Consider the following 56,484-nt stretch of genomic DNA (forward strand, 5'->3'; position numbering starts at 1 on the left):
TGTATTGGCGCGGGGTCGAGATCGTCAACCAGCCGACGCGCGTGCGCTACCCGGAAGACGGCGTGTCGCATTTCCTCGTCTGGCGCGACAACGTGCTGATCTCGGCCATGCACACGGCCCTGTTCTTCGGCATGCTGCCGCGCATCCCGCTGCTGCTGGCCCGCAAGTGGAGGCGCCGGTGACCGGCGGGAAAGCAGCCACCGGACCGGTGGACAAGGAGAGCGGCCGCCATTGGGCGTCGATCGACGAAGTCAGCTTCGTGGCCGGCATGCGTTTCCTGTTCTGGATCTGCCGCGTCTTCGGCCGCTGGCCCTTCCGCGTGGCGCTGTATCCGGTGCTGGGCTGGTACCTGCTCACGCAGGGGCGGGCGCGGCGCGCCTCGCGCGCCTACCTGCGCCGCGTGCGGGCCCATACCGGCCGGCCGGTGGGGGGCGTGCTCGCCCACTTCGCCAGCTTCGGTGAAAACCTGCTCGACAAGCTGCTGCTGTGGGGCGGCCTGTACCGGCTCGATGGCGTGCGCTTCCACGGCGCGGACGTCATCGAGGACGCCGTTGCACAAGGCACCGGCGGGGTGCTGGTCTGCTCGCACCTGGGCAATGTCGAACTCACCCGCGTGCTGTCCCGGCAGCGCAACGACATCAAGTCCACGGTGCTCGTGCACACCAAGCACGCGCAGGCGTTCAACCGGCTGATGGGCAAGCTGAACCCGGAAAGCCAGACCAACCTGCTGCAGGTGACGGAGATGACGCCGGCCACGGCCATGATGCTGTCCGAGCGGATCGGCCGCGGCGAATTCGTCGTCATCGCCGGCGACCGCGTGCCCGTGTCCGGCAACGAACACGTGGCCAGCGCGCGGTTCATGGGAGAGGCGGCACCGTTCCCGGTGGGCCCCTACCTGCTGGCCGGCATCCTGCAATGCCCCGTGTACCTGCTGTTCACCGTGTGCGTCGACGGCGTCACCGAAGTGCACATCGAGCATTTCCGCGAGGCCGTGCGGCTGCCGCGCAAGGGCCGCACCGAGGCACTGGCGTCGATGGCCCAGGCCTACGCGGCCCGGCTCGAACACCATGCCGCCCGGGCACCGCTGCAGTGGTTCAATTTTTATGATTTCTGGCATTTGCCGGAACAAGACAAGAGACAGGAAGACGACGATGCAACTCGCTGACATTCAATCCACGCGGCGCGCCGTCCGCTTCGACCGTGACCGCCTGACGATCGAGGACATCGCCGACATCGCCCATGGCCGCGCCAGCGCCGAGCTGTCCCCGGACCCGGCGTTTCGCGCCGCGATCGCGCGCGGCGCCGACTTCCTCGACCGCCTGCTGCGCGAGGACGGCACCGTGTATGGCGTGACGACGGGCTATGGCGATTCGTGCACCGTCACCGTGCCGCCGGAGCTGGTACCGGAGCTGCCGCACCACCTGTACACGTATCACGGCTGCGGCCTGGGCGAGTACTTCGATCCGGCGCAGACGCGCGCGATCCTGGCTGCCCGCCTGGCGTCGCTGGCCAAGGGATACTCGGGCGTGTCGGTCGAGCTGCTGCTGCAGATCACGCGCCTGCTTGACGCGGGCCTGCTGCCGCTGATCCCGTCCGAAGGCTCGGTGGGCGCTTCCGGCGACCTCACGCCGCTGTCGTACCTGGCCGCCGTGATGTGCGGCGAGCGCGAAGTGCTGCGCAACGGCGAAACCGTCGATGCGGCCGTCGCGCTGCGCGAGGCGGGCATCACGCCGCTGCGCCTGCGGCCGAAGGAAGGCCTGGCGATCATGAACGGCACCGCCGTGATGACGGCGCTGGCCTGCCTGGCCTATGAGCGCTCGGAATACCTGGTCAAGCTGGCCACGCGGATCACCGCGCTGGCCTCGTACACGCTGGACGGCAACGCGCACCATTTCGACGAAGTGCTGTTTTCCGTGAAGCCCCACCCGGGCATGCAGCATGTGGCAGCGATGCTGCGCCACGACCTGCCCACCACCGAGTGGGAACGCAACGGCAAGCGGCTGCAGGACCGGTACTCGATCCGCTGCGCGCCGCACGTGATCGGCGTGCTGGCCGATGCGATGCCACTGTTCCGCCAGAACATCGAGAATGAACTGAACAGCGCCAACGACAACCCGCTCATCGATGGCGACAACGAACGCGTGCTGCACGGCGGCCATTTCTATGGCGGCCACGTGGGCTTTGCGATGGATGGCATGAAGAACGCCGTGGCCAATGTGGCCGACCTGCTGGACCGCCAGATGGCACTGCTCGTCGATGCGCGCTACAACAATGGCCTGCCGGCCAACCTGTCCGGCAGCACGGGTCCGCGCGCGGCGATCAATCACGGCCTGAAGGCGCTGCAGATCAGCGCCTCGGCCTGGACCGCCGAAGCATTGAAGCTGACGATGCCGGCCTCGGTGTTCTCGCGCTCGACGGAATGCCACAACCAGGACAAGGTGAGCATGGGCACGATCGCCGCGCGTGATTGCCTGCGCGTGCTGGAACTGACGGAGCAGGTCGTCGCGGCACTGCTGATCACGGTGCGGCAGGGCGCCTGGCTGCGCGGCCGCGCAAGCCCGGAACTGGCGTTGCAGCCGCACCTGGCGGCGATGATCGAGGCACTCGATATCGCGCCGATCGACGAGGACCGCCGGCTCGATGGCGAACTGCGCTCGCTGGTGGCGCGCATCCGCGGCCGGGCGTGGGATCTGTATGCGCAAGATTAAGGAAAGCCGCTGGTTCGCCGAGGTCGACATGGAAGTGCAGTTCTTCGACCTGGACCCGATGGAGATCGTCTGGCACGGCAACTATGTGAAATACCTCGAAGTGGTGCGCTGCGCGCTGCTCGACAAGATCGGCTACAACTACCCGCAGATGAAGCAATCCGGCTATGCCTGGCCGGTCGTCGACATGCACCTGCGCTACGTGGCCCCGGCCACGTTCGGCCAGAAGATCCGGCTGCGCGCCGACATCGTCGAGTGGGAGAACTGCCTGAAGATCGATTACCTGATCACGGACGCGGCATCGGGCAAGCGCCTGAACCGCGCCACCACGACGATGGTGGCCGTGGATATTGCCAGCAACGAGATGTGCTACGTATCGCCGCCGGTGCTGATGGAAAAACTGGGACTGCAATGAAGACAATGATGATGATCGCCGCGCTGGCGCTTTCCGCCGCGGGCGCGCAGGCCGCCGTGCCGGTGGCGAAGATCCAGGCCATGCTGGCCAAGCCGAAAGTGATGTGCGGCCGTTTCGACCAGAGCAAGACGCTGGCCGGCATGAAGAAGCCGCTGGCCGCGAATGGCCGCTTCTGCGTGGTGCAGGAAAAAGGCGTGCTGTGGCGCACGCTGCAGCCGTTCCCGAACACGCTGCGCCTGACCAAGGGCGAGATCGTCCATTACCAGGGTGAGCGCGTGGCCATGCGCCTCGATGCGAAGACGGAACCGACCGTGCGCATGATCAACCAGGTGCTGTTCTCGCTGCTGGCCGGCGACCTGGCGCAGCTCGAACAGTTGTTCAGGGTCGACGGCACCGTGGGTGCGGACAGCTGGAACGTCACGCTCGAAGCGCGTGAACCTGCGCTGGCCAAGGCGATCGGCACCATCAAGCTCGATGGCGGCGCCTATGTGAACAACATCGTCATCAGCGAAGCGTCGGGCGACCGCACGAGCATCGTGTTCTCGAAGATCGAGGCAGGCGACAAGGCGATGACGGCCGACGAGGCGGCACTGTTCCGATGATGGCGAGGGGACGCACGCTTGCGCTGGCATGGCTGGTCGCCGTGGCCCTGCTGCTCGGGCATAACGGCTACCTGTGGCTGGTCAAGCGCATCGTGCCGGACACGGACATCATGGCCCTGCTGCCCGTGCAGGAACGCGACCCGATCCTGCAGCGCTCGTTCGCGCACATGGTGGATGCCGCGCAGCAGCGCGTGATCGTGCTGGTGGGCGCCGCCGACTGGGAAGACGCGAAGCGGGCCGGCGACGCCTATTCCGCCGTGCTGGCGAAACATCCCGGCCTGTTCGATGCCGCATCGGCCGGGGACGGCGTGCAGGCTGAATGGCTGTCGCTGTTCCAGCAGCACCGGCTCGTGCTGATGACGCCGGCCCAGCAGGAACAATTGCAGAAGGAAGGCGCGGCGTTCTGGACGCAGCAGGCACTGGCCAAGCTGTATGCGCCGTTCGGCGGCCCCAAGCTGGGTGCCTGGCAGGACGATCCATTCGGCCTGTTCTCCGGCTGGGTGCAGGACCGGGCGCAGGAAACGCCGGTGCGGCCGCGCGATGGCCACCTGTTCGTGGCCGACGATGAAAAGCAGTATGTGCTGCTGCCGCTGAAACTGAAGGTGCCCGCGCTGTCGATGACAGCGCAAGGCCAGGTGCTGCCGGTGCTGGAGGAAGCCGTGGCCGCCGCGCGCCAGGCCGCGCCGCAGGCGCGCGTGATCCAGGCCGGCGTGGTCCTGCACGCGGCCAATGCCGGATCGCAGGCCAGCCGCGAAATGCACACGATCGGCGCCGGCTCCGTTGCCGGCATCATCCTGCTGACGTGGCTCGTCTTCCGCACGCTCAAACCGATCGCGCTGATCCTGACGTCGATCGGCGTGGGCGTGCTGGGAGCGCTGTCGGTGTGCTGGTTGCTGTTCGGGCAGATCCACCTGATGACGCTCGTGTTCGGCGCCAGCCTCGTGGGCGTGGCGCAGGATTACGGCATCTATTTCCTGTGCAACCGGCTCTCGGCCGATGCCTCGCTGGACTCGCGCGCGCTGCTGAAAAAGCTGCTGCCCGGCCTCGCGCTCACCTTGCTGGCCGCCGTCATCGGCTACATGGGACTGGCGTTCACGCCATTCCCCGGCCTGCGCCAGATGGCCGTGTTTTCCGCCCTGGGCCTCATCTTCGCGTGGCTGACGGTCATCTGCTGGTTCCCGCAGCTGATCGGTCCGCGCAGCCTGAAGGGGGGCTCGCTGGTCCACCGGTATGGCGCGGCGCTGGCGCACTGGCCACTGCTGCGCGCCAATGCCGGCACGTGGATCGCCGTCGCGGTGTTCGGTGTCGCGGCGGCGTTCGGCATCGCGAAACTGGGCGCCAACGACGACATCCGCCTGCTGCAAAATCCGCCGAAGCACCTGGTCGATGACCAGATCAAGCTGGGCAAGCTGCTCGACGCGCCCACGCCGGTGCAGTTCTTCCTCGTGCGCGGCGATTCGGCCGAAACCGTGTTGCAGCGCGAAGAGGCGCTGAAGTCGCGGCTAGACGGGCTGATCGCCGCGGGCCAGCTCTCGGGGTACCAGGCCGTATCGAACTGGGTGCCGTCGGCACGCACGCAGCAGGAACGCCGCGCGCTCGTCGACCTGAAGCTGCTGGGACACGAGGGGCCGCTGGCCGCCGTCGCGCAGCAGGCCGGCGAGGATGCGGCATGGGTCAAGGCAACGGCGGATGCGTTGCGCGCGGCCGGCACGCCGCTCGGCATCGATGCATTCATGGCGGCGCCGGCCAGCGAGCCGTGGCGCCACCTGTGGCTCGGCAAGGAGCATGGCGAATTCGCCAGCATCGTCGCGCTGCGCGGGCTGTCGATGGCGGCCGTGCCGCAAGTGCGCCCGCTGGCCGATGGCCTGGCCGGCGTGCAGTGGGTCGACAAGGTGGCAGAGATTTCGTCGGTGCTGGGCCGCTACCGCGTGAACATGGGCTTTGTCGTGCTGGCGGCCTACTGCGTGGTGTTCGTGCTGCTGCTGCCGCGCTACCGGGGCCGGGCATGGCGTGTGATCGCGCCGACCGCGCTGGCCAGCGTGGCCACGCTGGCGATCCTCGGCTACGCGGGCCAGAACCTGCAGCTGTTCCACGTGCTGGCACTGATGCTGCTGCTGGGCGTGGGCGTCGACTACGGCATCTTCATGCAGGAAGAATCGGTAAAGAGCGCTGGCCGCAAGGATGCAACGCCCTGGCTGGCGGTGGGCCTGTCGGCGGCCAACACGCTGCTGGCATTCGGCCTGCTGGGCCTGTCGAATACGCCGGCATTGCAGGCGTTCGGGCTGACCATGCTGCTCGGCACGCTGCTGGTCTGGCTGGCGGTTCCCTGTTTCGGTGTATCGACCAACATAAAAGAGAAAGCAAATGCAGATGCAATTGGAATCAGCTGACATCCTGATCGTCGGTGCCGGCCCTGCCGGTTCCGTGGCCGCGGCGCTGCTGCGCAGGCAGGGCCGCCAGGTGCTCGTGATCGAACGCGAGCAGTTCCCGCGCTTTTCCATCGGCGAGAGCCTGCTGCCGCAGAGCATGCAGTACCTGGAAGAGGCGGGCATGCTGCGCGCCGTCGTCGAAGCGGGCTTCCAGTACAAGAACGGTGCCGCCTTCATGAAGAATGGCGTGTACACGGACTTTGATTTCCGCGACAAGCACTCGGAAGGCTGGGGTACCACGTACCAGGTGCAGCGGGCCGACTTCGACCACCTGCTGGCGAAGGAAGCCGAAAAACAGGGCGCCGAGATCCGCTTCCGCCATGAGGTGCTGGACATCGAACTGGGCCGGCCCGGCGGCCGTGCGCTCGTCACCGTGAAGCATCCGGATGGCGGGCAATACCAGGTGGACGCCGGCTTCATCCTCGATGCGAGCGGTTTCGGCCGCATCCTGCCACGCCTGCTGAAGCTGGAAACGCCATCGAACTTCCCCGTGCGCGGCGCAATCTTCACGCACGTGCAGGATGGTATCGGCACCGACGCGGGGTTCGACCGCAACAAGATCCGCGTCACCGTGCATCCGAAGCACACCAATGTGTGGTTCTGGACGATTCCGTTCGCCGGCGGCCGCTGCTCGCTGGGCGTCGTCGCCGAAACGTCGTACCTCGAGCAGTACCAGGGCTCGCCGACGGAACGGCTGCAAATGATCGTGGCCGAGGAACCGTCGCTGGCCGCGCTGCTGGAAAACGCCACGTGGGATACGCCGGCGCGCCAGATCACCGGCTATTCGGCCAACGTCGACAAGCTGTGGGGCGAGGGTTATGCGCTGCTGGGCAATGCCGGCGAATTCCTCGACCCCGTGTTTTCGTCGGGCGTGACGATCGCCGTGCGCTCGGCCAGCCTGGCCGCCGCCGCGCTGAAGCGCCAGTTTGCCGGTGAAACGGTGGACTGGCAGGCCGACTATGGCGTGCCGCTGCGCCGCGGTGTCGATACTTTCCGCGCGTTCGTCGAATCGTGGTACAAGGGCGGGTTCCAGACGATCATCTTCCATGAACGCCAGCAGCCGGAGATCCGCCGCATGATCTCGGCGATCCTGGCGGGCTACGCGTGGGACCAGTCGAATCCCTACGTGAAGGAAACGGCGCGCCGCCTGGCGGCGCTGGAGGCGGCGTGCGAGCTAGGATGAATGCGGGGATGCATGCGTGGATGAATGCGCGGCCGACAATGGCGGTGAAAGCCGTTGCGATGATGTCGCTGGTGGCCGCGCTGGCCGCTTGCACGTCGGCGCCACCGCCGCCGGCCAGGCTCGGGCTGAAGCTGGCCCCGGCCGCGCTGGGGGAATCGATCAGCGTGCAGCAGCACCTGAAGGTGGAGCGCGCGGGCCGCACGGACGACATGGACGTGGCGTTGCAGGTCGAGCCGGAGGCGATCGACATGGTCGGCCTGGCGTTCGGCCAGCGCGTGCTGACGGTGCATTACGACGGCAAGGAAGTGAAGGAATGGCGGCACGTGATGCTGCCGCGCCAGGTGCGCGCCGAAGACGTGCTGGAAGACATGCAGCTGACCCTGTGGCCCGTGGAAGCGGTGGCGCAGGCGCTGCCGCCCGGCTGGCGCATCGCCGAGGAGGGCCGCGGCAAAGGCCTGCTGCGAACGCTGTACCTGGGCGATGAGCCCATCATGAAGATCGCGTACAGCGGCCAGCCGCGCTGGAGCGGCACGGTCGTGCTGGAGAACCTGCGGTATAAATACCGGCTGACGATCCAGTTCGCCCCCGAATGAGCGTTGGCGGCAAAAAGCTGGTGACAAAGAGCGGGTATTGAAGAGCTGGTGTTGAAGAGTTGTCTATGAGTGCTATGAACGTCTACCTGAACGAATGCGGCATCGTGTGCGCGCTGGGCAGCGGCCTGGAAGCGGTGCGGGCGAACCTGTTCGCCGGCCGGAGCGGCGTGCTGCCCACGGCCGACTGCTCGCCGGGGCGCGAGCTGCCGCTGGGGCAGGTGCACGCCGCATTGCCGGCCATCGACCACCTGCCGCTGGCCTGGCGCAGCCGCAACAACGCGCTGGCGCTGGCCGCGCTGGCGCAGATCCGCCCGGCCGTCGACGCGGCCATCGCCCGTTTCGGCGCGGACCGGGTGGGCGTCATCGTCGGCACCAGCACGTCGGGCATCGCCGAAACGGAGAAGGCGCTGATGCACCGGGCCAAGCACGCCGAACTGGCGCCAGGTTTTCACTATGGCCAGCAGGAGATGGGTTCGCCGGCCGCGATGCTGGCCGGTGAACTGAAGATCGGCGGACCCGCCTATGTGCATTCGAGCGCCTGTTCGTCCAGCGCCAAGTCGATGGCCAGCGCCGCGCGGCTGATCCGCATGGGCCTGTGCGACGCGGTGGTGACGGGCGGCGTCGATTCGCTGTGCGCATTCACCGTGGCCGGCTTTTCGGCGCTCGAATCGGTCAGCACCGCACGCTGCAACCCCATGAGCGCGCACCGCAACGGCATCAATATCGGCGAAGGCGCCGCGCTGTTCCTGCTGACGCGCGAACCGGCGGCGGTCAGGCTGGCCGGCTGGGGCGAATCGTCCGACGGCCACCACATGTCGGCCCCCGATCCGACGGGCGCCGGCGCGCGGATCGCCATGCTGGACGCGCTGCGCCGCGCCGGCCTGCAGCCGGCGGACATCGACTACGTCAACATGCATGGCACGGCCACGCAGCAGAACGATGCGATGGAATCGAAAGTGATCGCCGACCTGTTCGGCTGCGAAATGCCGGTCAGTTCGACGAAGCCGTTTACCGGCCACACGCTGGGCGCCGCGGCGGCGATCGAGGCGGCCCTGTGCTGGATCGCGCTGCAACCGGACAATGAGCAGGGTGCGTTGCCGCCCCACCTGTGGGACGGCGCGCCCGATCCGGCACTGCCGGCACTGAACCTGGTGCCGGCCGGCGCCACGCTGGGCCGGCCATTGCGCAGCGTGATGAGCAACTCCTTTGCGTTCGGCGGTTCGAACGCCGTGCTGGTGCTGGCACGCGGCGAGACCGGGGCGGCGATTCCGCCTGTCGCGGACATCCTTCCCCATGCCGGCCAGATGGTGCTGCTCGACCGCGTCGTCAGCGTGGGCGACGACGACCTGTGCGCCGAGGTGACGATCCGGCCGGACAGCATGTTCTGCGACGGCACGGCCGTTGGCGCGTGGGTCGGCATCGAATACATGGCGCAGGCGATCGCGGCGCATGCCGGCTGGCTGGCGCGCCGCCGCGGCGATCCCGTCAAGGTCGGGTTTCTGCTGGGATCGCGCAAATATGAAGCGGGCATTCCCGCATTTACAGTGGGCAGCGTGCTGCACGTGCACGCGCACCGCGCGCTACAGGGCGACAACGGCCTGGGTGCGTTCGAGTGCCGGATCGACACCGGGGGCAGCACGGTGGCCACGGCCACCGTCACGGTGTACCAGCCCGACAATGTCAATGAGTTTCTTTCAGGTGGAACAGCGGTATGAGTACGGAACAACTTAACAATCAGCCGATGACACGGTCACCAAGCGTGCTGGTGACGGGATCGTCGCGCGGCATCGGCAAGGCGATCGCGCTGCGCCTCGCGCGCGACGGCTATGACGTGGTGCTGCATTGCCGCAGCGGGCGCGCCGAAGCCGATGCGGTGGCGGCGCAGGTCGTCGCCATGGGGCGGGCGGCCCGCGTGCTGCAGTTCGACGTTGCCGACCGTGCCGCCACGGCTGCCGCGCTCGAGGCGGACATCGCGGAGCACGGCTGCTACTACGGCGTCGTCACCAATGCCGGCATCGCCCGCGACAACGCGTTTCCCGCGATGCCGGGCGAAGACTGGGACATCGTGCTGCGCACGAACCTGGATGGCTTCTACAACGTGCTGAACCCGCTGGTCATGCCGCTGGTCCAGCGCCGCAAGCCGGGCCGCATCGTCACGCTCGCTTCCGTGTCCGGCCTCGTGGGCAACCGCGGGCAGGTCAACTACAGCGCCGCCAAGGCCGGCATCATCGGCGCCACCAAGGCGCTGGCGCTGGAACTGGCCAAGCGCGCCATCACGGTGAACTGCGTGGCGCCCGGCCTCATCGAAACGGACATGACGAGCGAGGTGCCGATGGACGAGGCACTGAAGATGATCCCGGCGCGCCGCATCGGCAAGCCGGAAGAAGTGGCCGCCGCCGTCAGCTTCCTGATGGGCGAGGATGCCGCCTACATCACGCGTCAGGTCATTTCCGTCAACGGCGGCCTGGCATGAGCCGCCGCGTCGTCGTCACCGGCATGGCCGGCATCAGCCCGATCGGCAATGACTGGGCCGCCGTGCGCCAGCGGCTGGGCGAGTACCGCAATGCCATCGTGCGGATGGAAGAGTGGGCCAACTACGAAGGCCTGAACACGAACCTGGGTGCGCCGGCAGCGCCGTTCGAGCTCACGGCGCGCTATAACCGCAAGACCACCCGCAGCATGGGCCGCGTGGCGCTGATGGCCACGCGTGCCAGCGAGCTGGCGCTGCTGGATGCGGGCCTGCTCGACCATCCGCTGCTCACGTCGGGGCGGATGGGCGTCTCGTTCGGTTCCTCGGCCGGCACGCCGAGCGCCATCGGCGACTTTGGCCGCATGATGGAAGACCGCACCACGAAAGGCATCAACGCCACCACGTACATCAAGATGATGGCGCACACGGCGCCGGTGAACATCGGCGTGTTCTTCGGCATGACCGGACGGGTGTACACCACGTCGTCGGCCTGCACGTCCGGCAGCCAGGGCATCGGCTACGCCTACGAGGCGATCAGGAGCGGCGCGCAGACGGCGATGCTGGCCGGTGGCGCCGAGGAACTCGATGCCACCGAAGCGGCCGTGTTCGACACGCTGTTCGCCACCAGCACGCGCAACGATGCGCCGCACACGTCGCCGCGCCCGTTCGACGGGCAGCGCGACGGCCTCGTGATCGGCGAGGGCGCCGGCGCGCTGGTGCTGGAAGAGCGCGAACACGCGCTGGCGCGCGGTGCCACGATCCACGCCGAACTGGTGGGCTTCGGCACCAACAGCGACGGCGTGCACGTGACGCAGCCGAACGCGGAAACGATGAAGACGGCCATGCTGCTGGCACTGGAAGACGCGGGCCTGGCGCCATCGGCGATCGGCTACGTCAACGCGCACGGCACCGGCACCGCCCAGGGCGACGTGGCCGAATCGCATGCCACGCACCAGGTATTCGGCAGCGGCGTGCCGATCAGCTCCCTGAAAAGCTATATGGGCCACACACTGGGCGCCTGCGGCGCGCTGGAGGCATGGATCAGCATCGAGATGATGCGCGAAGGCTGGTTCGCGCCAACGATCAACCTCGATGGCGTGGACCCACAATGCGCACCGCTCGACTATATCGCCGGCGCGGGCCGCGCACTGCAATGCGAGTATGTGATGTCGAACAATTTCGCATTCGGCGGCATCAATACCTCGCTCATCTTCAAGCGCATGTAAGAAAACACACAAGAAAAAAGAAACCAGGTTTATCCACCACAGCAAAGGAAGAAAAATGAAAAAAGCGATGTTGACGATGGTTCTCGCGGCAAGTGCCGTAGCCGCCACCCTGCCGGCCGTTGCGGCGGACCGCCAGATGATGATGCCGATCGAAGGCGCGATGAACGTGAACGATGCGAAAGGGCGCCTGGGCGACACGGTGAAGTTCTACTTCGGCGACCAGAAGACGCCGAAGGTGGCCTCGAAGATCACGTCCGACAGCACGAGCCAGAAGACCAACAGCGTGGGCAAGTCGCCGGAAGAAGCCTGCAACTGGGCGTTCCTGTCGGCCATGCTGGCGTTGAAGAAGAAGGCCGAGTCGGTGGGCGCCAACGCCGTGGTCAATATCGTCAGCAACTACAAGCACAAGGAAATGTCGAGCCAGACGGAATTCGAATGCCATGACGGCAACATCGTCAGCGGCGTCGCGCTGAAGGCGGAATTCGTCAAGCTGGCCGACTGAGGCCATGGCGGCCGCGCACGTGTGGCTGGCCCGTATCGACGGGCTGGACGAGGCGCGGTTCGCAGAGTATCGGCAGTGGCTGAGCCCCGGCGAACGAGAGCGCACCTTCGTGCGCGAAGGGCGCCGGCGCCAGTTCATCGCCGCGCGGGCATTGCTGCGGATCGCCATCGGCGCACTGCTGCACGTGCCGGCGCGATCCGTCGAACTGGGCGGCGCGCCCGGCCGGGCGCCCTGGCTGGCAGCGCCCGCCGTGCCGATGCCCGGATTGTCGGTGTCGCACAGCGGGCCGTGGGTGGCCTGTGCGCTCAGTGCCGACACGGCGCTCGGGCTGGATATTGAAATGAAGGATGCCGCGCGCGATATCGCCGCGCTGGCGGAGCATGCATTCGATGCGGCCACGTGCGCGCGCCTTGCGGCGCTGCCCGATGGCGCACGGATCGAGGCGTTTTACGTTGAGTGGAGTGCGCAGGAGGCGCGGGTCAAGCTGGGTGTGGCGGCGGAAGGGTGTTACGCGCTGGCGCACGAGGAACTGTCGGTGGTGGTGTGCAGTGCCGTGCCGCTGGCGCGGCCTGCGCTGCTGGAAGTCGTGGACCTGTGATTACTGCCACAGCCAGTTCCAGAACCCCGGCAGCCGCGGGTGCTCGGCGGCGCTGCTGACGGTGCTGGCCAGCGCCGCCCATTCCAGCGCGTCGCGCTCGTCGTAGAACGGCTTCGCGGCGACGGGCATGTCGAGCTCGCGGGCGACGTCGACGAGGATGCGCAGGTAGACCTCGAGATTGCGGGCCGTGTAGCTGTTGACGTCGTGGAACGTGACGACGACCGGCGTGGCGCCGTCGACGACATGCATGGCGCCGGCGGCCCAGCGCTTGCGGGTCTCGGTGAGCATGGCCAGCATGTTGGAGCGCTTGTGCCAGCTGAAGTTGACGCCCCAGATCTTGCCATCGTTGGCGTTCAGGTCCGTCAGCAGCATGCGCAGGCCATGGCGGTGGTAGCTGTCCAGCGTGGCGGCATCGTAGGCCCAGAATGGCGGGCGCACGAGGCGCGGCGTGGTGCCGGTCAGCGTGCGCAGGTCGTCCACGCCGCGGCGCAGCGAGTCGTCCAGTTCCGCCGTGGCCATGAAGCGGTGGTTGGCGTGCGTGGCGGTGGCCGAATGGAGCGCCACCACGTGGCCATCCGCGTGCTCGCGCCGGATCAGCGCGCGGCCGGTTTCCGTGCCGCCGCCGTGCCAGTGGCGCGTCTGCGTGAAGAACACGGCCTTGATGCCGGCCTGCACGCCGTTGCGGGCGAGGGTGTCGAGCACGCGCACGGTGGAATTGTCGCCGCTGGAGCCGCTCGGACCGTCGTCAAAGCTGAGCAGGAAGCGGATGGGGGCCGGCGCGGCCGGCGTATCGGGAAGGCGCGCCGGTGCCAGCGGGGCGGGGCATAGCGCCGGCGGCGCAGGGCATAGCGCCGGCGGCGCGGCGGGCAGGGGCGCCGGCCCGGCGTCCTGTGCATGGGCAAGGTGCGCTGCGGCGGCGAGAACGACAAGCAGCAAGGTTCGGAACGGCACGTTGAAGGCCCTGGATGAAAAGCGGGGCTGCATTATAAATTGGCGAAAGCGGGCGCGCCCGCATCAATATTGGGGAAAATTGTATGAATGTTCAGCCACAGCGGGCCCAGGCAGCGGCGCCCACCGAGCCGCACGTGCCGGAAACGGCATTCGGCAAATGGTTCCTGCGCACGCCAACGTGGACCGTGCACGTGCTGGAGCGCGCGCTGGCCGACCTCGATCGCCTGATGCCCGCCGGTCGCCGGCACTTCGACGTGGTCGCCGACGTGGGTTGCGGCTACGGCCGCTCGCTGACCAAGCTGCACGAACGCTTCGCGCCGAAGCGGCTGATCGGCATGGACATCGACCCGGAAATGATCGAGGAATCGGGCAAGGAAGTGGCGCAGCACGGCATCGCGGCGGAATTCGTCTGCTGCTCCAGCTCGAACATTGCCTTGCCCGACGCCTCCGTGGACCTGCTGTTCTGCCACCAGACGTTCCACCACCTGATCGACCAGGAGCGCGCGATCGCCGAATTCTTCCGCGTGCTGAAACCCGGCGGCGTGCTGCTGTTCGCGGAATCGACGCGGCGCTACATCCATTCGTGGATCATCCGGCTGCTGTTCCGCCACCCGATGGACGTGCAGAAGACGGCGCCAGAATACCTGGCCATGGTGCGCAGCGCCGGCTTCGACGTGCCGGACAGCGCCGTGTCGTATCCCTTCCTGTGGTGGAGCCGCGAGGACCTGGGCCTGCTGGAGCGCGTCTTGCGCATCAAGCCGCGGGCCGTGCGCGAGGAAACGCTGATCAACCTCGTGGCAAGGAAGCCCTGAGCGGCTACCTGTCCGGGAGCCGGGCGGCGGTTGTCCGTTGCCGGCTTGTGCTGTATTTTGTGCATTCTTTCACCGACCATCACGCATGCCCATGAGCCAGACGCACCACGCCAGTCAGTTCACGCTGTTGAAGCAGCGGCGCTTCGCGCCCTTTTTCTGGACCCAGTTCCTGGGCGCCTTCAACGACAACCTGTTCAAGACGGCGCTGATCGTCGTGCTCACCTTCGACGCCGCCAGCTGGACGACGCTGTCGCCATCGATCGTGACGAACCTGATTCCGGGGCTCTTCATCCTGCCCTACGTGCTGTTTTCCGCCACGTCCGGCCAGATCGCCGAGAAGTTCGAGAAATCGTCGCTGGTCAGGTTCGTCAAGTGGGCCGAGATCGTCATCATGGGCATCGCCGCCCTTGGGTGGATGACACACAGCCTGTGGCTGCTGGTGCTGGCCGTCTTCGCGATGGGCACGCACTCCACGCTGTTCGGCCCCGTCAAGTATTCGTACATGCCGCAGCAGCTGAAACCCGAGGAACTCACCGGCGGCAATGGCATGGTGGAAATGGGCACCTTCGTCGGCATCCTGCTGGGGCAGGTGTTCGGTGACGTGCTGGTGATGCATGGCGAGATGGGTATCCCTGTGGTGGCCGCAGCCACCGTCGGCTTCGCGGTGCTCGGCCTGGTGGCCAGTTACCGGATTCCCCTCACGCCGGCTTCGGCACCGGACTTGCAGATCGCATGGAATCCGTTCGCGGAAACGGTGCGCAACCTGAAGTACTCGTCCGGCAACCGAACGGTGTTCCTGTCAATGCTGGGCAACTCGTGGTTCTGGTTCTACGGCGCGATGATCCTGGCGCAGTTCCCCGTGTATGCGATGACCTACCTGAAGGGCGACCACAGCGTCTTCGTGCTGCTGCTGACGGTATTCTCGCTGGGGATCGGCGCCGGTTCGCTGCTGTGCGAGAAGCTGTCCGGCCACAAGGTGGAAATCGGCCTGGTGCCGTTCGGGTCGATCGGCCTGTCGCTGTTCGGCATCGACCTGTATTTCGCCAGCCAGGGCTATGCCGTGCCGGCCGGGACCATCGATGCGGCCGCCATGCTGGCGCAGCAGGGCAGCTGGCGCATCCTGTTCGACGTGGTGATGATCGGGATCTTCGGCGGCTTCTTCATCGTTCCGCTGTTCGCGCTGATCCAGCTGCGCTGCGATCCGAAGCACCTGTCGCGCACGATCGCCGGCATGAACATCCTGAACGCGCTGTTCATGGTGGCGGCGGCCGGCGTGGCGATCCTGCTGCTGGGCCAGGGCCTGACGATTCCCGAGCTGTTCCTGGCCACCGCCATCATGAACGGCCTCGTGGCCGTCTACATCTTCTCGCTGGTGCCGGAATTCCTCATGCGCTTCCTGGCCTGGCTGCTGATCCACACGGTGCACAAGGTGAAGGTCATCGAATCGGGCCGCATCCCGGAGCAGGGCGCCGCGGCCCTCGTCTGCAATCACGTCAGCTATGTCGATGCCGTCGTCATCATGGCGGCCAGCCCGCGGCCGATCCGCTTCGTGATGGACCATCGCATCTTCAAGACGCCGCTCCTTGGCTGGATCTTCCGCACCGGGAAGGCAATCCCGATCGCGCCCGCCAAGGAAGACCCGTGGCTGCTGGAGAAGGCCTACGTCGACATCGCCCACGCGCTGCACGATGGTGAACTGGTGTGCATCTTCCCGGAAGGGCGCCTGACGACGACCGGTGAAATCAACGAATTCAAGGGCGGCATCGCCAAGATCATCGAGCGCTCGCAGGTGCCGGTGATCCCGATGGCGCTGCGCGGGTTGTGGGGCCACGTGCTGTCGCGCAGCCAGGACAACGTGTTCGAGCGCGCCTTCCGCAAGGGCCTGCGTTCGCGGCTCGCGCTGGCGGTGGGGCAGCCGATGCCGCCGGATGCGGCCACGCCCGAAGTGCTGCAGCAGGCGGTGCTGGAGTTGCGCGGAGACTGGAAATAACGGGAAATAACCGGCACGGCTACGCGGCCATACAACTCGTTACAAATAGGCCACACAAGTTTCAGTTTCCTTTCTAAAATGTTGCCTCCTTTCCCATGCACAAGTGAGACAACGATAATGACCCGTAACTGGAAAGCCGCCCTGTCGGTAGCAACCCTGGCCCTGCTGGCCGCCTGCGGCGGCGATGACGATCCGGCGGACACCTCCACCGGCACCGGCACGCCGGGGGCCTATGCTGTGACGGTAACGCAGGACTTCCAGCGGGGCACGGAGGGCTGGGTCGGCGAGTCGAGCGACTACACGACCGACACGGCGCCCGCCAACGTCGTCTTCGAACATCGCGGCACCGCCGACCTGGGCATCAGCGACTACAAGGACACCAAGGCTTATTACGTGAGCGGCACGAACCGCAGCGACGACCTGCTGCTGTACCTGAAGAAGCAGATCACCGGACTGGTGGCCAACACGGAATACACGTTCGCCGTCGCGTCGCTGAACCTGCTCAGCAATGCCCAGTCGGGCTGCATGGGCGTGGGCGGCGCACCGGGCGAATCCGTGTGGGTGATCGCCGCCGCATCCGCCACCGAACCAAAACCCGTTACCACGAACGGCGACGTTCGCCTGAACATCGACCACGGCAACCAGGCCGCCCCCGGCGCCGCCTCGATGATGCTCGGTAATATCGCCAACGGCCTGCCATGCGAAGGCGCGCCGAAATATGCATCGAAACTGGTGCGCAACAATACCGGCTTCAAGGTGAAGACCGATGCCGAAGGCAAGGTCTGGGTCCTGCTCGGCATCGACTCCGGCTTCGAGGCCACCACCAGCATCTACCTGCAAAACGTGACGATGACGTTCGTGCCCTACGTGGCCCCGGCAAAGACCTGATCTGCTGCTCCATTGGCAAAGCCTCCCCGCCATCGGCCGGGAGGCTTTTTTATTGGCCATTACGGCTGGGCTGGTCGTAATACAACACCGGGACAGTCCCTCCCGGAGGGACTGTCCCCAAGGTTTTTGCAACGGTTCCATAGGGTAACTTCAGTTACTATGGCAGATGATAGCGCTCTCTCTTGCAGATGACTCTAAAGTCAGTTAATGCGTAGCTTCCTAACTTGTATTAGAATGATCGTTCATTCTATCGCGCAACGCCCCAACAAATCAGAAAGACCAGGTATGGCACACACGCTCTCCCGCCCGCCGCTGCGTTCGGCCGGCATCCTTTTCCTCGCATGCGCGGCGGCGCTGACCGCCGGCTGCGATTCCGACAAGAAGCAGCAGGCCGGCGCGCCGGGCGGCAAGATGCCGCCGCCGCAGGTGGCTGTGTACACGGTGCAGCCGCAGGCGCTGGCCGTGGTGACCGAACTGCCGGGCCGCACGTCCGCGTTCCAGATCGCCGAAGTGCGCCCGCAGGTGGCCGGTATCGTCAAGAAGCGCCTATTTACGGAAGGGGCCGACGTGAAGGCCGGCACGCCGCTGTACCAGATCGACGCAGCGACCTACCAGGCCACGCTCAGTGCCGCCAAGGCTGCGCTGACGCGCGCTGAAGCGAACCTGCTGACGGCCGGCCCGAAAGTGAAGCGCTACAAGGAGCTGGTGGAAATCGAAGGTGTCAGCCGCCAGGATTACGATGACGCGGTGGCTGCCGAAGCGCAGGCCCGTGCCGATGTGGAGTCGGCCAGGGCGCAGCTGCAGACCGCGCGTATCAACGTCGGCTATACGACAGTGGAAGCACCGATTTCGGGCCGCATCAGCCGTTCGAACGTAACTGCGGGCGCACTGGTGACAGCCAACCAGGAAACGGCGATGACGACCGTGCAGCAGCTCGACCCGATCTATGTCGACGTCACGCAATCCAGCGAAGAACTGCTGCGCCTGAAGAAATCGCTCGACAGCGGCGGCGTGACGAAATCCGCCGGCAAGGTCACGCTGAAGCTGGCCGACGGTTCCACCTACGCGCAGGAAGGCAAGCTGCAATTCGCCGACGTGGCCGTGGACCCGGGCACCGGCAACGTGACGCTGCGCGCGCTGTTCCCGAACCCGAAACATGACCTGCTGCCGGGCATGTTCGTGCGCGCCATCGTTGAAAACGGCGTAAACGAGCAGGCGATCGCCGTGCCGCAGCAGGGCGTGACCCGCAACCAGAAAGGCGAAGCCACGGCGCTGGTGCTGAACCAGCAGGGCATCGTCGAGCAGCGCGTGATCGCCACCACCGGCACCAGCGGCGACAAGTGGCTGGTGAAATCGGGCCTGGCCGCCGGCGACCGCGTGATCGTCGAAGGCATCCAGAAGGTGAAGCCGGGCGCACCCGCTGTCGTGGCGGCAGCCACCCCGGCCGCGGCCAGCACCGCCGCCGCCAAGCCGGCCGCCGCGGCCCACTAAGCAAGCAGGAGTCAATTCAATGGCAAGATTTTTCATCGATCGCCCCATCTTCGCGTGGGTGATCGCCATCGTCATCATGCTCGGGGGCGCCCTGGCGATCTGGGGCCTGCCGATCGCGCAGTACCCGAGCATCGCGCCGCCTTCGATCTCGATCTCCGGTTCGTATCCGGGCGCTTCCGCGAAAACCGTGGAAGATGCCGTCACCCAGGTCATCGAACAGAAGATGAAGGGGATCGACGGGTTGCGCTACATGAGCTCCTCGTCCGATTCAACGGGCGGCATCAGCATCACGCTGACGTTCAAGAGCGGCACCAACCCGGACATCGCCCAGGTGCAGGTGCAGAACAAGCTGCAGCTGGCCACGCCGCTGCTGCCCACCGCCGTGACGCAGCAGGGCCTCGTGGTATCGAAGGCCACCAAGAATTTCCTGCTGGTGCTGGGCTTCGTGTCCGAAGACGGCTCCATGAACCAGGCCGACCTGGGCGACTACGTGGCGGCCAACGTGCTCGATCCGCTGTCGCGCGTGCAGGGCGTGGGCGACGTCACGCTGTTCGGTTCCCAGTATGCGATGCGCATCTGGCTCGACCCGACCAAGCTGACCAGCTATCAATTGACGCCGGCCGACGTGATCACGGCCGTGCAGGCGCAGAACGCCGAAGTCTCGGCCGGTGAACTGGGCGGCGCGCCCGCCGTGCCGGGCCAGCAGCTGAACGCCACCGTCACGGCGCAGAGCCGCCTGCAGACGGCCGAACAGTTCGGCGCGATCCTGCTGAAGACGCAGACCAACGGCGCCACCGTGCACCTGCGCGACGTGGCGAAGATGGAACTGGGCCGCGAGAACTACGCCACCGTGGCGCGCTTCAACGGCAAGGCCGCCACGGGTATCGCCCTGAAGCTGGCCACCGGCGCCAACGCGCTCGATACCGCCGAGGCAGTAAAAGCCAAGGTCGAGGAGATGAGCAAGCTGTTCCCGAAAGGGATGAAAGCCGTGGTGGCGTTCGACACCACGCCATTCGTCGAACTGTCGATCGAGGAAGTGGTCAAGACGCTGGCCGAGGCCATCGTGCTGGTGTTCCTCGTGATGTACCTGTTCCTGCAGAATTTCCGCGCCACGCTGATCCCGACGATGGCGGTGCCGGTCGTGCTGCTGGGTACCTTCGCCGTGCTGTCGGCGTTGGGCTACTCGATCAACACGCTGACGATGTTCGCCATGGTCCTCGCCATCGGCCTGCTGGTCGACGATGCGATCGTGGTGGTGGAAAACGTCGAGCGCGTGATGACGGAAGAAGGCTTGTCGCCAAAAGAGGCAACGAAGAAATCGATGGGCCAGATCTCCGGCGCGCTGGTCGGTATCGCGATGGTGCTGTCCGCCGTGTTCGTGCCGATGGCATTCTTCGGCGGTTCCACGGGCGTGATCTACCGCCAGTTCTCGATCACGATCGTGTCGGCCATGGTGCTGTCCGTGCTCGTGGCAATGATCTTCACGCCGGCGCTGTGCGCCACGTTCCTGAAGCCGGTGGAGAAGGGCCACCATCTGACCAACCGCGGCTTCTTCGGCTGGTTCAACCGCACGTTCGAAAAGAGCACCGATAAATACCAGGGCGTGGTGGCCGGCATGATCCGCCGCCGCGCACCGTCGATGATCATCTACGCGGTACTGCTGGCCGTGCTGGCCGTGGTGTTCATGCGCCTGCCGACCTCCTTCCTGCCGGAAGAAGACCAGGGCGTGCTGTTCACGCAGATCCAGCTGCCAACCGGCGCCACGCAGGAACGCACGCTGAAGACGATCGAAAAGGTCGAGGACTACTTCATGAACCAGGAGAAGGCCAACGTCGCTTCCGTGTTCGCGGTGGCCGGCTTCTCGTTCGGCGGCAATGGCCAGAACACCGGTATCGCGTTCGTGCGCATGAAGGACTGGTCGGAGCGTTCGGGCAAGGAAAACCGCGTCAGCGCGATCGCCGGCCGCGCCATGGGCGCGCTGATGCAACTGCGCGATTCGATGGTGTTCTCGTTCGCACCGCCGGCCGTGATCGAGCTGGGTAATGCATCCGGCTTCGACCTGCAGCTGCAGGACGTGGGCGGCGTGGGCCACAATGCGCTGATGGGCGCGCGCAACCAGCTGCTCGGCATGGCCGCGCAGAACAAGGCGCTCGTGGGCGTGCGCCCGAACGGTCAGGAAGATACGCCGCAGTACAAGGTGACGATCGACCAGCAGAAAGCCACGGCCCTGGGCCTGGCGGTGGCCGACGTGAACCGCGTGCTGTCCGTGGGCTGGGGCTCGTCGTACGTGAACGACTTCGTCGACCGCGGCCGCGTGAAGAAGGTGTTCATGCAGGGCCAGCCGGATTCGCGCATGGTGCCGGAAGACCTGAACAAATGGTTCGTGCGCAACAACGCCGGCGAGATGGTGCCGTTCTCCGCGTTCGCCAGTGGCGAGTGGATCTACGCATCGCCGCGCCTGGAGCGCTACAACGGCCTGTCGTCCGTGAATATCCAGGGCAGCCCGGCGCCGGGCGTGAGCTCCGGCGCGGCCATGGCCGAAGTGGAAAAGATGATCGCGCAACTGCCGCCGGGCATCGGCTACGAGTGGACCGGCCTGTCGGTGGAAGAACGCGAATCCGGTTCGCAGACGCCGATGCTGTACACGATCTCGATCCTCATCGTGTTCCTGTGCCTGGCCGCGCTGTATGAAAGCTGGTCGGTGCCGTTCTCGGTGCTGCTGGTGATCCCGCTGGGTATCATCGGTACCGTGCTTGCCACGTGGGGCTTTGGCCTGGCGAACGACGTGTACTTCCAGGTCGGGCTGCTGACGGTTGTCGGCCTGGCGGCGAAGAACGCGATCCTGATCGTGGAATTCGCCAAGGAACTGCAGGAAGGCGGCATGCATGTGCGTGAAGCCACGCTCGAAGCCGTGAAGCTGCGCCTGCGCCCGATCCTGATGACGTCGATCGCCTTCGGCCTGGGCGTGCTGCCGCTGGCCCTGGCGAGCGGCGCCGGCTCCGGCAGCCAGAACGCCATCGGCGTGGGCGTGCTGGGCGGGATGCTGTCGGCAACGTTCCTCGGCATCTTCTTCGTGCCCGTGTTCTTCGTGCTGGTGCGCAGCATGTTCGCGTCGAAAGATGCGAAGACCGCGCAGCCGGCCGCCGGCACCACCGTATGAAAGTGAGTAGAAACATGACCAAGACCTTGATTACCCTGGCCGTGACGGCACTGCTGGCCGGCTGCAGCCTGGCGCCCGTGTACGAGCGCCCCGCGGCGCCGGTGACGCCGGCATGGCCGCAGGGCGACGCGTACCAGTCGACGGCCGCCTCGCCGAATGCGAAGCAGGCCTACGACGTGCAATGGCGCGAATTCATCGCCGACGAGCAGCTGGAAAAGCTCGTCGAGCTGGCGCTGGCGAACAACCGCGACCTGCGTGTGTCGATCCTGAATATCGAAGCCGCGCGCGCCCAGTATGGCGTGCAGCGCGCCGACCGCGTGCCGGGCCTGAACGCTTCCGTGGGCCAGACGGCCCAGCGCATTCCGGACAACCTGTCGGCCACCGGCGACGGCTACATCACGCGCCAGTACACGGCGGGCCTCGGTATCCCGGCCTTCGAGCTGGATTTCTTCGGCCGGGTCAAAAACCTGTCCGAAGCGGCGTTGCAGCAATACCTGGGCACCGAAGAGGCGCGCCGTTCGCAGCAGATCAGCCTGGTGGCCGAAGTGGCCAACGCCTGGCTGACCCTGGCGGCTGACCAGGAACGCCTGCGCCTGGCGCAGGACACGCTGAAGAGCCAGCAGATCTCGTATGAGCTCAGCAAGCGTCGCTTCGAGGCGGGTGCCACGTCGGGCCTGGACATGTACGAAGCGCAGACCAGCGTGGAAACGGCCCGCAGCGACATGGCCGTCTATACCGCCCAGGTGGCGGCGGACCAGAACGCGCTGGCGCTGCTGGCCGGCGCCCCGGTGCCTGCCGAGCTGCTGCCGCAAGGCGAACTGCAATCGGTGACGCAACTGGCCGAACTGCCGGAAGGCGTGCCGTCCGAAGTGCTGCAGCGCCGGCCGGACGTGCTGTCCGCCGAGCGTTCGCTGCAGGCGCAGAACGCCAACATCGGCGTTGCCCGGGCCGCGTTCTTCCCGAGCATTTCGCTGACGGCATCGGCCGGCGCGGCCAGTTCCGACCTGTCGAACCTGTTCAAGGCGGGTGCCGGCACGTGGTCGTTCATGCCCCAGCTGAACCTGCCGATCTTCGCGGGCGGCCGCAATCAGGCCAACCTGGACCTGGCCCGGACCAACCGCGACATCGCCGTGGCGCAGTATGAAAAGTCGATCCAGTCGGCGTTCCGCGAAGTGTCCGATGCACTGGCCCAGCGGGGCACGCTCGACGAGCGCGTGGCATCGCAGGCGGCGCTGGTGGAAGCTTCCGAGAAAAGCTACCGGATCCACGAGCAGCGTTACCAGAAGGGCGCCGAGTCGTACCTGAACGCACTGGTGTCGCAGCGCAATCTGTATGCTGCCCAGCAGACCTACATCAGCGCGCGGCTGGCGAAAGCGTCGAACCAGGTGACCTTGTACAAGGTCCTTGGTGGCGGCTGGCAGTAACAGCCGGCGAGCCGTTGGCGTTATTCAACCCAACGGCACTCAACTGGTGTCTGACACTTTTTCCGGATGCATCACCCGGAAAAGGTGTCAGAGACCGGTTTTCCCAGCCGACGACCACATCGGCTGAGCAGTCAATCCAGCTGACCACCAACGTCAAGTCAACAACGGCGGCATCCACTCCATGCAGAGATACAAGCCGTTTGCCCCGTTGAGCGTGAACCCGCAGCGCTGGAACAACCGTTGCGCGCGGGTACCGGGCAGCACATCGAGCCGCACTGGCACGCGCATGCGCACACCCTGCGCCTGCAGGCTGCGCAAGAGCCCCAGGCCGATACCACGGCCGCGGCATTCGGGCAGCAGGCTGATGTCGAGGATGCGGATTTCGTCGGAACCGTAGTTGACGTGGAGGGCGCCGATGGGCCGCTCGCGTTCGACAATGACGGCGGCGTCCGCATAAGGGTAGAGCGCGTGCTGCTGGGTTTGCCGCGCACGGCACTGCAGGGCCATCAGCATCGCCTCAGCGCGGGCATCGCAGGCCCCCATGCGCTGGTCGGCGGTGCGGGTGCTGGCAAACAGCAGTTCCATGAAGGCCTGGTCGGCGGCTTCCGCCGGCCGCATTTCGATCGTGCGGGAAGTCCTGGTTGACATGGTCATCCTTGCGCAAGTAGCGGTCGTAGAAAATGATAGCATCCGTGCGCGCGCACGGGCGATCCGTTTGACAAACCGGGGCCGCAAGCCAGCAGCCTAGCCGCCAGCGCCCCTGAAAGGCAGTATGAGCAATACCGAAAAACGCCATCATGACCCGGAAAAGGCGCGCCATCGGCGCCGCCAGGTGCTTGACGCTGCGGCCGCCTGCTTCGGCCGCAGCGGCTTCCATGGCGCCAGCATGGCCGAGATCTCGAAGGCCGCTGGCATGAGTGCCGGCCATATCTATAACTACTTCGACAGCAAGGACGCGATCATTGCCGCGTTCGTCGAGGAAAACGTGGAGCGCGTGTCGGCACTGATTCGCGGCTTCGAGCTGACCGACGACCCGCTGCAGGCGCTGCTGGACGAAGTGCCGCGCGCCGTGCGCGACGATCTAAAACCGGAAACGTGGATCCTGCCGCTGGAAATCACGGCCGAAGCATCGCGCAACCCGAAGATCGCCGCGGTGGCGCGCGACGCCGACCGCCGCACGCGCATCCTGCTTCGCACGATCCTGAAGACCGGGCGGGCCAGGCATGGCCTGTCCGTCGACGACGCCCTGCTCGATGCGCGGATGAACGTTATGATCACGATGTTCCAGGGCCTGCCCGTGCGCGCCGTGCACAATCCGGACATGGACCCGGACATGCTGACCGAGTCGTTCCGCCTGGCGCTGCGTGCCCTGCTGTTCAGCTGACATTCAACCGAAGGAATTCATGACCGACTTTATCTTCCCGCCGCACGAAACTGCAGCGCTGGCCATCGCCGGCACCGACGCCCGTTTCCCCGTCCGCCGCGTCTACTGCGTGGGCCGCAACTACGCCGGCCACGCCCGCGAAATGGGTTCGGACCCGAGCCGCGAACCGCCGTTCTTCTTCACCAAGCCGGGTGACGCGAACGCCGTGGTGGCGGTGGCGCCGGGCAGCACGGCCGAACTGCCGTTCCCGCCGCAGACGAACAATTTCCACCATGAGTGCGAACTGGTCGTCGCCATCGGCAAAGGCGGCGCCGACATCGCCGTCGCGGACGCGGCATCGCACATCTTCGGTTACGCGGTCGGCTTCGACATGACGCGCCGCGACCTGCAAAACAGGATGAAGGACGCCGGCCGCCCATGGGAGATCGGCAAGGCGTTCGATTTTTCCGCGCCGGTCGGCACGCTGCACCCTGCCGACACCGTGGCCGGCATCGACAACGCGGCCATCACGCTGCAGATCGATGGCGCCACGAAGCAGTCCGGCCACATCAACGAAATGATCTGGTCGATCGCCGAAACGATTGCCAACCTGTCCACCTATTTCACCCTGCAGCCCGGCGACCTGATTTTCACCGGCACGCCCGAAGGCGTGGGCGCGGTGCAGCGCGGGCAGACGCTCGTTGGCCATGTGGATGGCCTGAGCGACATCGCTGTCCGCTTCGTTTAAAGCCTCAGGCGCGCGGCGATGGCCTGCAGGCCGTCGAGCGCGCCGGCCGCCAGTCCCACATCCTGCCTTGTCGGCACCTCCTGCTCGCGTGGATTGATCCGCACGAGCCGCCCGCCGCGCTGTATCACCTGCTGGCTGAAGTGCCGCACCGATGGCACCGCCGTGCCGGCCCCCAGCTCGATGACGAGGGGCCGCTCGACCTTGTCCAGCCAGCGCTCCAGCCGCGCCGCCTGCCGCGCACTGCGGTGCTCGATCCACCCCCAGTCGCCGAACATCAGGATGTTTGGCCGCGCCATGCCGCCGCAACGGGGGCAGTGGGGCGGGTCGTTCATCAGCTTGCACGCCTGCTCGTCTACCTCGGGCTTGAACGCTTCCGCTTCCCAGATCGTATCGCCGCAGGGCTCAAGGCATTGCAGGTGATGGATCGAGCCGTGGCACTCGTAGACCTGGTTCGCGTCGAAGCCGGCTTTCTGGAACTGGCCGTCGACGTTGCTGGTAAAGACATGGCAGCCATGCGGCATGCGCTCTCCCCAGCTTTTCAGCAAATGAAAACCTGCGTGCGGGACCGTGTCCCGGTAGAGATGCAGGCGGTGGCCGTAGAAGCCCCAGGCCAGCACTGGATTCTGCTGGAACGACGACGGGGACGCGGCGGTCGTGAACGCGATGCGCGCTGCGCCAAGGGCAGGGTAGGCGCGCCAGAAGCCTTCGTTGCCCCGGAAGTCGGGCAGGCCGGAATCGACGCCCATGCCGGCGCCGGCGGCGATCAGCAAGCCGTCGGCTTGCCGCACCAGATCGGCGGCGCGGTCGAGTTGGGTGGCGTCGGGCAGGGTAGAGATCATCTCCGGATTCTAGCGTTCTCCATGCTCGCGCGGTGCCGGCAATCACTGCCGATGGGCAAGCCTGCTCTTGTGCAAAATGACATGGCAAAAACTCAAATCCCTCTGCTATAATCCGGGCTCTCGTCGGGGCGTAGCGCAGCCTGGTAGCGTACTTGCATGGGGTGCAAGGGGTCGGAGGTTCGAATCCTCTCGCCCCGACCAGAAAGAATTAACGATAGGGGCCACTCTTTGGAGTGGCCTTTGTCGTTTACAACGCCAATTGATCGTCTGGCTGGAATTCTTGTGCTCTTCCACGTCGCAGCGGGTTCTCGCACACATACTCTGGTACATCTCTCTAGTCACAGAACTATTTTATTGTTACTGAGGTAATAGTTGTTGTATTATGATATCTATTCCTCATTTAGGACATGCAACTCACGTCTGAATGAGTGCTGAAATTTCAGAGAAATCGGACGATGCAGAAGGTAGTCATGAAATCGAAGTTACAGATACTTCTGCTTGTATGGTTTGCATTGCAAGGGCTGGTAAACGGAATTCTAATCTCACGCGACATTCCTCAACCTTTATGGTGGAGTGTCGGCTCCGCACTGTTCAATAGCGTGGCAATTTTCTATTGGTACCGTGCAGACAGTGACCACCAGGGATTCAAGCGCACGTTCTTGATGAACGTAGCTGTTGTTGTGTTTTCAATGTTTGCCATTCCCTTCTATATAATTCGTAGCAATGCGCGTGGCCGGCGCTTGCGCGCACTGGGGCGAATGCTTGGATATTACGGCTTTGCGTGCGTTGCGTGGCTGGTTGGCGGGCTGGCGAGCTTCTTGGTGTGATCGGCCTCTGTCTACGGCATTCGCAATGGCGCTGAAAAAATCGGCGTCAGTGTGGTTTGCTGTAAATAGCCTGCGTTAAGATGTATTCCCATCACTTGGGCCGATCTAATCGAGCATAATTCTCTGATGAAGCATGCGAATTTCTAGAATCATATTGGTCAAACGCGCCGCACGAGGCTGGGTGATCCGGTCGTCAGGCCTCTACTGAACAAACTGGAAACAGATTGCATCCCCAGACGTGTCGTGTGGGAATTGATTCTCGTGGGCCCGGGTCCACGATTATTTGGTCCTGGCAGCGGTCCGCTGCATTCCTGCCGCTGCAACTAGCTCCCAATCGCATAACCCCTGGTCCCGACCCAGCCTGACCCGATGCAGCTTCATCGCATCGATCACATCCGTAGTGCCCGGGTTATCAACTAGCAGTGGCAAGGTCTGCGCGGCTTCGAGAAAGAAGTATCGAGTTGGTTCGTCGCCCTGATCGAGGAACGCATTGGACCACCAGTCGACGATCCGCTCGCTGGCCTTGTCCAGGGCCCCCTGTGTGACGAGCCGGTTGGATTTCTGGATATTGATCTGGCGTGCGGCGGGCATGAGGTTCCATGCATCGCCGCAAGGCCACGCTGCGAACGGAAAACAGTGGTCGACATCGTATGCGCCGTTCAGGCGCGCACCCGACCACACACAATACACCGGCTTGCCCGCCGCGCGCAGGCGGTCGACCGCGGCCCGGGCAAAGCCGGTATCGCGGACCGGATCCGCCCAGGCGAGCAGCCGATGCGCCAGCATGCGCACGTCCGGCTGGCGGTTGGCGGAATAGCCTTCGATCAACCGCACCCATTCGGCCACCAGCACAGGCTCGATCCACACGTTGTAGTGGCTCAGGGCCTGCCAGATCTCCAGCGGCACGCGAAAGTCGCCAAAGCTCCACAGGAACGCTTCGTCGATCACCAGTTCTGGCGGCGTGGAAGCCTGGCGGCGCCGGACGATGTCGAAAATCGGATTGCCGCCAGAGGGCCAGCGCAGGTATTTCGCCGGCATGTCGCGAATGATTTGCGAGATTTCGGACAGGCTCCGATGCAGGTGCCACGCCAGGTCTCCCGTGAACCGCGAGCCTGTGCGTAGTTCGACCGCCGCGATGGGGCGCAGGGCATGAAAATTGTCCGTCGTGAAGCCCGGGCCCGTGCCCAGCCGCGATGCCGGCATCTGCGGCAGCCCGCTTTCGATCAGCGGCTTATACATGCGCAGCCAGAACAGCGAAACAAGACCCAAGGGCACCACCACCGATTCCGCTTCATGACGGGCGAGACCCGCAGCGGTGTCGGCGATCCGGGCGATCACGCGCAGCAGCGCGATCTTGTACGTGGACGCCTTCTCGTCCATCAGGATCAGGTGGCGCAACAGGGGCAGGGCGCCGAGACCGTCGTCGGGAAGCCCCAGCACGACGTTCGTCCACGGGACCTCGACGCGGCCCAGTTTGTCCGCGCTGTCGGTGGCGCGCACGATGCGCAACCCGAATTGCTGGGCAAGTGCCGATAACTCCTGCAGCGACACCTCGTGCATCGCCCGCTCCATGTCGGGCGCGCCGAGCCTGAGGCTGATCGCGATGCGGCCGTTGGGGGCGAGCAGCGTGGCCAGCTTGCGCAATGAGCGCTGGCGGTCCGCCGGCGGAATGTGCATCCACACAGCGGACAGCAAGATAAGGTCGAACCGCAGATTCAGCCGTGGCACTTTGACGAGGTCCGGCAGGCTGTCGGACAGCCAGCGGATCCTGTCGGACGGATGCAGTTCCAGCGCCTGCGCGAGCATGGCGTCCGAAGGATCGACGGCAACGACCTCATATCCGTTCGCCGCGAACCACGCGGCATCGCGGCCGGAGCCAGTGCCCACGTCGAGCACCATTCCTCCCGGCGGTGGAAGCAGGTCCAGCAAGCTGGCATGTACCTCGTTGAAATTCAATGACTCGTACTGGGCCGCCAATCGGGCCGCATGTTTCTCGTAGAAAGGGATCGATGTCATCAGCAGGTCGCTTGTGTTGACTGACGAGGAATTGTAGTCCTGCCCGTGCGACCGCGGGTAAACAGGAATGCAAATGATGAAGTACTTGTTCCTGACAGGAGGCGCTGGCTGCCGATATCGATGCATGCAAAACGCATCCAGGCTCTGCCCTAATTGCGATCATGATGTTATTATTTTTATGATAAGTACCTCGGCTCAGCGCTAACGGGCCGCTATTGCACTCTCATGGTCAGCTGACGCGAATAATCGAGGAGCAGGGCTTGGCACTGAACAATAAAGAAGAAGTACACTTCTGGCGGGAACTGGAGCGGGTCGAACAATGGCTGAGTACAGGCGCCGGCGCTGCCGCCGGCCGCATCTATGACACCATGGGCCGGCCCGGCGAACAAACCTTCGCTAACTATGGCAACGAACTGGTGGCCAGCGTCGCCCGGGTCGAGCGAGTACGGCAGGCACTCGACCAATCCGGGTCGATGGCGAAACGGCTAGCGATGCAACAGCTGTCCGGTATCGGTCTTGACGATGTCTGGGACATCCTGCTTGCCGCATGCAAGGAAATCGCGCTGTATTATGGCGGCGCTGTCGTTACTGGTGCCGTCGTCGGCGGTGCGATCGGCAGCCTGGCTTTTGGTGCCGGCGCCATACCGGGTGCCGTGGTTGGTGGCGCAGCCGGTTCGCAGGTCGGTATCTGGGTGCTGACACTGCTGGGACTGAAAGAATTGGTCGTAGGCCTCGGTACCATGTTTCCAGCCGCGATGGAGCATTACGTGCGTGGCTTTCGCGAAGCGTGGGGCACCGTGCCTGATAACAAGAGCGATTTCGGAAATAGTGCCGCTCTGTCCTCCGGCAGCATCTCCGCCGGTGCGTGGCACATGGGGCAGGGCCATGTCATTCTCGTCACCGCAATCCTGACTGCGGTGGTGGCGTATCTCACGCGAGGTGGAGGGACTACTGCATCGCTGGCGCAGATGGCCCGGCAGAGCCGACAGCTAGGGGCGAAGTTTGCGAATTGGGCGGTGAAGAATGAGGGGAGACTGCTGGCTCATCCGCAGTTGCAGAGTCGGCCGAATAATTCGGTTGCAATGGCGATGGAGGAAGTACCGCCAAAGAGTAGGCATGGTGCGTCTGGCGCGAATGGCAGCAAGGAGGTCAAGGCTGCGGGGGCAAACAGGCCCGCACTGTCATTCGAGGATGCTTTGGTAGTGCGAGGAGATGCTTCCCGCGCTCAGATCGTCCAAACAATCGGTGATGCGGCCCAGCCGTCGCTTAAGGAAATATTACGACTCGACCCAAATGCACGCGTTGGCTTTAGGGGAAGTCTTGTGGATGGGTTGAAGAATGATACAAAGCGTGGCGTCCACGGCGAACGCGTTGCATTTGATGGCAATGTCGCCACGAAAGATGGCAAGCCGTACACGGGGCCGCAAGGCTACGACGCTGATTTCTTTGTCGTGAGCGATGATTTGGCCGCTCAGTTTTCGAAAAAAACCTTTTTCAAGGACATTACTAAGCTGGACGCATCATTGAAAACTACCTTCAATGAATTTGGAACTGCTATGCAGCGCAGCTCCGTACTTGGCGGGATGAAGACAGAAATCCCGACATTCCGGGTCTACAGCACGGCTGAAATGGCGAAGAAAACGGGTTCTCAATACTACTTCTTGACACCTGGACAATAATGGATGAGGTTTATGAAAAACATACTAGCTGAAGTGGAAATTTCAAGTGCAATGCCGCTCGATGAAACGGCGGAGAAGCTGGGAGAAGTCCTAGGCGGAATAATATTCGAACGGGAAGAAACAGGGCGTTTTGAAGAAGTCCCTGCTTTCGTTGCAAAGGATGATAAATCTGGTGTGACTTTCGTATTGTTCGGAATACCTGATGGCGAAATTTGTGATGCCTACACTTTAGAGTGCTCTGCCGAAACAAATCTATCCATTCAGGGATTCAAGAACATGACATCTGGACTATTGAATCAAATTATTTCTGAGAAGGAGGTTAACTCAAGAGGATATTTTGATTATTCGGATGAATTGGCACAGGCCCTGACTGGCAAGGGAATCATGTCTTTGAAATCATCCCCGTAACCTGTAAGGGCAAATAGTGTGGAACAAGTACCGCCCGCATTTAGAAAGAAAGAAGATGGACCGGCCACGATCGTAGCCCGAGACCCAGTCAACCTTGCTTCAGCATCGTTTGAATGTGATTGACCTTGACCGAAATACATTTGCTCCTGATGAAGCCGGCGCGGCGGCAGAAATGGAGCACTATCTCGGTGGTATGCTTAAGAGAACTCCGGCCGGTACCAGTGCCGATTACGTAGTTGAATCGGGAAATTTCGCAGGTATACGAATCGATTTCAAATTGACTCCCGATACGTTTGCACAAGCAGAAAAATCAATACTTATTTTGATAAGACATTTCCTAAGTTCTCGCAATCATCGCGGATAAACTAGCGACCCCGATGGGTGTTAACATGAGGCCTTTCGATACTGGCTCCTGGGGCTCCAGCATTCGGGCCGTAAAATTTTCACCGGACTTGACTTCATCGATAGATTTGCGCTTGTGCGTGAAGGGATCATGCCTTGCAAAAAGCACCCGGCGACCCGATGCCCATCCGCGAAGCCAACGCAATCCTGCACATCCGCTGAAGGTAAGAGATCGTCATGGACTTGATGATTATTAGAGATATCATGTGGTGCAACGGAAAAAACCTTGTCGGCACAGGCCCCTTACTTTTGGTCGATGTCGTTCGCCAAAGCGATGTCCAGTGGCTCTTGGGAATGAACGTTAGCATATCCGGCAAAAATGGACGGCAATCAGATGTTTTTGTAGCTGGTGTATCGGTTAGACAAACAATGAGCGGTGTGATAGAGATGAGCCTAGGACTTGAGAGCCCGGCTGGCGAATTGGATATATTGCTCGACAGCGTCGTGACCATAGACGGGCGATACCTTTGAGGGAGTAGTAAAAGGGCATTGCAGATTACCGGGTTAACCTCCCCCGGCAGTGGCTACGCTGATATCAGGTTCACGGTATCATTGGCAAGTAAGTGGAGCTGAAATGGAATTCATGAAAACTGGGTTGTAGGTTACTTTGGCTTGCCTAGCAGGTAGTACATGGACTCCCCTGAAGGCTGATGTTCAGAAAGCGAAACTAGTTCAAGGGTGCAGCGTAGCCAAGTCGTTTTTGTCAACAGCGGATGTATGATGGAGGTGCATGTGGAAAAGAAAGAATCCGGTCATGATTTTGACAATGCACTTCAATTGTTCTTGGATAGTTTTCTTGATGCTCACCCAGAGAGTACATGGCCAAGTTGGTTCAGGAAGTGTACGACGTATGGCGGGCATCGGGCAACCGGTCACTTTTCGACATTTTCCTTCACTGCTATCCCGATTTCAGCCCTTGGGCCAGGAGAATTATGTGAGGAGACTGAAGATGGTGGATATGTCCTCGCGCGAACGGCCATGGAAACCAGAGTGAAACGGTACGTTATCTCAAATGCACCTAGTGACGTTATAACCATTTTCGAAGCAAGTATTGATGTCGCTATGAAAAGAGTTTTTATCGTGCTTGATCGGAAGTTGAGCACTATCGATGGAGCCGGTCTGCTGCCTCTGCAGCGATAGGCACATTTGTGAGGTGCTGCTGCTTTGACCGCCTGCCGTATGTCACTCAAACGCCGGTTGCAGAAAACATTGGAATGCCCATGCAATCCCTCTTCAATATTGGCTGTTCCCAGCTACTAGTTGAGATCGCCGTTTCTCGATAAGGGCGAGCCTATATAAATCGACGAAAGAAGCCTCGATGAAAATTTATGTTTCAGGAAGTGAAGCTGAATCAGGGTTGATCACTTTTTCGGAAACTGATTTCGGAAGGAAAAAACAACAGGGGGGCGAGAGATTTACGGTGACAGCCTCAGTTGAAGATTTTACATGTCGATTTGAACCGCTATACGCGAGATGCATCGCGGAATTGATTCGTGATGATGAGATCACCGGAGAATTTCACCCGCCTTTTTCAGGGGCTGCGCGATACCCTGAGCTCGATGAATTCTTGGGCATGGCTCAGCATCAGCGCATGGAAATGATTGATACATATTTTGTATTTGATATTCTTCGGCTTTATATTGGTGAGGATTTGTCGGATGCGGATGTCAAGTGGAGTGTCAGCAGTCTCGATTCTTTGAGCCTGGAAGACGGGATTTTATCTCTCAGCGGACGACTCGTGAAGAAAACGCAAAGCCATGAATATCCGGAGTGATGCTGGTCTTACAGGGCAACCTCCGCGATGAATGGGCCGGCATGAGCCGGCCCGGGATCAACTTTGCTGCGTATCCGTACTCGTGCCGAGACCCTTGGCCAGCACGTCCGCCACGGTGGCATTCAAGTCCTGCCCCGTCTCGGCGGACAACGCCTGCAGCTGCTTCACCAGCTCGCTGTTAAGCTTGACCGCGAACGGCACCAGCCCGAGCGCCTGATCCCGCTTGCGCTGCTCGCGCTTGTCGACGGCGGGTGCGGCGGCATTGCCGAAACCGGCGCCGGCCGGGCCCGCTATCTTGCCCATCAGTTTCTTGGCATCGGCTTTCGCCAGGGCGGTTTTTTTCATCTTGTGATCCTTATCGTTATCGTTCTGCAGAGGGCTGCATTCTACGCGCTGGCCGCAGCCGGCGGCACGCGATGATCGTGGCGGTCACGGTGAGCGCCAATCCGCCTGCGCTGAGCAGGATGAGCACTGCAATGCGCAGCCAGTTCACGGCCAGCAGCGCCGGCAGGTCCCAGCTGTGCAGCAGGTTGAACAGCCAGCGGCCCGTGCGCTGCGACCGGTCGGTGCACAGCCCGAGCTGACCGGTGCGCAGGTCCACATGCACCCAGGTCGCCGACGGATCGGCGAACACCACGCGCAGCGCCGGCAGGCGCCGTTCGTCGGCGCCATACATCGAGGCGGCGTCGCGGGCGTAATACCACGCGTCGTAGCTGGCCAGCCGCTCGAATGACGCCACCGGATACGGCAGCACCCTGGCCGCGGCGCGGCGCAGCTTCTCCTCTGGCCAGGTGTCGGCCACCGTGAAGCTTGCACCGGCCGCGCGAACGATGCGTGTGTCGTTCGCGCCATCGCGCGCCAGGATGAACGGCTCCCCATCGAACACGCGCCATTCCAGCTCACGGGCCGCGAAGCCTTCGCGTGCAAGCAACACCAGTGCATCGGCAACCCGCAGCGGCAGGCGCAAAACCGCCGGCGTGCCGCCCTGCATCGCCGCGACCTCGGGCTTCACGCCCTTCGCATCGAAGATGCCGGCCGGGTTCATCGACATCAACCCGCTGAACACCCACGTGCACAGGATGGCGCCGAAGGCGAGGCCCAGCATGTGGTGCCAGCGCATGGCCGCGTCGCGATACGGCGTGCGCGCGCCGCTCTTGTAGCGGCCATTGAAACGCCAGCGCCAGATGCCGTTGACGATGCCGGTGACCGACGTGAACACGCCGACGGTGGAGAGGGCGATCAGCGTCCAGGTCCACACGGGATCCGTCGGCTGGTTCTTCAGCATGTACAGCCAGTGCAGCCATGCGCCGGCGAAGTTCCACCAGCGTTCCGCGCGCGGGGCATCGAGCACCACCTGGCCCGTGGTGGACGACACGTAGACGCGTGTCGAAGCCGCGTCGCCCAGTTCCACGACGTGCAGCGGCCGGTGCGGGTTCAGCCCGCGCGCGTGCGTCCAGCGGTCTTCGTACACGGAGCCTTCGTACCGCGCAGGCGCGCCAGCCGCGAAGGCGCTGGCGGCATGCACCGCCTGCGCCGGATCGACGGCGGCGTGTTCCCGGCCAGTCATGGCATCGACCGCGGTCCGGGCCCCGGTGGCGCTCTGCAGCACGTAGTACGGCGTACCACCGATCGATGTCAGCGCCAGCGCTTCCACGGCGCCCATGCGGCTGTTCTCGATCGCCAGTCCGGGATCGATGCAGCAGCCCGGCCGCGCCAGCGCGGGCAGGGGGGGCAGGCGCTCGGCCGGCGTCAGCTTCGGGTAGCCGACGAACAGCATCACCATGCCGCTGGCGAACCACAGCGCCATCAGCACGCACATGCCGATGCCTGTCCAGCGGTGGATCAGGTAGATGGCGCGTTTCATGCGACGTTACCGTTCACGCCGCTTAGAACCGGTGATCCACGATCAGGTCAACCTTGCGGTCCGGCCCGTAGAACCACTGCTGCGGCATGTAGTAGGCCGTCGTGAAGTAGCGCTTGTCGAACACGTTCGCAGCACGCAGCGTCACGCGCGTGCGCGACGTTGCCTTCCAGCGCAGCGACAGGTCGGTGACCGTGTAGGCCGGCATCGTGAGCGTGTTGGCGTTGTCGGCATGGCGCTTGCCCACGTGGCGCAGGCCGGCGCTGGCCGTCCAGGCGGGCAGGAGGTCCCAGGCCAGCCACACATTGGCCAGGCGCCGCGGCACGTCGGGCGGCGTGTTGCCGGCGCGGGAAACCGCCTTGCCACCCACCGATTCGCTGAAATCCTCGAAGCGGGCGCGCAGCAGCGAGGCATTCGCTTCGATCCGCCAGCCCGGCGCCAGCGCCGCCGCCACCGTCGCCTCGATGCCGCGCGACGAGCGCTCGCCCACCTGCAGGCTTTGCGCCGGGTTGGCCGGGTCGCGCGTGAGCAGGTTGTTCTTGGTGATGTCGTAGAGGGCGAGGGTCCATTCGCCGCCGCTCGCGAACGCATGTTTCACGCCGACTTCGAGTTGTCGGCCGCTGGCGTTGTCGAACCTGCTGTTGCTGGTCGAGAGGAATAGCAGCGCGCCGATCGGATCGGCCGCCTTCGCATATTGGCCATAGAACGCCAGCGCCGGCGTGGCCTGGTACACGGTGCCGAGGCGCCAGCCGAAGTTGGTGAACGTGCGGTCGTAGGCCTGCCACTGCGCCACCAGGTCGTCGCGGCGCAGCGCCGCGTGGTCATAGCGCAGGCCCGCCAGTACCGACCACTTCTGTGTCAATTGCAGCTTATCCTCGGCGAACAGCGCATATTGCTTTGCCTTGGTGCGGTAGCGCGGGATCGTGGGCATGGGACTGCTGAAATAGCCGGGAACGGGATCGACCAAATCCACGGAAGGCGCGCTGCCGACATACGTGTTGTTCGTGTGCGTGAACGTCGACGCGTTGATGTCGAAGCCGGCCGACACCTGGTTGTCCATGCCGAGCAGCCTGCCCTTGATGGCCATGGACGTGGTGTTTCCCGTCTGCGACTGGTCGTGGTAAATCTCCGTGGCATCGGCGCGGTCGAGCAGGCCGGTCGCCGCGTTGTAGTAATAGCCTTCCACGTCGCGCCAGTGGCGGTCGCTGCCAATGCGGTAGAAGCGGCTGCGCACGGTCGTGGCGTCGTTCGGCTGCCAGTGCACCAGCACGTCGGTCCAGCGGTCGTCGAACTGCATCACGCTGTCGGCCACGTTGTAGTTCTTCTTCGCCAGCGCGGGCACCGGCTGGCCATCGACGAGCGGCGTGCCGAAGTAGCGCATGGGTTCCTGCCTGCCACGTGCGGTACTAACGCGGATGTTCAGTTCCGGCGACACGTCGAACCGCAGCGCGGCGGAGATGGCGCGGTTGCTGTGTTCGCCCATGTCCACCCAGCCGTCGGCGCGCTCCATGCTGGCGTCGATCCGGTACGACCAGCGTTCGTCGATGGCGCCGCCGCTGCCGAAGGCCGCGCGGCGGCTGTGTTCATTGCCGATGCCCAGCTGCAGCTCGTGTTCCGGTGCGCCGCGGGTCGGCTGCTTCGGCACCACGTTGATCGCGCCGCCGATCGCGCCATCGCCATGGATGACGGAGGCCGGGCCACGCAGCACCTCGATGCGCTCGACCGACCAGGTGTCGAACGGGAATGTCAGTCCGGCGCCGCCATACTGGCGCATGCCATCGTACAACCGCATGACGGATGTTGTGTCCGTGAAGCCGCGCGCCGCCACGGACGAATTGCCGTTGCCGGGGTGCGGCATGGCGCTGACGCCGGGCGCGCGGGTGATGGCGTCGAGCAGGTTGACGTCGCCCCGTTCTTCGAGCTGGCGGCGCGTGATGATGTCGATGCTGGCCGGCGTGTCGAAGCGGCTCAGGCCGAGGTTCGAGCCGGCGGACGCCTGCGCGTCCAGGCCCCCGTTGTCGGCGCGTGCGGTAACGAGCACGGTGGGCAGCGTAGCGTCCTGCGCGGTGGCGGCGCCGGGCAGGGCGATGATCGCCAGCAGGCAACAAGGGATCGTGTGATACGGGAAAAGACGGGGCGCGCCGGCACCGGCGCGATGGTTGCGAAGTTCATGTGGGTTTTGCTGTCAATGACCGGTTGCCGCAAGTGGCGGCAGGACTCGGCGGCCATGGGCCGCCGCAGGCGTTGGATCGATCAGGCCAGCAGGGGTGGGCCGCGCGGCTGGGCGGCGGCCCAGGTGAACAGCGGAGTAGGGGAGTGGTAGAACAGTGGCGGTCGCGGCGCGGCGATCTCGCCCGGTGCAACGGCAAGCACCGTGCCGGGCAATGCCGGCGTGTCGGCCTGGAGCCGGCACCAGGCGCAGTCATCCATGTGACCCATGCGCTTGTCGTCCGGCTCGACCATGCCCGCGGCAGCCATGGCGGCATCGCTCATGGCCGCATAATTCATGCCGCTGGGCGCGCAGATCTCGGCCATCATGATGTTCCCGGCCCGGTCGCTCGCCAGTGCGCGCGAGACCGATGGCATCAATGCGGCTGCCAGGACGGCGATGAAAGCCAGCCAGGTGAAGCATGCGCGCCATTGTCGGGTCTTGAACATGCGGGCATTCTAGCAGCGCGGCGGGATCGTCGCGCGGCAGTCGTGCAGGCGCGTGCTCAGGCCTCGTGCGACTGCCGGCCCATCGCCAGCGCCACGGCGACGCCCAGCGCGCACGGATACGCTCACCTGTTCTCTTCTCCTGTCATGGGACGTTGTGCCGCGGCGGCCTGTTCATCGTGCTTCAATTCATCCCACTTGCTGCTCGTGACGTAATCGACGATCTGCGCGACGGTAGGCTCCGGCAAGGCATGAAAGCGTGCGCCGTGGCGGTACCTGCCGCCTTCGGTCACCCGGCTGTACACGACCTCGACGGGCGACACATGTTCCACGGCGCAGCCTGGGAAACAGAAATGCAGCGTGTACGCCTGGCCGGCCTGCAGCGCGGCCCCGGTGACGAAGCCGACACCCATCCGCGCGATATCGACGATCTGCACCGGCAGGTGCGCGGTGCCCGCGCCGGCGGTGAGGAATGCGTCGACCTTGAGCAGCCTGCGAACATGGGCGCGCCTTGATTCATTGAGGTCGGTGGACATACGGTCTCGGGGTGTTGGTGAATGCTTGCCAACTGGCACGATCGATTGTGCCAGAATTCGTCGCCCGGCACGGTCGAACGCGTGATGGCGAATTTTCGGCGCACGGCAGATGATGCTTGCTTTTTGTATGATGCTTGCTCTTTCACACCGTTCGGCTAAAGTGCTCGCATCCCCCTTGACAGGAGTGTGACCGATGAAACGTGTTCTCGCTGTCCTCCTCACCCTTGGTGCCGCCGCCACCGCCTTTGCCCATCACGGCTGGAGCGAATACAACGCCGACAAGCCGCTGACCCTGACGGGCACGATCACCGAAAGCGGCTATTCGCAGCCGCATGGCCACGTATCGCTGAAAACGGCCGACAAGACGTGGCATGTGGTGCTGGCGCCACCGTCGCGAATGGAAAGCCGTGGCTTGCCGAAGGAAGCGCTCGCATCGGGTGGCCAGGTGACGGTGCTGGGCTACCCGCACCGCAGCAAGGCCGATGAACTGCGGGCCGAGCGCATCACGGTCAAGGACAAGACGACCGAACTGCGCTGATGGAGGCGGGCTGGCTGTCGGTTCTCGCCGGCTGGCTGGCCGCCACGCCCGTGGCGGCAGCCATGCGCGACGGCGTGTGGCTGTACCCGGTCGTCGAGACCGTGCACATCGCCGGTTTCGCGATCCTCGTGGGCGCCGTGGTCCTGTTCGACCTGCGCGTGCTGGGCTGTGCGCGCAACCTGTCCGTGCGGGCGCTGGGGGCGCACCTGTTGCCGTGGGCGGCGGCCAGCCTGCTGCTGATCGTGCCGGCCGGCCTGCTGCTGTTCGCCAGTCAGCCCCGCGACTTTCTTGCCAATCCCGTGTTCGCATTGAAGCTGGCGCTGATCGCACTGGCGGGCGTGAATGCCCTTGTATTCCACATCGGCGTCTACCGCGGCGTGTCCGCGTGGGACGTGGCAATGCCCGCGCCGGCGGGCGCGCAAGCGCACGCGGCCCTGTCGATGCTGGTGTGGTTTGCCGTGATCGCCTGCGGCCGGTTGCTGGCCTATACCTGAGGGTTGCCCTGTCCGGAACCGGCCAGTTTCTTGTCGAGGTATGCGCGGGCGATCCGGGCGCCGCCCTCGGCCGCCGCGGCCTGGGTGGCGAATCCCTGATCGGCAGGAAAGCGGTCTTGCCAGGTATCCACGTGCCCCTTGATGATGATCGTGCACAGCCACTGGTGGCCATGCACCGCTGTCGTGTCTTCGTATTCCTCGGTGCGGATGGTGTAACCCAGGTATTCGAATTCCATCGTCGGTTCCTTTGTGAAAAGCGCAATGTAGCATCGCGCTTCGCGGGGCGCCGCGCGCTTATACTGGCCGCCAACCACACAGGAGAAAACCATGAAAATCGCGGCAATCTCGGATATCCACGGCAATCTCGGCGCACTGGAAGCGGTGCTGGCCGATATCGAACGGCGCGGCGCGACCGTGACGGTGAACCTGGGCGATATCGTGTCCGGCCCGCTGCAGCCGCGCGAAACGGCCGAGCGCCTGATGGCGCTGGACATGCCGACGATCGCCGGCAACCACGAGCGCCAGGTGCTGATGCACGTGCCGGAAAAGATGGGCGCTTCGGACCGTTATGCCCACGAGCAGATCACCGAGGTGCAGCGCGCCTGGCTCCATTCGCTGCCCGCCACGCTGCGGCTCACGGATGACGTGCTGCTGGTGCATGGCACGCCAACGTCGGACATCGTGTACTGGACGGATACGGTGCTCGAGACGGGCCGCCGCCCGGCCACCTACGACGAAGTGCGGGAGCGCGCCGGCAATGCGAGCGCATCGCTGATCCTGTGCGGCCATACCCATGGCCCGCGCAGCGTGCTGCTCGACGATGGCCGGCTGGTCGTCAACCCCGGCAGCGTTGGCCTGCAGGCCTATAACGACGACAGGGGCTTCCCCAACAAGGCTGAAAACCTGACGCCGCATGCGCGCTATGCGATCGTCGAACGCACGCCGGCCGGCTGGCAGGTCGAACACATCGCCGTGCCCTATGACTACGAGTTTGCCGCGCTGCTGGCCGAGAACAATGGCCGGCCGGACTGGGGCCACGCACTGCGCACGGGGCGCATGCCGGCGTAAGTGCAGGCCGAATACTGCGGCGTAAAAACTTCCAGCAGACCCGCGCGGGCATGAAAGCGCGGCGCTAGCCGAGGACCTCGGCTGAAACTTCCAGCCATGCCCTTGCAGCATGCGAGAGATAGCGGCCGTTGCACACGTGGGCCACCTGCCACGGCAGTTCCGGCTCGACGATGCGCACGGCCTGCAGCGATTCGTCGGCCAGCCGGTCGATGAATGGTTCCGGCAGCAGGGCCACGCCAATGCCGGCGGAGGCCATTTCCACCAGCCAGTCCCACTGGCCGCTCTGCGCGGCCACGGTCGGTTCGAAGCCGGCCTGCGCGAAGGCCCGGCGCAGCGTGCGGGTCAGCGCGAAGTCGTCGGTCAGCAGCACCAGCGGCAAGTCCTTCAGGGCGGACAGTTTCAGCGTGCGCCGCTGGCGCTGGAACGTGCCGCTGGCCGCCAGTGCCCAGATCGGGTAACTGGCCACGGGCAGCGTGTCGACGGACAAGCCGGCATCGGCCGGCAGCACCGTCATGCCGATCTCCAGCTCGCCATTCGCCACCAGCCGCTCGACACCGGGGCCGGTTTCCTCGCGCAGCACGAGGGCGATGTCCGGATGACGCTCGCGGAAGGCTTTCAGGACCGGCGTGAACAGCAGGTTGATCATCGGCGGGATGCCCACGGTGAGTGTGCCGCGGCGCACGGCCTGCACGTCGCGCACCTCGGCCGCCAGCGTGCGCATCGTGGCCAGCATTTCCTGGCCGCGCCCGTAGACGACGCGGCCCGTATCGGTCAACCCCAGCCGGCGGCCGTCGCGCACGAACAGCGGCGTGCCCAGTTCTTCCTCCAGCTGGTGCACCATCTTGCTGATCGTCGACTGCGTCACGTGCAGCAGCTCGGCCGCCTGGGTAAAGCTGGACAGGCGGGCGGTTTCAACGAAGTAGCGCAGGGAGCGGATATCCATGAAAAGAGGGTGCGCAAGCACCATGAATTTTGCGAATGGAAGCCGTGAATATAAGTCATATTCTCCATGAATGGCGACCCTATACTCCGCTGATCGAATAAAGAACAGTGGAGGACACCATGGTCGATCACAAAGTGGCGGAGCGCATCCGCCGGCCCGAGCTGCTGGCCCGCATCCAGTCCGCCGGGCAGGCGGCAAGGCTGTTCGAGCCCGGCATGACGGTGGGCATGAGCGGCTTCACGAAGGCCGGCGATGCGAAGGCGCTGCCGCGCGCACTGGTCGAGCGGGCCCGCGAACGGCCGCTGGACCTCACGCTGATCACGGGCGCCTCGCTGGGCAACGACAGCGACGGCATGATGGCCGACGCTGGGGTGTTCCGGCGCAGGTTGCCGTTCCAGGCCGACGCATCGCTGCGCCGCAAGATCAACACCGGTGAAGTCATGTTCATCGACCAGCACCTGTCGGAAACGGCCGAGCAGCTGCGCAGCGGCGCGCTGCCGGCCATCGATATCGCCGTCATCGAAGCGTGCGCGATCCGCGAGGATGGCGCGATCGTGCCCACGATGGCGGTGGGGAACAGCGCCAGCTTCGTGCAGGGTGCACGGCACGTGATCGTGGAACTGAACCTGGCGGCGCCGGCGGCGCTGGAAGGGCTGCACGACATCTACGTGCCGCGCCCGCGCCCGGCGCGCGAGCCGATTCCGCTCACGCATCCGGGCCAGCGCATCGGCGCCACCGCGATCGCCGTCGATCCCGCGCGCATCGCCGCGATCGTCGTCACCGACAGCCCGGACAGCCCGTCTTCCGTGCTGCCGCCCGATGCGGGAACGGATGCCATCGCCTGCCACGTGGTGGCGTTCCTGGAAGGCGAGGTGGCGGCCGGTCGCATGGGCCCCGAATTGCTGCCGCTGCAGGCCGGCATCGGCACCATCGCCAACGCCGTGCTGCACGGGCTCACGCAGTCGTCGTTCCGCAACCTGTCGATGTACTCCGAAGTGCTGCAGGACAGCGCGATCGCCCTTCTCGATTCGGGGCAACTGGCGTTGGCGTCGGCGTCGTCGATCACGCTGTCGGCGCCGGTGCGCGAGCGCTTCCTGGCCAATCTCGACAAGTACCGCGACTGGATCGTGCTGCGGCCGCAGGAAATCAGCAATCACCCGGAGATCGTGCGCCGCCTCGGCATCATCGGTCTCAATACCGCGCTGGAATTCGACATCTATGGCAACGTCAATTCCACGCACGTGGGTGGCACCAGCATGATGAACGGCATCGGTGGCTCCGGCGATTTCGCCCGCAATGGCGAACTGGCGATCTTCGTCAGCAAGTCGGAGGCGAAGGATGGCGCCATTTCCAGCGTGGTACCGATGGTCGCGCACGTGGATCACACGGAACACGACGTCGACGTGCTTGTCACGGAATGGGGCTTTGCCGATTTGCGCGGCCTGGCGCCGCGCGAACGGGCGCCGCTGATCATCGAGCGCTGCGCGCACCCGTTCTACCGCCCGCAATTGCGCGACTACTACGAGCGCGCGCTGCTGCGCGGCGGCCAGACGCCGCACGTGCTGGAAGAGGCCTTGTCGTGGCACGAGCGCTACCGGACTGCGAAGCACATGCGCGCTGCCTGATCGCTTCCCTGGCCCAATAATGGGCCAATGAGCGGGCCAATGAGCAGGCCAATGAGCGGGCAAGCGCGCACCGCAACCTCGCTGTAATTCTCTCCAATTCTCTCCAATTTCAACGATATCCGCGCATCGCCGGAAAACGTTGCAAAATTGCCTCGTATTTTTTATGTCCCTGCAGCGCTCCCGGGCTCCGCTGTGGCAAGATTATTCCCCGTCACTCGCTCATCGAGTCGCCGCGCGCCTGGGACGATGCATGGGAACCGGTCATCATCGCCGCCACGCGTGACGCGATCCGCCAACCGACGTCAACCATCGAGGATGCCCATGAACGCAATACTTGACCATGCCGCGCCAGGAGCGCACACCATTGTTGGCAGCGCCAACGGTACCGAGCTGCTGGCGGGCGGTATCGGCAACGACACGGTGACCGGCGGGGCCGGGAACGACATGCTGCAGGGCGGGCGCAGCGATCGCGGCATGTGGACCTTCACGCTGGCCGGTACCGGCACGCTGGGCGCCTCGCACCAGGCGACGATGTCCGGCCCGGCGCAAGCGGTGGCACTGGCGGAGCTGGATGGCGGGGCCGCGGGCCTGGCATTCCTGGCGGCGCCTCAGGCAACACTGGCCGAGGTGGCGCTGCTCTACCAGGCGGCATTCGACCGTGCACCGGACATCGCGGGCCTGAACCATTGGATCGGGCAGGGCGCCACACTGCAAGCCGTGGCCAGAGGCATCATGATGTCGGCCGAGTGGACGGCGGATGGCGATACGACATCTTCCGACCTGGCTTTCGTGAGGAAGCTGTACCAGCGGGTACTGGGCCGCGAGGGCGACGATGCCGGCGTGGACTACTGGGTGTCGATGATGGGCAGGTTGGACAGCAGGGGCGACATCATGCTGTCGCGCGCCGATGTGTTGCTGGAATTCGCCCTGGGCAGCGAGCACCGGGCACGGTTCGCGGACGGTATCGTCGTTGCGAGCGACACGGTCATGCGGGAAAACGGCTGGATCGGGGGCAGCGGGGACGACCGGCTCGAAGGCGGCGCGGGCAGTGACTGGCTGGCGGGAGGCGATGGCACCGATACCGCCGTCTTCTCCGGCCGGGCCGCCGATTACCGCCTGCACGTGCTCGATGGCGGGCATGTGGTGCTGGGCGCCGGTACGGAAGCGGACACGCTGGCCGGCATCGAAAAGGCCGAATTCGCCGATGGCACGGTCGACCTGTCGTTCACGCAAGGTGGCCAGGTCGAGACGCTGGGCTTGTTGTACCAGGCGGTGCTGGACCGCGACGCTGACCTGGCCGGCATCGGCTGGTGGGCTGGCGAGGACATGCCGGCGGACCAGCTGGCGGCAGCTTTTGCCGCATCGGCGGAATTCCGCGAACGCTACGACTCCCTCTCGAACGATGCATTCGTCGAGGCGCTGTATGCCGCCTCGGACCTGGATGAAACCGCCGCCAGCGGCACCGCGACCTGGCTGGTTTACCTGCAGTCGCACAGCCGTGCCGAACTGGTGGGGGCATGGATCGGACAGGCAGACGTAATCGATGCCCAATTTACAACGGTTGGCCTGTGAGAGTGGGAGATGCCGGGATCTCCCATTAGTAATAGCTATTGCGCTGATTTAATTAATTGGCTTTCCCAATGGGTGGCGTGGCCGTAAAATTTCCTCACGTTCACACCACACAGGAGCCAATCATGAGCCAGCCGCCAATCACCACCGCATCCGGCATTCCCGTTGCCGATAACCAGAACTCGGCCAGCGCCGGCTCGCGTGGTCCGCTGCTGCTGCAGGATTTCCACCTGATCGAGAAGCTGCAGCACTTCAACCGCGAGCGCATTCCCGAGCGCGTGGTGCACGCCAAGGGTTCGGGCGCGTATGGCACTTTCACCGTCACGCACGACATCTCGAAGTTCTCCAAGGCGAAGCTGTTCTCGGCGATCGGCAAGGAAACGGAAACGTTCTTGCGCTTCTCCACCGTGGGCGGCGAAAAGGGCAGCGCCGACACCGAGCGCGATCCGCGCGGCTTCGCGGTGCGCTTCTATACCGAAGAAGGCAACTGGGACCTGGTGGGCAACAACACCCCCGTGTTCTTCCTGAAGGATGGCATCAAGTTCCCGGACTTCATCCACACGCAGAAGCGCGATCCGCAAACGAATCTGAAGTCGGCCACGATGATGTTCGACTTCTGGAGCAAGGCGCCGGAAAGCCTGCACCAGGTGACCACGCTGTTCTCCAGTCGCGGCACGCCGGATGGCTACCGCCACATGCACGGCTTCGGCAGCCACACCTATAGCCTCATCAACGATACCGGCGAACGCGTGTACGTGAAGTGGCACTTCCTCACGCAGCAGGGCATCAAGAACTTGACCGCCGCCGAGGCGAGCCGGCTCGCCGGTGCAGACCCGGACTACGCGCAACGCGACCTGTTCAACGCGATCGCCCGTGGCGAATTCCCGCGCTGGACCGTGTCGATCCAGGTAGCCACCGAGGCCGAACTGGCCGCATGGGAGCAGCGCACCGGCTGGAACCCGTTCGACCTCACGAAAGTGTGGCCGCATGCCGACTTCCCGCTGCAGCAGGTGGGCGTGCTGGAACTGAACCGCAATCCGGTCAACTATCACGCCGAAGTGGAGCAGGCCGCGCTGTCGCCATCGAACGTGGTGCCGGGCATGGGCTACTCGCCGGACAAGATGCTGCAGGCCCGCCTGTTCGCCTATCACGATGCGCAACTGTACCGCGTGGGCACGAACCACCAGTACCTGCCGGTGAACGCGCCACGCTGCCCCGTGCACAACCAGCAGCGCGATGGCGCGATGGCGTTCACCAATGGCGGCGCCGAGCAGAATTACCACACGGTGCAGGCGGGCGGTACGGGTGTGACGGGCCTGGGTAACGGCGAACCGGCGCTGGCGGTGAACGGCCCGGCCGGGCTGTACGACCCGCGCGGCACCGATGACGACTTCACGCAGGCGGGCAACCTGTTCCGCGTGCTGGACGCGGCCGAGCAGCAAAACCTGTTCGACAACCTGGCCGGACCGCTGTCGCAGGTGTCCGACGAGATCATCCAGCGGCAGCTCGGGCATTTCGACAAGGCGGACAAGGCCTATGGCGCCGGCGTGCGGGCCGCGCTGAAGGCGCGGGGCCGGAACGTCGACTGATGTGAGTGCAACGATCCGGCTGCGCTCTTAACCCAGCGGCGTAACCCTGGGGTCGGACCCGCCGGGTCCGACCCCGGCATCTGCCTCCGGGGTAAGCCGGCAGTATGACTGCTTCAAGGGCAAGTTCCGTGGACTTGCCCTTTTGCCGTAAACCCGACGACAATAACGCCATCCAAACCCGACGGATCCCCCAATGACCATCAAAATCAGTCAGAACTTCGACTCCGGCGCGATCGACGTCGTGAGCGCGGAGAGCCCCGCCAGCATCGAGCTGAAGCTGCGCAGCGATTCGCATGCGGACATCCACCAGTGGTTCCACTTCCGCGTGCAGGGCGTGCGCGGCACGGCGTTGAACCTGCGTTTCCTGAACGCCGGCCAGGCAACCTATGCCAAGGGCTTCGAAGACTACAACGCGGTGGCGAGCTACGATGGCGAGAACTGGTTCCGCGTGCCGACATCGTTCGATGGCGAAGTGATGACGATCCGCCACACGCCCGACCTGGACAGCGTGTACTACGCCTACTTCGAACCGTATTCATGGGAACGCCACCTGCGCCTGCTGGGCGAAGTGGCCGAGAATCCGATCGCGCGCGTGCTCGACCTGGGTTCCTCCGTCGAGGGCCGCGACATGAACCTGGTCGTTATCGGTGACCCGGCGGCGGAAAAGAAGATCTGGTTCATCGCCCGCCAGCACCCCGGCGAATCGATGGCCGAGTGGTTCATCGAAGGCCTGGTCGACGCATTGCTGGACGATGCCAACCCGATCGCCCGCAAGCTGTTGCGGCGCTGCGTGTTCTACATCGTGCCGAACATGAACCCGGATGGCTCGGTGCGCGGCAACCTGCGCACGAACGCGGCGGGTGCCAACCTGAACCGCGAATGGATGACGCCGACGGCGGAGCGTTCGCCCGAAGTGCTGTGCGTGAAGCAGAAGCTGCACGAGACCGGCGTCGACATGTTCTTCGACATCCATGGCGACGAGGCCCTGCCGTACAACTTCGTGGCGGGCAACGAGATGCTCGAGACGTTCACGCCGGAGCAGGCCGCGGCGCAGAAGGCGTTCATCGGGCGCTACAAGGATGCCAGTCCGGACTTCCAGGATGCGGTCGGCTACCCGGTCAGCAAGTACAAGGCGGACGTGCTGACGCTGGCGTCGAAGTACGTGGGCCACCACTTCGGCTGCCTGTCGCTGACACTGGAAATGCCGTTCAAGGACAACGCCGACCTGCCCGTGCCGCACGTGGGCTGGAACGGCGCGCGCAGCGCCGCGCTGGGCGCCGCGATCCTGCAACCGATCCTTCTTTCACTGGACAACTGATGGGCATCGAGATCGAACGCAAATTCCTCGTGCAGGGCGACGGCTGGCTGAAGGAGGGCGAGCCGCATGTTCAACCCGTACTGCTGCGCCAGGGCTACCTGTCGTCGCATCCCGAACGCGTGGTGCGCGTGCGCATCGAAGGGGACCACGCCGTCATGACGATCAAGAGCAAGGCGGTTGGCGTGTCGCGCGGCGAGTGGGAATATCCGCTGCCGATGGCCGATGCCACCGAGTTCCTCGACCGGCTGTGCGAACAGCCGATCATCGAGAAATACCGGCGCCGCATTCCCTTTGCCGGGTTCGTGTGGGAAGTGGACGAGTTCCTCGGCGTGAACGCGGGCCTCGTGGTGGCGGAGATCGAACTGCCGGCCGAGGACACGGTGTTCGACAAGCCGGACTGGGTGGGTGCCGAGGTCACGCACGACAAGCGCTACCTGAACTCGAACCTGATCGGTCATCCGTATTCGCAGTGGTGAAACGGCGCTCGGTACGCCTACATGGCGAGACGGTGCAACGCGGCCGTTGCGGGTTTGTCAGGCGCTCTTATTGTCGAGAGAGGTAGGAACCCTCCGACCGGTCGACGATACGGGCGCCGATGCTGCATGCGTGGCGAAAACGCTAATCTTGTCGTCCACGGTCACTGGGACCGTGCCGACCAATGACAGGAGCATCACCATGCGCAAAACCTTGATCGCAGCAGTCCTCGCCACGATGGCCACCGCCGCTTACGCCCAGAGCGGCCAGAGCAACTCGACCGACCCGCAACGCACGCAGGGCGCTTCCAGCAACCAGGCCACGTCCGGCGACACGAAGAAATCGACCTCGAAGAAGCACGGCAGCAAGCATAGTGGCAAGGAAACGGGCGCCAGCTCCGGCACGTCATCCGGTGCGTCCACCGGGGGCACCACGACCGGCAGCCAGGCGGCCGGCACGCCGGGCCAGGGCATGGGTGCCACCCGCACCGAAAGCGGTACCAGCGGCGGCGCCAACACGGGCACCACCGGTGGCGCGACCGGCACGGGCATCAATAGCGGTACCAGCAACGGCTCGAACAGCGGCAGCAATTCCGGCACGGAAAGCAATTCGGCCGGTTCGCTGAAGCGCTGATTGCCATGCGTGCGCTCATCCTGGCACTGGGGCTGGCTGTGGCGGCCGGCGCCGCCGCCCAATCGACCGTTGGCGATGCGCTGAAGAACAAGCCGGGCAGCGTGGGCTTGCAGGATGCCGACGCCAACAGCAGTTCAGCCAAGCGCAAGGCCGCGCCCACAGCGCCGAAGACGAACGACAAGGTGCGCCCCGTGCCCGGCAGGGACCCGGCGCCCCTGGGCAGCACGGCAAACCGGGCAGGGCGGGACAAGGCCGCGCCGGACGACACGTCCGGCCATGGCAACCCGAACGCGGACACCCGCAAGGCCGGCAACGGCAACAATACTTCGGGCAACAGCAACATGACGCGCTGACGTTCCGCCGGGCGAAAAAAAAACCTCGCGCAAGCGAGGTTTTTTATGGGCGCAGCCGATCAGTGGAAATGTTCGGTGCCGGCCGGCGCATCTTCCGGCATTTCGGCATGCACCAGTTCACCTGCCGGGTCGGCGAACAGCGGGGCGCCGCAATCGTCGCAATACTCGGCCACGTAGCGCTCCGACAGCTTCTTCACGACGGTCACGCCGGCCGCGCTCAGGTGCTCGACGATTTCCTCGACCGGCGTGCGTGGCTGCAGCAGGTTCGCCAGGCCGCCCGCCAGCGGGCCTTCGGGTGGCGTGCCTTCCTCGTCCTCCTGGCCATACAGCGGCCAGACGACGCCATAGATCACGTCGGTATCCGAGCGGCGCGTGAAGGCCACGCGGTACTCGTCCACCTGGCCATCGGCCGCTTCCTCGCCGAAACCGGCGATCACCGCGCGCAGGTCCGCCGGTTCGCAGGCCAGCGTGTGCGTCAGGTAATGGACGGCGGCGCGGATCGATACGGGGCGGATCAGCTTGTCGGCTTCGCGGCATGCCATGTAATACGCTTCCGGCAGCAGCAGTTCGATGCCGCAGCCGGGCAGCAGGCGCGCCACGGTGGGCGTGGCCTGCGTGCGCCATGCTTCCAGCGCGGTGCGGCGTTCGTCCGCCTGGTGCAGGTGGGCACCCGGCATCTGCCAGCGGAACATGGGGCCGCCGGCCGGCGCCACGATGGCGGCGATCAGGTAGCGCGTGTCGGCCAGGAACGGCGCCGTTTCCGGCGGCTTCACGTCCGACTTCACGGCCACGCCCTTTACGGCAGCTTGCGCCAGCTTGTGCATCTTGGCATACGTTTCCGCATGCGTGCGCGGCAGCTGGTCGATCGAGAACAGGTTCGAGGCCATGGCCAGCTTCGTGCCGTCCGCCAGCAGGTGGGCGGAGAAGTGGGCCGAAAGGGTGTTCAGGACGTCCGCCGGAATCGGCCCGGAAGCGATCGCGTAGCGGGTCCACGCCAGGATCGGCGCCGCCACCAGCAGCACATCGTGCTGGACCGGCGCGCCTTCCGTCTCGACCGTCAAGGTGGTCGATTCGCTGACGGCTTCCACGCTGTCCATCAGCACGTCGTAGGCGTTCAGGTCGGCGGCGAACAGGCTGTTCAGGGCGGCGTCGACGGTGTCCTGGTGGCTCGTCTTCAGCAGCTTGGTCAGCTGCACGTCCAGCGCACGCTCCCAGCTGCGCTCCTCGAGACGGCTGCCCGCCTGGCCAACGGCCTGGGCGAGGGTGGAAAGGCGCTGGCTGTCGGCAGACAATTTTTGGGATGAATCTTTGGATGGGCGACGCATGGCGCTATCAATCTCGGTAGTGGTGAAAAACTTATCAAACGTATTGTAGTTGATTCGCCGGGGGCTGTCCGTGCATGCGGAACGGATGAGTGGCGGGCAATGTTTGCAAGAGCCCTGGGCGGCGTCTGGTGTCGGACACCATGCAATGGTGTCGGACACCGGTTTTCGCTCGAACATTGTGGATGCTTTAGAGGAAAACCGGTGTCCGACACCTAAAGGTGTCCGACACCAGGCGATTTCCGGGCAATAAAAAAACGCCGGGAAAACCCGGCGTTTTGGCGGAGCGGCTGGCGCTTACGCGGCCAGCAGCTGGCGCAGCACGAACGGCAGGATGCCGCCATGCTTGTAGTAGTCCACTTCGATCGGCGTGTCGATGCGCAGCAGCACGGTGGCTTCCTGCTTCGAGCCGTCTTCGCGGGTGATCACCAGGGTGGCCAGTTGCTGCGGCTTGATCTCGCCTTCCAGGCCGAGCAGGTCGTAGGTTTCCTTGCCGGTGATGCCCAGCGATTCCACGCTGTCGTTGCCGATGAATTGCAGCGGCAGCACGCCCATGCCCACCAGGTTCGAGCGGTGGATACGTTCGAACGAACGGGTGATCACGGCCTTCACGCCCAGCAGCTGGGTGCCCTTCGCCGCCCAGTCGCGCGACGAACCGGTGCCGTATTCCTCGCCGCCGAAGATCATCGTCGGGGTGCCTTCGGCCACGTACTTCATGGCCGCGTCGTAGATCGACAGCTGTTCGCCGGACGGCTGGTGGATCGTGATGCCGCCTTCCACCGCGGAACCGTCGGCTTTCGGCGGGATCATCTTGTTCTTGATGCGCACGTTGGCGAACGTGCCGCGCATCATGATCTCGTGGTTGCCGCGGCGCGAACCGTAGGAGTTGAAGTCGGCCTTCATCACGCCGTTTTCCTTCAGCCACTTGCCTGCCGGGCCATCTTCCTTGATCGAGCCGGCCGGGGAAATGTGGTCGGTGGTGATCGAGTCGCCGAACACGCCCAGTGCGCGCGCGCCGGTGATGTTGGCGTTGTCGGAGACCGGCGGCGTCATTTCGAAGTTCTCGAAGAATGGCGGCTCGGCGATGTAGGTCGACTCCGGCCAGTTGTAGACCTGGCCTTCGACGGACGACACGGCTTCCCACAGCTTGCCCGGGTTGCTCTTCACCTGGGCGTAGTTGGCCTTGAACACTTCCGAGTTCATCGCGAACTTCATCAGCGATTCGATCTCGGCCGAGGTCGGCCAGATGTCGCCCAGGTACACATCGCGGCCGCCCGTGCCCTTGCCGACCGGCTCGGTCATCAGGTCGCGCGTCACGTTGCCAGCGATCGCGTAGGCGACGACCAGCGGTGGCGAGGCCAGGAAATTGGCGCGGATGTTCGGGTGGATACGCGCTTCGAAGTTACGGTTACCGGACAGCACGGCCGCGGCCACGATGTCGTTGGTGGTGATCGCCGCGTTCAGTTCCGGGGTCAGGTCGCCCGCATTGCCGATGCAGGTCGTGCAGCCGTAGGCGGTTACGCCGAAGCCCAGCTTGTCCAGGTAAGGCAGCAGGCCGGCCGCTTCCAGGTATTCGGTGACGACGCGCGAGCCGGGGGCCAGCGACGACTTGATGTGCGGTGCCACGGTCAGGCCGGCTTCCACGGCTTTCTTGGCCAGCAGGCCGGCGGCCAGCAGCACGCTCGGGTTCGACGTGTTGGTGCACGAGGTGATGGCGGCGATCAGGATGTCGCCGTTCTTCACCTGCACGTTGTTCGTCGTTTCGTACGTGGTGGTCAGGTCAGCCGGGTTCTTGTTGAAGCCGTTCTGCGTGGTCGGCTTGGAGAACAGGTCGGTGAAGGTGGACTTCACGTTGCCGATCTCGATACGGTCCTGCGGGCGCTTCGGGCCGGCCAGCGACGGCGTGACCGTCGACAGGTCCAGGTTCACTTCGCGGGTGAAATCGAGTTCGCCGGCCTTGGCCACGCCATACATGCCCTGGGCCTTGAAGTAGGCCTGGAACGCGGCGATTTCTTCCGGCGTGCGGCCGGTGCCTTCGAAGTATTCGATGGTCTTGTCGTCGACCGGGAAGAAGCCCATCGTGGCGCCGTATTCCGGTGCCATGTTGCCGATGGTGGCGCGGTCCGTCACGGACAGCGACTCGGTGCCTTCGCCGAAGAATTCGACGAACTTGCCGACGACCTTTTCTTTACGCAGCAGTTCGGTGATGGTCAGCACCAAGTCGGTCGCGGTGCAGCCTTCGCGCAGGCGGCCGGTCAGGTTCACGCCGATCACGTCCGGCGTCAGGAAGTACACGGGCTGGCCCAGCATGCCGGCTTCCGCCTCGATGCCGCCCACGCCCCAGCCCACCACGCCGATACCGTTGATCATCGTGGTGTGCGAGTCGGTGCCCACCAGCGAATCCGGGTAGTACACGCCGTTGTTGTTGTGCACGCCGCGCGCCAGGTATTCCAGGTTGACCTGGTGGACGATGCCGAAGCCCGGCGGCACCACGCCGAACGTGTCGAAGGCCTGCATGCCCCACTTCATGAACTGGTAGCGCTCGTTGTTGCGCGAGAATTCCAGCTTCATGTTCAGGTCCAGCGCGCCCGGCTCGCGGAAGTGGTCGATCGTGACCGAGTGGTCGACGACCAGGTCGACCGGCACCAGCGGCTCGATCTTCTTCGGGTTCGCGCCCTGCTTGTAGGCGACGTTGCGCATCGCGGCCAGGTCGGCCAGCAGCGGCACGCCGGTGAAGTCCTGCAGCACCACGCGGGCGACGACGAACGGGATCTCGTCCGTGCGGTCCGCGGTCGGGCCCCAGTTGGCCAGCTGCTTCACGTGTTCTTCGGTGACTTTCTTGCCGTCGCAGTTACGCAGCACGGATTCGAGCACCACGCGGATCGACACCGGCAGACGGGAGATCTTGGCGCCCAGGGCCTGTTCCAGCGCGGGCAGGGAGTACAGCTTGCCCTTGGTTTTGCCGGAAATCGGGAAATCCTTGAGCGTGTTAAAAGTGTTGCTAGACATAACCTCTCCTTCAGGTGGGCGTCGTTTCATTATTGATCGAGGGTACTGCTGTTCATTACTGCACTGTTCTTTATCACAGCGTTACATATGGGTCTTGGGCGCATCCGGCGCCGTGGGCACGACACCCGCCGACGTTGCCGGGGCCGGCGACGCTGGCTTGTCGACGGCCGCTTCGATGACCGCCGGGGCCTGCGCCGGTACGTCGGCCGGGTTCAGCTGCTCGGCATTGCGGCATTCGTTGGCCAGCTGGCGATTCTTCTTTGAATCGAGCAGCATGCCCTTGGCGGGAATGCCGATCCAGATCAGCCCATAATGCTTGTTCTCGAAGCGCTGCGCACCCGTCGTGGTGGCCACGCGCGTGAGGCGGTGCAGCCGGGTTTTCCAGCGCAGTGCGACATGGCTTTCGTCGCCAGCGTTCTGGTAGAGCGTAACTTTGTTGCCAAGCTCGCAGTCGTAGTCGACCACGGCGGAGCCGAGCACGTCGGGTTCGTCCGCCTCGGGATCGGGCACGGCCGGCGCCACGGGGGCCGGCTTGGCTTTCGACTTTGCGCCGGACTTTGCCTTGGATGGCTTGGCCGCCGCCTTTTTCTTGGCTTCCGCTTTCGGCTTCGCGGTCTCGACGGCGGCATGGGCCGCGGGGGCGCAGGCCAGCGCCCACGCGGCGCCGCTGGCGGCGATGAATTTCAGGATGGACATTAGGTGTTTTCCGTTGCGTTGGGTTGCGGCTCCAACAGCGCGCTGGCCGCCTCCGGCAGATTCAGGCCCGCCAGCTTCGCGCGCTGCAGTATCGTCCAATAGTAGCGATAGCTCGCGCGGTCGTGCAAGCGGCCATGCTGGCTGATCGGCCCCCAGTTCGCCTTTGCCGCTTCGCCCAGGATCGCCGCCGCCTCATTCACTTCGGAAAGCCGCGGCGCGAAAGCCTTGATGATCGGCTTGATCTGGCTGGGGTGGATGCTCCACATGCGCGTGTAGCCGAATTCGGCCAGCGCACGCTGGGCGTCGTTGGCCACCACGGCCGAATCCTTGATGTCGGTGGTGACGTTATGCGACGGCACCTTGCCGTGCGCATGGCAGGCGGCCGCCATTTCCAGCTTGGCGCGCACCACCAGCGGGTGCACGAACTGGTTCGGCGTGCGCATCGCGTTGGCGGGAATCGCGCCATAGTGGCTGGAAACAAAGTCCATGATGCCGAACGACAGGCATTCGACCTGGGGGAGGGCGGCGATCGCGAACGCGCCGCGCAGCGCGCCGTGCGTTTCGATCAGCACGTGCACCGGCAGATTCTCCCGGCCAGCCTTCACGGCGTGCTGGTTGATGACGTCGATGGCCTTCATGACGTCCTGCACACTGTCGGGCTTCGGCAGCACGATGTAGGCAAGGCGGCTGGCGGCGGCACCGACGATGATCTCGATGTCGCGCGCGAAATGCGGGCTCGACACGTCGTGCACGCGGGCGCCGATGCGGTTGAATTTGTTGTCGGCGGCGTTGACCAGGCTGGCGACGAGCTGCGCATGCGCTTCCTCGTTGCCGGCGGCGGCGCCGTCCTCGCAGTCGAACGTGATGTCGAATACGGGACCAAGCTCTTGTTGCAGGGCCATCGATTTGCGCATCAGCTTTTCGGAGCCGGCGTAATGATCGCAGGCTGGCAGCATCAGCGGCTGGCGTTCGCCCTGGAATAAGACCTCGGATGGATGCATCGTGGATGTTCCGGATGAAGGGACCGCCGCGCGGCCGGAAACGGCAGCGCGGCGACCGGTGTGGAGCGGTGATCGAACCGGTTCCACGGGGGAGATGATTACGGCAGCAGGTGCTTCACGCCTTCACGCTCTTCGGTCAGTTCCTTCAGCGTGAGGTTGATGCGTTCCTGGGAGAATTCGTCGATTTCCAGGCCCTGGACGATCGTGTATTCGCCGTTCTCGGTGGTGACCGGGAAACCGAACATCGTGCCTTCGGGGATGCCGTAGGAACCGTCGGACGGCACGCCCATCGTGGTCCACTTGCCGTTGGTGCCCAGCACCCAGTCACGCACGTGGTCGATGGCGGCGTTGGCTGCCGATGCGGCCGACGACAGGCCGCGCGCTTCGATGATGGCGGCGCCGCGCTTGCCCACGGTCGGCAGGAACGTGTTGGCGTTCCATTCCTGGTCGTTGATCAGGTCCTTGACGGATTCGCCGTTCACGGTGGCGAAGCGGTAGTCGGCGTACATCGTCGGCGAGTGGTTGCCCCACACGGTCAGCTTCTCGATGTCCTTGACCTGCTTGCCGGTCTTCTGTGCCACTTGCGACAGTGCGCGGTTGTGGTCCAGGCGCAGCATGGCGGTGAAGTTCTTGGCCGGCAGGTTCGGTGCCGATTTCATCGCGATGTAGGCGTTCGTGTTGGCAGGGTTGCCCACCACCAGCACTTTCACGTTGCGCGAAGCGACGGCGTCCAGCGCCTTGCCCTGCACCGTGAAGATCTGCGCGTTGGCTTCCAGCAGATCCTTGCGCTCCATGCCCGGGCCGCGCGGACGCGCGCCGACCAGCAGGGCCACGTCGACATCCTTGAAGGCGGTCAGCGGGTCGGAGTGCGCAGTCATGCCTTCCAGCAGCGGGAACGCGCAGTCGTCGATTTCCATCATGACGCCCTTCAGCGCCTTCTGTGCCTTTTCGTTGTCGATCTCGAGCAGTTGCAGGATGACCGGCTGGTCTTTGCCCAGCATGTCGCCGTTGGCGATGCGGAACAGCAGGGAATAGCCGATCTGGCCGGCAGCGCCGGTAACGGCAACACGCATTGGGGTTTTAGCCATGATGAATCTCCAAGTGGAATAAAGAAGCTGACGGATCTGGGTTGCAGGACCTTGTTGCAGGACCCGGTTGCAGAACCTTACCGGCGCCGCGCCGAAACAGCGGTCAACTGGTAAAACTGCAATGATACCAAATTCGTTCCTTGCAAAGGCTCAGCCTTGCGGGTGTATTTCGACGAACTTCGCCTGAATTTCACCCGGGGCGCGCCCGGGTTTCACC

Annotated in this window: 54 protein-coding genes, 1 tRNA gene and 1 pseudogene (1 of these 56 only partly in view); 40 read left to right on the forward strand and 16 right to left on the reverse strand. The window is 64.5% G+C overall.

Going from position 1 to position 56,484, the window contains the following annotated elements:
• From EWM63_RS20285 to EWM63_RS20345, 14 genes and pseudogenes are all read left to right on the forward strand, one after another.
• Nucleotides 1-182, forward strand: partial view of a glycosyltransferase family 2 protein gene (locus tag EWM63_RS20285; protein ID WP_130188155.1) — the end only. 571 nt of this gene lie to the left of the window's left edge; 182 of the gene's 753 nt are visible here — the last part of the coding sequence; its start codon lies off the left edge, out of view; the stop codon is at nucleotides 180-182.
• Entirely contained in the window at nucleotides 179-1,165 is a 987-nt protein-coding gene (locus EWM63_RS20290) for a lysophospholipid acyltransferase family protein (RefSeq protein WP_443094120.1), read from the forward strand. The genes EWM63_RS20285 and EWM63_RS20290 overlap by 4 nt, the downstream gene beginning before the upstream one ends.
• A complete protein-coding gene (locus EWM63_RS20295) occupies nucleotides 1,152-2,708 on the forward strand; it encodes an HAL/PAL/TAL family ammonia-lyase (RefSeq protein ID WP_130188156.1) in 1,557 nt (518 codons plus the stop codon). The genes EWM63_RS20290 and EWM63_RS20295 overlap by 14 nt, the downstream gene beginning before the upstream one ends.
• A complete protein-coding gene (locus tag EWM63_RS20300; RefSeq protein WP_130188157.1) occupies nucleotides 2,695-3,120 on the forward strand; it encodes an acyl-CoA thioesterase in 426 nt (141 codons plus the stop codon). Before EWM63_RS20295 ends, EWM63_RS20300 begins: the two co-directional genes overlap by 14 nt.
• Nucleotides 3,117-3,722, forward strand: coding sequence for an outer membrane lipoprotein carrier protein LolA (locus EWM63_RS20305; RefSeq protein WP_130188158.1), 606 nt, complete (start codon nucleotides 3,117-3,119; stop codon nucleotides 3,720-3,722). The genes EWM63_RS20300 and EWM63_RS20305 overlap by 4 nt, the downstream gene beginning before the upstream one ends.
• Nucleotides 3,722-6,112 (forward strand): MMPL family transporter, encoded by a 2,391-nt coding sequence (locus EWM63_RS20310; protein ID WP_130190506.1) that lies wholly within the window; start codon nucleotides 3,722-3,724, stop codon nucleotides 6,110-6,112. Before EWM63_RS20305 ends, EWM63_RS20310 begins: the two co-directional genes overlap by 1 nt.
• Nucleotides 6,093-7,334, forward strand: a complete 1,242-nt coding sequence (locus EWM63_RS20315; protein ID WP_130188159.1) for an NAD(P)/FAD-dependent oxidoreductase — start codon at nucleotides 6,093-6,095, stop codon at nucleotides 7,332-7,334. Before EWM63_RS20310 ends, EWM63_RS20315 begins: the two co-directional genes overlap by 20 nt.
• Entirely contained in the window at nucleotides 7,331-7,927 is a 597-nt protein-coding gene (locus EWM63_RS20320; RefSeq protein WP_229487395.1) for a DUF3261 domain-containing protein, read from the forward strand. Before EWM63_RS20315 ends, EWM63_RS20320 begins: the two co-directional genes overlap by 4 nt.
• A 74-nt stretch (nucleotides 7,928-8,001) precedes the next feature.
• Nucleotides 8,002-9,174: pseudogene (locus tag EWM63_RS20325) on the forward strand (beta-ketoacyl-ACP synthase); the annotation flags it as partial.
• The gene (locus EWM63_RS33060; RefSeq protein WP_371861250.1) at nucleotides 9,163-9,642 is read left to right on the forward strand and encodes a hotdog family protein; all 480 of its coding nucleotides are present in this window, start codon (nucleotides 9,163-9,165) and stop codon (nucleotides 9,640-9,642) included. The pseudogene EWM63_RS20325 and the gene EWM63_RS33060, both read left to right, overlap by 12 nt.
• A 26-nt stretch (nucleotides 9,643-9,668) precedes the next feature.
• Nucleotides 9,669-10,400, forward strand: coding sequence for a 3-ketoacyl-ACP reductase FabG2 (locus tag EWM63_RS20330; RefSeq protein WP_130188160.1), 732 nt, complete (start codon nucleotides 9,669-9,671; stop codon nucleotides 10,398-10,400).
• Complete coding sequence (locus tag EWM63_RS20335; protein WP_130188161.1) at nucleotides 10,397-11,623, forward strand: beta-ketoacyl-ACP synthase; 1,227 nt, start codon at nucleotides 10,397-10,399, stop codon at nucleotides 11,621-11,623. The genes EWM63_RS20330 and EWM63_RS20335 overlap by 4 nt, the downstream gene beginning before the upstream one ends.
• A gap of 55 nt (nucleotides 11,624-11,678) precedes the next feature.
• Entirely contained in the window at nucleotides 11,679-12,125 is a 447-nt protein-coding gene (locus EWM63_RS20340; RefSeq protein WP_130188162.1) for an excinuclease ATPase subunit, read from the forward strand.
• A gap of 4 nt (nucleotides 12,126-12,129) precedes the next feature.
• Nucleotides 12,130-12,723, forward strand: a complete 594-nt coding sequence (locus EWM63_RS20345; protein ID WP_130188163.1) for a 4'-phosphopantetheinyl transferase family protein — start codon at nucleotides 12,130-12,132, stop codon at nucleotides 12,721-12,723.
• Here the strand turns inward: EWM63_RS20345 and EWM63_RS20350 are convergent, their stop codons facing one another.
• Nucleotides 12,724-13,674 (reverse strand): polysaccharide deacetylase family protein, encoded by a 951-nt coding sequence (locus EWM63_RS20350; RefSeq protein ID WP_229487396.1) that lies wholly within the window; start codon nucleotides 13,672-13,674, stop codon nucleotides 12,724-12,726.
• Between the two features lie 83 nt (nucleotides 13,675-13,757).
• On the opposite strand from EWM63_RS20350, the gene EWM63_RS20355 reads away from it, so the two are divergent.
• The 6 genes from EWM63_RS20355 (at nucleotide 13,758) to EWM63_RS20380 (ending at nucleotide 23,439) form a co-directional block, all read left to right on the forward strand.
• Nucleotides 13,758-14,486, forward strand: a complete 729-nt coding sequence (locus EWM63_RS20355) for a class I SAM-dependent methyltransferase (RefSeq protein ID WP_130188165.1) — start codon at nucleotides 13,758-13,760, stop codon at nucleotides 14,484-14,486.
• A gap of 91 nt (nucleotides 14,487-14,577) precedes the next feature.
• Entirely contained in the window at nucleotides 14,578-16,476 is a 1,899-nt protein-coding gene (locus tag EWM63_RS20360) for an MFS transporter (protein ID WP_130188166.1), read from the forward strand.
• 117 nt (nucleotides 16,477-16,593) lie between these two features.
• On the forward strand, nucleotides 16,594-17,364 hold the full coding sequence (locus EWM63_RS20365) for a hypothetical protein (RefSeq protein WP_130188167.1): 771 nt from the start codon (nucleotides 16,594-16,596) through the stop codon (nucleotides 17,362-17,364).
• A 285-nt stretch (nucleotides 17,365-17,649) separates the two neighbouring features.
• Entirely contained in the window at nucleotides 17,650-18,855 is a 1,206-nt protein-coding gene (locus tag EWM63_RS20370) for an efflux RND transporter periplasmic adaptor subunit (RefSeq protein WP_130188168.1), read from the forward strand.
• Nucleotides 18,856-18,874: 19 nt separating this feature from the next.
• Nucleotides 18,875-22,015: an efflux RND transporter permease subunit gene (locus EWM63_RS20375; RefSeq protein WP_130188169.1), complete on the forward strand. Its 3,141-nt coding sequence runs from the start codon at nucleotides 18,875-18,877 to the stop codon at nucleotides 22,013-22,015.
• 14 nt (nucleotides 22,016-22,029) lie between these two features.
• A complete protein-coding gene (locus tag EWM63_RS20380) occupies nucleotides 22,030-23,439 on the forward strand; it encodes an efflux transporter outer membrane subunit (RefSeq protein ID WP_130188170.1) in 1,410 nt (469 codons plus the stop codon).
• A gap of 153 nt (nucleotides 23,440-23,592) precedes the next feature.
• Here EWM63_RS20380 and EWM63_RS20385 read toward each other — a convergent pair whose 3' ends face one another.
• Complete coding sequence (locus EWM63_RS20385; RefSeq protein ID WP_165390873.1) at nucleotides 23,593-24,093, reverse strand: GNAT family N-acetyltransferase; 501 nt, start codon at nucleotides 24,091-24,093, stop codon at nucleotides 23,593-23,595.
• Nucleotides 24,094-24,211: 118 nt separating this feature from the next.
• On the opposite strand from EWM63_RS20385, the gene EWM63_RS20390 reads away from it, so the two are divergent.
• Nucleotides 24,212-24,823 (forward strand): TetR/AcrR family transcriptional regulator, encoded by a 612-nt coding sequence (locus tag EWM63_RS20390; RefSeq protein WP_130188172.1) that lies wholly within the window; start codon nucleotides 24,212-24,214, stop codon nucleotides 24,821-24,823.
• 19 nt (nucleotides 24,824-24,842) lie between these two features.
• Nucleotides 24,843-25,550: a fumarylacetoacetate hydrolase family protein gene (locus EWM63_RS20395; RefSeq protein WP_130188173.1), complete on the forward strand. Its 708-nt coding sequence runs from the start codon at nucleotides 24,843-24,845 to the stop codon at nucleotides 25,548-25,550.
• On the opposite strand, the gene EWM63_RS20400 is transcribed toward EWM63_RS20395, so the two are convergent.
• On the reverse strand, nucleotides 25,547-26,389 hold the full coding sequence (locus EWM63_RS20400) for an SIR2 family NAD-dependent protein deacylase (protein WP_130188174.1): 843 nt from the start codon (nucleotides 26,387-26,389) through the stop codon (nucleotides 25,547-25,549). The two genes, EWM63_RS20395 and EWM63_RS20400, sit on opposite strands and share 4 nt — an antisense overlap.
• Before the next feature lie 124 nt (nucleotides 26,390-26,513).
• On the opposite strand from EWM63_RS20400, the gene EWM63_RS20405 reads away from it, so the two are divergent.
• Nucleotides 26,514-26,590, forward strand: a tRNA-Pro gene (locus EWM63_RS20405).
• 269 nt (nucleotides 26,591-26,859) lie between these two features.
• Complete coding sequence (locus tag EWM63_RS20410; RefSeq protein ID WP_130188175.1) at nucleotides 26,860-27,216, forward strand: hypothetical protein; 357 nt, start codon at nucleotides 26,860-26,862, stop codon at nucleotides 27,214-27,216.
• A 279-nt stretch (nucleotides 27,217-27,495) separates the two neighbouring features.
• Here the strand turns inward: EWM63_RS20410 and EWM63_RS20415 are convergent, their stop codons facing one another.
• Nucleotides 27,496-29,232, reverse strand: coding sequence for a class I SAM-dependent methyltransferase (locus EWM63_RS20415; RefSeq protein WP_165390874.1), 1,737 nt, complete (start codon nucleotides 29,230-29,232; stop codon nucleotides 27,496-27,498).
• Between the two features lie 260 nt (nucleotides 29,233-29,492).
• Here EWM63_RS20415 and EWM63_RS20420 point away from each other — a divergent pair, with 260 nt between their 5' ends.
• From EWM63_RS20420 to EWM63_RS20445, 6 genes are all read left to right on the forward strand, one after another.
• Nucleotides 29,493-30,911 (forward strand): DUF6861 domain-containing protein, encoded by a 1,419-nt coding sequence (locus tag EWM63_RS20420; protein ID WP_130188177.1) that lies wholly within the window; start codon nucleotides 29,493-29,495, stop codon nucleotides 30,909-30,911.
• Between the two features lie 12 nt (nucleotides 30,912-30,923).
• A complete protein-coding gene (locus EWM63_RS20425; RefSeq protein WP_130188178.1) occupies nucleotides 30,924-31,319 on the forward strand; it encodes a hypothetical protein in 396 nt (131 codons plus the stop codon).
• A 115-nt stretch (nucleotides 31,320-31,434) separates the two neighbouring features.
• The gene (locus tag EWM63_RS20430) at nucleotides 31,435-31,683 is read left to right on the forward strand and encodes a hypothetical protein (protein WP_130188179.1); all 249 of its coding nucleotides are present in this window, start codon (nucleotides 31,435-31,437) and stop codon (nucleotides 31,681-31,683) included.
• Nucleotides 31,684-31,898: 215 nt separating this feature from the next.
• Nucleotides 31,899-32,192 carry a hypothetical protein gene (locus EWM63_RS20435; protein WP_130188180.1) on the forward strand — a complete coding sequence of 98 codons (294 nt, stop codon included), beginning with the start codon at nucleotides 31,899-31,901 and terminating at the stop codon, nucleotides 32,190-32,192.
• Between the two features lie 261 nt (nucleotides 32,193-32,453).
• A complete protein-coding gene (locus EWM63_RS20440; RefSeq protein ID WP_130188181.1) occupies nucleotides 32,454-32,861 on the forward strand; it encodes a hypothetical protein in 408 nt (135 codons plus the stop codon).
• 178 nt (nucleotides 32,862-33,039) lie between these two features.
• Nucleotides 33,040-33,495 carry a hypothetical protein gene (locus EWM63_RS20445; protein WP_130188182.1) on the forward strand — a complete coding sequence of 152 codons (456 nt, stop codon included), beginning with the start codon at nucleotides 33,040-33,042 and terminating at the stop codon, nucleotides 33,493-33,495.
• A gap of 57 nt (nucleotides 33,496-33,552) precedes the next feature.
• Here the strand turns inward: EWM63_RS20445 and EWM63_RS20450 are convergent, their stop codons facing one another.
• The 5 genes from EWM63_RS20450 to EWM63_RS20470 form a co-directional block, all read right to left on the reverse strand.
• On the reverse strand, nucleotides 33,553-33,840 hold the full coding sequence (locus EWM63_RS20450) for a hypothetical protein (protein WP_130188183.1): 288 nt from the start codon (nucleotides 33,838-33,840) through the stop codon (nucleotides 33,553-33,555).
• A gap of 16 nt (nucleotides 33,841-33,856) precedes the next feature.
• Nucleotides 33,857-35,359: a PepSY domain-containing protein gene (locus tag EWM63_RS20455; protein WP_130188184.1), complete on the reverse strand. Its 1,503-nt coding sequence runs from the start codon at nucleotides 35,357-35,359 to the stop codon at nucleotides 33,857-33,859.
• Nucleotides 35,360-35,381: 22 nt separating this feature from the next.
• On the reverse strand, nucleotides 35,382-37,397 hold the full coding sequence (locus tag EWM63_RS20460) for a TonB-dependent receptor (RefSeq protein ID WP_130188185.1): 2,016 nt from the start codon (nucleotides 37,395-37,397) through the stop codon (nucleotides 35,382-35,384).
• 212 nt (nucleotides 37,398-37,609) lie between these two features.
• A complete protein-coding gene (locus tag EWM63_RS20465) occupies nucleotides 37,610-38,014 on the reverse strand; it encodes a DUF2946 domain-containing protein (protein ID WP_130188186.1) in 405 nt (134 codons plus the stop codon).
• A gap of 122 nt (nucleotides 38,015-38,136) precedes the next feature.
• Complete coding sequence (locus tag EWM63_RS20470) at nucleotides 38,137-38,547, reverse strand: PilZ domain-containing protein (RefSeq protein WP_130188187.1); 411 nt, start codon at nucleotides 38,545-38,547, stop codon at nucleotides 38,137-38,139.
• Nucleotides 38,548-38,740: 193 nt separating this feature from the next.
• Here EWM63_RS20470 and EWM63_RS20475 point away from each other — a divergent pair, with 193 nt between their 5' ends.
• Both EWM63_RS20475 and EWM63_RS20480 read left to right on the forward strand, forming a co-directional pair.
• A complete protein-coding gene (locus tag EWM63_RS20475; protein ID WP_130188188.1) occupies nucleotides 38,741-39,085 on the forward strand; it encodes a DUF6152 family protein in 345 nt (114 codons plus the stop codon).
• Nucleotides 39,085-39,579 (forward strand): hypothetical protein, encoded by a 495-nt coding sequence (locus EWM63_RS20480; protein ID WP_130188189.1) that lies wholly within the window; start codon nucleotides 39,085-39,087, stop codon nucleotides 39,577-39,579. The genes EWM63_RS20475 and EWM63_RS20480 overlap by 1 nt, the downstream gene beginning before the upstream one ends.
• On the opposite strand, the gene EWM63_RS20485 is transcribed toward EWM63_RS20480, so the two are convergent.
• Complete coding sequence (locus tag EWM63_RS20485) at nucleotides 39,570-39,815, reverse strand: hypothetical protein (RefSeq protein ID WP_130188190.1); 246 nt, start codon at nucleotides 39,813-39,815, stop codon at nucleotides 39,570-39,572. The genes EWM63_RS20480 and EWM63_RS20485 overlap by 10 nt on opposite strands.
• Nucleotides 39,816-39,906: 91 nt before the next feature.
• Between EWM63_RS20485 and EWM63_RS20490 the strand changes: the two genes are divergently transcribed.
• Nucleotides 39,907-40,647: a metallophosphoesterase family protein gene (locus EWM63_RS20490; RefSeq protein WP_130188191.1), complete on the forward strand. Its 741-nt coding sequence runs from the start codon at nucleotides 39,907-39,909 to the stop codon at nucleotides 40,645-40,647.
• Between the two features lie 64 nt (nucleotides 40,648-40,711).
• Here EWM63_RS20490 and EWM63_RS20495 read toward each other — a convergent pair whose 3' ends face one another.
• Complete coding sequence (locus EWM63_RS20495; protein ID WP_130188192.1) at nucleotides 40,712-41,590, reverse strand: LysR family transcriptional regulator; 879 nt, start codon at nucleotides 41,588-41,590, stop codon at nucleotides 40,712-40,714.
• Nucleotides 41,591-41,709: 119 nt separating this feature from the next.
• On the opposite strand from EWM63_RS20495, the gene scpC reads away from it, so the two are divergent.
• The 7 genes from scpC (at nucleotide 41,710) to EWM63_RS20530 (ending at nucleotide 49,151) form a co-directional block, all read left to right on the forward strand.
• Nucleotides 41,710-43,215, forward strand: coding sequence for a succinyl-CoA:acetate CoA-transferase ScpC (scpC, locus tag EWM63_RS20500; RefSeq protein WP_130188193.1), 1,506 nt, complete (start codon nucleotides 41,710-41,712; stop codon nucleotides 43,213-43,215).
• A gap of 321 nt (nucleotides 43,216-43,536) precedes the next feature.
• Entirely contained in the window at nucleotides 43,537-44,787 is a 1,251-nt protein-coding gene (locus tag EWM63_RS32955) for a DUF4214 domain-containing protein (protein ID WP_165390875.1), read from the forward strand.
• A gap of 122 nt (nucleotides 44,788-44,909) precedes the next feature.
• Nucleotides 44,910-46,373, forward strand: a complete 1,464-nt coding sequence (locus tag EWM63_RS20510; RefSeq protein WP_130188195.1) for a catalase — start codon at nucleotides 44,910-44,912, stop codon at nucleotides 46,371-46,373.
• A gap of 193 nt (nucleotides 46,374-46,566) precedes the next feature.
• Nucleotides 46,567-47,691, forward strand: a complete 1,125-nt coding sequence (locus tag EWM63_RS20515; protein WP_130188196.1) for a M14 family metallopeptidase — start codon at nucleotides 46,567-46,569, stop codon at nucleotides 47,689-47,691.
• The gene (locus EWM63_RS20520) at nucleotides 47,691-48,167 is read left to right on the forward strand and encodes a CYTH domain-containing protein (protein WP_130188197.1); all 477 of its coding nucleotides are present in this window, start codon (nucleotides 47,691-47,693) and stop codon (nucleotides 48,165-48,167) included. The genes EWM63_RS20515 and EWM63_RS20520 overlap by 1 nt, the downstream gene beginning before the upstream one ends.
• 199 nt (nucleotides 48,168-48,366) lie before the next feature.
• Nucleotides 48,367-48,798, forward strand: coding sequence for a hypothetical protein (locus EWM63_RS20525; RefSeq protein WP_130188198.1), 432 nt, complete (start codon nucleotides 48,367-48,369; stop codon nucleotides 48,796-48,798).
• Between the two features lie 5 nt (nucleotides 48,799-48,803).
• Entirely contained in the window at nucleotides 48,804-49,151 is a 348-nt protein-coding gene (locus tag EWM63_RS20530; protein WP_130188199.1) for a hypothetical protein, read from the forward strand.
• Nucleotides 49,152-49,210: 59 nt separating this feature from the next.
• Here the strand turns inward: EWM63_RS20530 and EWM63_RS20535 are convergent, their stop codons facing one another.
• The 5 genes from EWM63_RS20535 to EWM63_RS20555 all read right to left on the reverse strand — a co-directional run bounded on the left by EWM63_RS20535 (nucleotide 49,211) and on the right by EWM63_RS20555 (nucleotide 56,267).
• Entirely contained in the window at nucleotides 49,211-50,476 is a 1,266-nt protein-coding gene (locus EWM63_RS20535; protein WP_130188200.1) for a DUF2863 family protein, read from the reverse strand.
• Between the two features lie 294 nt (nucleotides 50,477-50,770).
• On the reverse strand, nucleotides 50,771-53,482 hold the full coding sequence (acnA, locus tag EWM63_RS20540) for an aconitate hydratase AcnA (protein ID WP_130188201.1): 2,712 nt from the start codon (nucleotides 53,480-53,482) through the stop codon (nucleotides 50,771-50,773).
• Nucleotides 53,483-53,563: 81 nt separating this feature from the next.
• Nucleotides 53,564-54,178 (reverse strand): MliC family protein, encoded by a 615-nt coding sequence (locus tag EWM63_RS20545; protein WP_229487397.1) that lies wholly within the window; start codon nucleotides 54,176-54,178, stop codon nucleotides 53,564-53,566.
• Nucleotides 54,178-55,179 (reverse strand): HpcH/HpaI aldolase/citrate lyase family protein, encoded by a 1,002-nt coding sequence (locus EWM63_RS20550; RefSeq protein WP_130188202.1) that lies wholly within the window; start codon nucleotides 55,177-55,179, stop codon nucleotides 54,178-54,180. The genes EWM63_RS20545 and EWM63_RS20550 overlap by 1 nt, the downstream gene beginning before the upstream one ends.
• Before the next feature lie 98 nt (nucleotides 55,180-55,277).
• Complete coding sequence (locus EWM63_RS20555; protein WP_130188203.1) at nucleotides 55,278-56,267, reverse strand: malate dehydrogenase; 990 nt, start codon at nucleotides 56,265-56,267, stop codon at nucleotides 55,278-55,280.
• Nucleotides 56,268-56,484 lie beyond the last annotated feature (217 nt).

Source organism: Pseudoduganella lutea, assembly GCF_004209755.1.
In the GTDB taxonomy this organism is placed as follows: Bacteria; Pseudomonadota; Gammaproteobacteria; order Burkholderiales; family Burkholderiaceae_D; genus Rugamonas; species Rugamonas lutea.

Bases quoted from the DNA above. Each gene is read 5' to 3' on its own strand.
- EWM63_RS20295 (WP_130188156.1), top strand. From the start codon at position 1,152: ATGCAACTCGCTGACATTCAATCCACGCGGCGCGCCGTCCGCTTCGAC.
- EWM63_RS20300 (WP_130188157.1), top strand. From the start codon at position 2,695: ATGCGCAAGATTAAGGAAAGCCGCTGGTTCGCCGAGGTCGACATGGAA.
- EWM63_RS20305 (WP_130188158.1), top strand. From the start codon at position 3,117: ATGAAGACAATGATGATGATCGCCGCGCTGGCGCTTTCCGCCGCGGGC.
- EWM63_RS20310 (WP_130190506.1), top strand. From the start codon at position 3,722: ATGGCGAGGGGACGCACGCTTGCGCTGGCATGGCTGGTCGCCGTGGCC.
- EWM63_RS20315 (WP_130188159.1), top strand. From the start codon at position 6,093: ATGCAATTGGAATCAGCTGACATCCTGATCGTCGGTGCCGGCCCTGCC.
- EWM63_RS20320 (WP_229487395.1), top strand. From the start codon at position 7,331: ATGAATGCGGGGATGCATGCGTGGATGAATGCGCGGCCGACAATGGCG.
- EWM63_RS20330 (WP_130188160.1), top strand. From the start codon at position 9,669: ATGACACGGTCACCAAGCGTGCTGGTGACGGGATCGTCGCGCGGCATC.
- EWM63_RS20335 (WP_130188161.1), top strand. From the start codon at position 10,397: ATGAGCCGCCGCGTCGTCGTCACCGGCATGGCCGGCATCAGCCCGATC.
- EWM63_RS20340 (WP_130188162.1), top strand. From the start codon at position 11,679: ATGAAAAAAGCGATGTTGACGATGGTTCTCGCGGCAAGTGCCGTAGCC.
- EWM63_RS20345 (WP_130188163.1), top strand. From the start codon at position 12,130: ATGGCGGCCGCGCACGTGTGGCTGGCCCGTATCGACGGGCTGGACGAG.
- EWM63_RS20355 (WP_130188165.1), top strand. From the start codon at position 13,758: ATGAATGTTCAGCCACAGCGGGCCCAGGCAGCGGCGCCCACCGAGCCG.
- EWM63_RS20360 (WP_130188166.1), top strand. From the start codon at position 14,578: ATGAGCCAGACGCACCACGCCAGTCAGTTCACGCTGTTGAAGCAGCGG.
- EWM63_RS20365 (WP_130188167.1), top strand. From the start codon at position 16,594: ATGACCCGTAACTGGAAAGCCGCCCTGTCGGTAGCAACCCTGGCCCTG.
- EWM63_RS20370 (WP_130188168.1), top strand. From the start codon at position 17,650: ATGGCACACACGCTCTCCCGCCCGCCGCTGCGTTCGGCCGGCATCCTT.
- EWM63_RS20375 (WP_130188169.1), top strand. From the start codon at position 18,875: ATGGCAAGATTTTTCATCGATCGCCCCATCTTCGCGTGGGTGATCGCC.
- EWM63_RS20380 (WP_130188170.1), top strand. From the start codon at position 22,030: ATGACCAAGACCTTGATTACCCTGGCCGTGACGGCACTGCTGGCCGGC.
- EWM63_RS20385 (WP_165390873.1), bottom strand. From the start codon at position 24,093: ATGACCATGTCAACCAGGACTTCCCGCACGATCGAAATGCGGCCGGCG.
- EWM63_RS20390 (WP_130188172.1), top strand. From the start codon at position 24,212: ATGAGCAATACCGAAAAACGCCATCATGACCCGGAAAAGGCGCGCCAT.
- EWM63_RS20395 (WP_130188173.1), top strand. From the start codon at position 24,843: ATGACCGACTTTATCTTCCCGCCGCACGAAACTGCAGCGCTGGCCATC.
- EWM63_RS20400 (WP_130188174.1), bottom strand. From the start codon at position 26,389: ATGATCTCTACCCTGCCCGACGCCACCCAACTCGACCGCGCCGCCGAT.
- EWM63_RS20410 (WP_130188175.1), top strand. From the start codon at position 26,860: ATGAAATCGAAGTTACAGATACTTCTGCTTGTATGGTTTGCATTGCAA.
- EWM63_RS20415 (WP_165390874.1), bottom strand. From the start codon at position 29,232: ATGACATCGATCCCTTTCTACGAGAAACATGCGGCCCGATTGGCGGCC.
- EWM63_RS20425 (WP_130188178.1), top strand. From the start codon at position 30,924: ATGAAAAACATACTAGCTGAAGTGGAAATTTCAAGTGCAATGCCGCTC.
- EWM63_RS20435 (WP_130188180.1), top strand. From the start codon at position 31,899: ATGGACTTGATGATTATTAGAGATATCATGTGGTGCAACGGAAAAAAC.
- EWM63_RS20445 (WP_130188182.1), top strand. From the start codon at position 33,040: ATGAAAATTTATGTTTCAGGAAGTGAAGCTGAATCAGGGTTGATCACT.
- EWM63_RS20450 (WP_130188183.1), bottom strand. From the start codon at position 33,840: ATGAAAAAAACCGCCCTGGCGAAAGCCGATGCCAAGAAACTGATGGGC.
- EWM63_RS20455 (WP_130188184.1), bottom strand. From the start codon at position 35,359: ATGAAACGCGCCATCTACCTGATCCACCGCTGGACAGGCATCGGCATG.
- EWM63_RS20465 (WP_130188186.1), bottom strand. From the start codon at position 38,014: ATGTTCAAGACCCGACAATGGCGCGCATGCTTCACCTGGCTGGCTTTC.
- EWM63_RS20470 (WP_130188187.1), bottom strand. From the start codon at position 38,547: ATGTCCACCGACCTCAATGAATCAAGGCGCGCCCATGTTCGCAGGCTG.
- EWM63_RS20475 (WP_130188188.1), top strand. From the start codon at position 38,741: ATGAAACGTGTTCTCGCTGTCCTCCTCACCCTTGGTGCCGCCGCCACC.
- EWM63_RS20480 (WP_130188189.1), top strand. From the start codon at position 39,085: ATGGAGGCGGGCTGGCTGTCGGTTCTCGCCGGCTGGCTGGCCGCCACG.
- EWM63_RS20485 (WP_130188190.1), bottom strand. From the start codon at position 39,815: ATGGAATTCGAATACCTGGGTTACACCATCCGCACCGAGGAATACGAA.
- EWM63_RS20490 (WP_130188191.1), top strand. From the start codon at position 39,907: ATGAAAATCGCGGCAATCTCGGATATCCACGGCAATCTCGGCGCACTG.
- EWM63_RS20495 (WP_130188192.1), bottom strand. From the start codon at position 41,590: ATGGATATCCGCTCCCTGCGCTACTTCGTTGAAACCGCCCGCCTGTCC.
- scpC (WP_130188193.1), top strand. From the start codon at position 41,710: ATGGTCGATCACAAAGTGGCGGAGCGCATCCGCCGGCCCGAGCTGCTG.
- EWM63_RS32955 (WP_165390875.1), top strand. From the start codon at position 43,537: ATGAACGCAATACTTGACCATGCCGCGCCAGGAGCGCACACCATTGTT.
- EWM63_RS20510 (WP_130188195.1), top strand. From the start codon at position 44,910: ATGAGCCAGCCGCCAATCACCACCGCATCCGGCATTCCCGTTGCCGAT.
- EWM63_RS20515 (WP_130188196.1), top strand. From the start codon at position 46,567: ATGACCATCAAAATCAGTCAGAACTTCGACTCCGGCGCGATCGACGTC.
- EWM63_RS20520 (WP_130188197.1), top strand. From the start codon at position 47,691: ATGGGCATCGAGATCGAACGCAAATTCCTCGTGCAGGGCGACGGCTGG.
- EWM63_RS20525 (WP_130188198.1), top strand. From the start codon at position 48,367: ATGCGCAAAACCTTGATCGCAGCAGTCCTCGCCACGATGGCCACCGCC.
- EWM63_RS20530 (WP_130188199.1), top strand. From the start codon at position 48,804: ATGCGTGCGCTCATCCTGGCACTGGGGCTGGCTGTGGCGGCCGGCGCC.
- EWM63_RS20535 (WP_130188200.1), bottom strand. From the start codon at position 50,476: ATGCGTCGCCCATCCAAAGATTCATCCCAAAAATTGTCTGCCGACAGC.
- acnA (WP_130188201.1), bottom strand. From the start codon at position 53,482: ATGTCTAGCAACACTTTTAACACGCTCAAGGATTTCCCGATTTCCGGC.
- EWM63_RS20545 (WP_229487397.1), bottom strand. From the start codon at position 54,178: ATGTCCATCCTGAAATTCATCGCCGCCAGCGGCGCCGCGTGGGCGCTG.
- EWM63_RS20550 (WP_130188202.1), bottom strand. From the start codon at position 55,179: ATGCATCCATCCGAGGTCTTATTCCAGGGCGAACGCCAGCCGCTGATG.
- EWM63_RS20555 (WP_130188203.1), bottom strand. From the start codon at position 56,267: ATGGCTAAAACCCCAATGCGTGTTGCCGTTACCGGCGCTGCCGGCCAG.